43 protein-coding genes and 1 pseudogene (1 of these 44 running past the window's edge) are annotated in these 57,671 nt (G+C 41.6%); 26 read left to right on the top strand and 18 right to left on the bottom strand.

Features of this window, described 5'->3' with window-relative positions; genetic code table 11:
* Positions 1 to 820: the 5' portion of a methylmalonyl Co-A mutase-associated GTPase MeaB gene (gene meaB / locus LLW17_RS15855; RefSeq protein WP_228231267.1), read on the bottom strand. 230 nt of this gene lie to the left of the window's left edge; only the first 820 of its 1,050 coding nucleotides appear in the window; its start codon is at positions 818 to 820; the stop codon falls past the left edge of the window.
* A 734-nt stretch (positions 821 to 1,554) separates the two neighbouring features.
* Between meaB and LLW17_RS15850 the strand changes: the two genes are divergently transcribed.
* The 7 genes from LLW17_RS15850 (at position 1,555) to LLW17_RS15820 (ending at position 10,782) form a co-directional block, all read left to right on the top strand.
* Positions 1,555 to 1,983, top strand: coding sequence for an organic hydroperoxide resistance protein (locus LLW17_RS15850; protein ID WP_262909008.1), 429 nt, complete (start codon positions 1,555 to 1,557; stop codon positions 1,981 to 1,983).
* Between the two features lie 305 nt (positions 1,984 to 2,288).
* The gene (locus tag LLW17_RS15845) at positions 2,289 to 2,780 is read left to right on the top strand and encodes an RNA polymerase sigma factor (RefSeq protein ID WP_228231266.1); all 492 of its coding nucleotides are present in this window, start codon (positions 2,289 to 2,291) and stop codon (positions 2,778 to 2,780) included.
* A complete protein-coding gene (locus tag LLW17_RS15840; RefSeq protein WP_228231265.1) occupies positions 2,764 to 3,363 on the top strand; it encodes a hypothetical protein in 600 nt (199 codons plus the stop codon). Before LLW17_RS15845 ends, LLW17_RS15840 begins: the two co-directional genes overlap by 17 nt.
* 1 nt (position 3,364) lies before the next feature.
* A complete protein-coding gene (locus LLW17_RS15835; RefSeq protein WP_228231264.1) occupies positions 3,365 to 5,089 on the top strand; it encodes a DUF4097 family beta strand repeat-containing protein in 1,725 nt (574 codons plus the stop codon).
* Positions 5,090 to 5,206: 117 nt separating this feature from the next.
* The gene (locus LLW17_RS15830) at positions 5,207 to 5,896 is read left to right on the top strand and encodes a peptidoglycan DD-metalloendopeptidase family protein (protein WP_228231263.1); all 690 of its coding nucleotides are present in this window, start codon (positions 5,207 to 5,209) and stop codon (positions 5,894 to 5,896) included.
* A 280-nt stretch (positions 5,897 to 6,176) separates the two neighbouring features.
* Entirely contained in the window at positions 6,177 to 9,173 is a 2,997-nt protein-coding gene (locus tag LLW17_RS15825; protein ID WP_350355217.1) for a SusC/RagA family TonB-linked outer membrane protein, read from the top strand.
* A 61-nt stretch (positions 9,174 to 9,234) separates the two neighbouring features.
* Complete coding sequence (locus tag LLW17_RS15820) at positions 9,235 to 10,782, top strand: RagB/SusD family nutrient uptake outer membrane protein (RefSeq protein ID WP_228231261.1); 1,548 nt, start codon at positions 9,235 to 9,237, stop codon at positions 10,780 to 10,782.
* A 560-nt stretch (positions 10,783 to 11,342) separates the two neighbouring features.
* On the opposite strand, the gene LLW17_RS15815 is transcribed toward LLW17_RS15820, so the two are convergent.
* Both LLW17_RS15815 and LLW17_RS15810 read right to left on the bottom strand, forming a co-directional pair.
* On the bottom strand, positions 11,343 to 14,393 hold the full coding sequence (locus LLW17_RS15815; RefSeq protein ID WP_228231260.1) for a beta-L-arabinofuranosidase domain-containing protein: 3,051 nt from the start codon (positions 14,391 to 14,393) through the stop codon (positions 11,343 to 11,345).
* Between the two features lie 152 nt (positions 14,394 to 14,545).
* The gene (locus LLW17_RS15810; protein ID WP_228231259.1) at positions 14,546 to 15,388 is read right to left on the bottom strand and encodes an AraC family transcriptional regulator; all 843 of its coding nucleotides are present in this window, start codon (positions 15,386 to 15,388) and stop codon (positions 14,546 to 14,548) included.
* A gap of 263 nt (positions 15,389 to 15,651) precedes the next feature.
* On the opposite strand from LLW17_RS15810, the gene LLW17_RS15805 reads away from it, so the two are divergent.
* From LLW17_RS15805 to LLW17_RS15795, 3 genes are all read left to right on the top strand, one after another.
* Positions 15,652 to 17,481, top strand: a complete 1,830-nt coding sequence (locus LLW17_RS15805; protein ID WP_228231258.1) for a DUF4859 domain-containing protein — start codon at positions 15,652 to 15,654, stop codon at positions 17,479 to 17,481.
* Positions 17,482 to 17,631: 150 nt separating this feature from the next.
* Positions 17,632 to 19,812: a family 43 glycosylhydrolase gene (locus tag LLW17_RS15800; RefSeq protein WP_228231257.1), complete on the top strand. Its 2,181-nt coding sequence runs from the start codon at positions 17,632 to 17,634 to the stop codon at positions 19,810 to 19,812.
* 170 nt (positions 19,813 to 19,982) lie between these two features.
* Positions 19,983 to 22,682: a DUF5695 domain-containing protein gene (locus LLW17_RS15795; protein WP_228231256.1), complete on the top strand. Its 2,700-nt coding sequence runs from the start codon at positions 19,983 to 19,985 to the stop codon at positions 22,680 to 22,682.
* Positions 22,683 to 22,783: 101 nt separating this feature from the next.
* Here LLW17_RS15795 and LLW17_RS15790 read toward each other — a convergent pair whose 3' ends face one another.
* From LLW17_RS15790 to LLW17_RS15760, 7 genes are all read right to left on the bottom strand, one after another.
* A complete protein-coding gene (locus tag LLW17_RS15790; RefSeq protein WP_228231255.1) occupies positions 22,784 to 23,389 on the bottom strand; it encodes a DUF1684 domain-containing protein in 606 nt (201 codons plus the stop codon).
* Between the two features lie 6 nt (positions 23,390 to 23,395).
* Positions 23,396 to 23,707 carry a type II toxin-antitoxin system RelE/ParE family toxin gene (locus tag LLW17_RS15785; protein ID WP_228231254.1) on the bottom strand — a complete coding sequence of 104 codons (312 nt, stop codon included), beginning with the start codon at positions 23,705 to 23,707 and terminating at the stop codon, positions 23,396 to 23,398.
* The gene (locus LLW17_RS15780; RefSeq protein ID WP_228231253.1) at positions 23,704 to 23,940 is read right to left on the bottom strand and encodes a hypothetical protein; all 237 of its coding nucleotides are present in this window, start codon (positions 23,938 to 23,940) and stop codon (positions 23,704 to 23,706) included. The genes LLW17_RS15785 and LLW17_RS15780 overlap by 4 nt, the downstream gene beginning before the upstream one ends.
* A 27-nt stretch (positions 23,941 to 23,967) precedes the next feature.
* On the bottom strand, positions 23,968 to 27,222 hold the full coding sequence (locus LLW17_RS15775; protein ID WP_228231252.1) for a S41 family peptidase: 3,255 nt from the start codon (positions 27,220 to 27,222) through the stop codon (positions 23,968 to 23,970).
* Positions 27,223 to 27,349: 127 nt separating this feature from the next.
* Positions 27,350 to 30,052, bottom strand: coding sequence for a prolyl oligopeptidase family serine peptidase (locus LLW17_RS15770; RefSeq protein ID WP_228231251.1), 2,703 nt, complete (start codon positions 30,050 to 30,052; stop codon positions 27,350 to 27,352).
* Between the two features lie 146 nt (positions 30,053 to 30,198).
* Entirely contained in the window at positions 30,199 to 30,681 is a 483-nt protein-coding gene (locus tag LLW17_RS15765; protein WP_228231250.1) for a hypothetical protein, read from the bottom strand.
* Positions 30,682 to 30,870: 189 nt separating this feature from the next.
* Positions 30,871 to 32,181: a DEAD/DEAH box helicase gene (locus LLW17_RS15760; RefSeq protein ID WP_228231249.1), complete on the bottom strand. Its 1,311-nt coding sequence runs from the start codon at positions 32,179 to 32,181 to the stop codon at positions 30,871 to 30,873.
* A gap of 376 nt (positions 32,182 to 32,557) precedes the next feature.
* Here LLW17_RS15760 and LLW17_RS15755 point away from each other — a divergent pair, with 376 nt between their 5' ends.
* The 12 genes and pseudogenes from LLW17_RS15755 to LLW17_RS15700 all read left to right on the top strand — a co-directional run bounded on the left by LLW17_RS15755 (position 32,558) and on the right by LLW17_RS15700 (position 43,917).
* Positions 32,558 to 33,304 (top strand): LytR/AlgR family response regulator transcription factor, encoded by a 747-nt coding sequence (locus LLW17_RS15755; protein ID WP_228231248.1) that lies wholly within the window; start codon positions 32,558 to 32,560, stop codon positions 33,302 to 33,304.
* A gap of 176 nt (positions 33,305 to 33,480) precedes the next feature.
* On the top strand, positions 33,481 to 33,639 hold the full coding sequence (locus tag LLW17_RS15750) for a hypothetical protein (protein ID WP_228231247.1): 159 nt from the start codon (positions 33,481 to 33,483) through the stop codon (positions 33,637 to 33,639).
* A gap of 125 nt (positions 33,640 to 33,764) precedes the next feature.
* Positions 33,765 to 35,723, top strand: a complete 1,959-nt coding sequence (locus tag LLW17_RS15745; protein ID WP_228231246.1) for an ATP-binding protein — start codon at positions 33,765 to 33,767, stop codon at positions 35,721 to 35,723.
* Positions 35,720 to 36,391: a response regulator gene (locus LLW17_RS15740; protein WP_228231245.1), complete on the top strand. Its 672-nt coding sequence runs from the start codon at positions 35,720 to 35,722 to the stop codon at positions 36,389 to 36,391. The genes LLW17_RS15745 and LLW17_RS15740 overlap by 4 nt, the downstream gene beginning before the upstream one ends.
* Before the next feature lie 223 nt (positions 36,392 to 36,614).
* A complete protein-coding gene (locus LLW17_RS15735) occupies positions 36,615 to 37,325 on the top strand; it encodes a GLPGLI family protein (protein WP_228231244.1) in 711 nt (236 codons plus the stop codon).
* 150 nt (positions 37,326 to 37,475) lie between these two features.
* Entirely contained in the window at positions 37,476 to 37,952 is a 477-nt protein-coding gene (locus tag LLW17_RS15730; RefSeq protein ID WP_228231243.1) for a hypothetical protein, read from the top strand.
* Positions 37,916 to 38,200 (top strand): GLPGLI family protein, encoded by a 285-nt coding sequence (locus LLW17_RS15725; RefSeq protein WP_228231279.1) that lies wholly within the window; start codon positions 37,916 to 37,918, stop codon positions 38,198 to 38,200. Before LLW17_RS15730 ends, LLW17_RS15725 begins: the two co-directional genes overlap by 37 nt.
* 82 nt (positions 38,201 to 38,282) lie before the next feature.
* Positions 38,283 to 38,537: pseudogene (locus LLW17_RS15720) on the top strand (carboxypeptidase-like regulatory domain-containing protein); the annotation flags it as partial.
* 115 nt (positions 38,538 to 38,652) lie between these two features.
* A complete protein-coding gene (locus tag LLW17_RS15715; RefSeq protein ID WP_228231242.1) occupies positions 38,653 to 38,895 on the top strand; it encodes a hypothetical protein in 243 nt (80 codons plus the stop codon).
* Between the two features lie 69 nt (positions 38,896 to 38,964).
* The gene (locus tag LLW17_RS15710; protein ID WP_228231241.1) at positions 38,965 to 39,678 is read left to right on the top strand and encodes a GLPGLI family protein; all 714 of its coding nucleotides are present in this window, start codon (positions 38,965 to 38,967) and stop codon (positions 39,676 to 39,678) included.
* A gap of 755 nt (positions 39,679 to 40,433) precedes the next feature.
* The gene (locus tag LLW17_RS15705) at positions 40,434 to 41,162 is read left to right on the top strand and encodes a GLPGLI family protein (RefSeq protein ID WP_228231240.1); all 729 of its coding nucleotides are present in this window, start codon (positions 40,434 to 40,436) and stop codon (positions 41,160 to 41,162) included.
* A gap of 52 nt (positions 41,163 to 41,214) precedes the next feature.
* Complete coding sequence (locus LLW17_RS15700) at positions 41,215 to 43,917, top strand: TonB-dependent receptor (RefSeq protein WP_228231239.1); 2,703 nt, start codon at positions 41,215 to 41,217, stop codon at positions 43,915 to 43,917.
* A gap of 144 nt (positions 43,918 to 44,061) precedes the next feature.
* On the opposite strand, the gene LLW17_RS15695 is transcribed toward LLW17_RS15700, so the two are convergent.
* The 3 genes from LLW17_RS15695 to LLW17_RS15685 form a co-directional block, all read right to left on the bottom strand.
* Complete coding sequence (locus LLW17_RS15695) at positions 44,062 to 44,328, bottom strand: hypothetical protein (RefSeq protein WP_228231238.1); 267 nt, start codon at positions 44,326 to 44,328, stop codon at positions 44,062 to 44,064.
* Positions 44,329 to 44,492: 164 nt separating this feature from the next.
* Complete coding sequence (locus LLW17_RS15690) at positions 44,493 to 44,792, bottom strand: hypothetical protein (protein ID WP_228231237.1); 300 nt, start codon at positions 44,790 to 44,792, stop codon at positions 44,493 to 44,495.
* A 165-nt stretch (positions 44,793 to 44,957) separates the two neighbouring features.
* Positions 44,958 to 45,935: an acyl-ACP desaturase gene (locus tag LLW17_RS15685; RefSeq protein WP_228231236.1), complete on the bottom strand. Its 978-nt coding sequence runs from the start codon at positions 45,933 to 45,935 to the stop codon at positions 44,958 to 44,960.
* A gap of 355 nt (positions 45,936 to 46,290) precedes the next feature.
* Here LLW17_RS15685 and LLW17_RS15680 point away from each other — a divergent pair, with 355 nt between their 5' ends.
* A complete protein-coding gene (locus LLW17_RS15680; RefSeq protein ID WP_228231235.1) occupies positions 46,291 to 47,739 on the top strand; it encodes a glycoside hydrolase family 30 protein in 1,449 nt (482 codons plus the stop codon).
* A 20-nt stretch (positions 47,740 to 47,759) separates the two neighbouring features.
* Here LLW17_RS15680 and LLW17_RS15675 read toward each other — a convergent pair whose 3' ends face one another.
* Entirely contained in the window at positions 47,760 to 48,473 is a 714-nt protein-coding gene (locus tag LLW17_RS15675; protein ID WP_228231234.1) for a carboxypeptidase-like regulatory domain-containing protein, read from the bottom strand.
* Positions 48,474 to 48,640: 167 nt separating this feature from the next.
* Complete coding sequence (locus tag LLW17_RS15670) at positions 48,641 to 51,091, bottom strand: S9 family peptidase (RefSeq protein WP_228231233.1); 2,451 nt, start codon at positions 51,089 to 51,091, stop codon at positions 48,641 to 48,643.
* Between the two features lie 336 nt (positions 51,092 to 51,427).
* Here LLW17_RS15670 and LLW17_RS15665 point away from each other — a divergent pair, with 336 nt between their 5' ends.
* Positions 51,428 to 52,435: a 3-oxoacyl-ACP synthase III family protein gene (locus LLW17_RS15665; protein ID WP_228231232.1), complete on the top strand. Its 1,008-nt coding sequence runs from the start codon at positions 51,428 to 51,430 to the stop codon at positions 52,433 to 52,435.
* A gap of 86 nt (positions 52,436 to 52,521) precedes the next feature.
* Here LLW17_RS15665 and LLW17_RS15660 read toward each other — a convergent pair whose 3' ends face one another.
* From LLW17_RS15660 to fahA, 3 genes are all read right to left on the bottom strand, one after another.
* A complete protein-coding gene (locus LLW17_RS15660) occupies positions 52,522 to 53,526 on the bottom strand; it encodes an acyl-CoA dehydrogenase family protein (protein WP_228231231.1) in 1,005 nt (334 codons plus the stop codon).
* Positions 53,504 to 54,106: a nicotinamide riboside transporter PnuC gene (gene pnuC / locus LLW17_RS15655; protein WP_228231230.1), complete on the bottom strand. Its 603-nt coding sequence runs from the start codon at positions 54,104 to 54,106 to the stop codon at positions 53,504 to 53,506. Before pnuC ends, LLW17_RS15660 begins: the two co-directional genes overlap by 23 nt.
* A gap of 282 nt (positions 54,107 to 54,388) precedes the next feature.
* Positions 54,389 to 55,681, bottom strand: a complete 1,293-nt coding sequence (gene fahA / locus LLW17_RS15650) for a fumarylacetoacetase (RefSeq protein ID WP_228231229.1) — start codon at positions 55,679 to 55,681, stop codon at positions 54,389 to 54,391.
* A 109-nt stretch (positions 55,682 to 55,790) separates the two neighbouring features.
* On the opposite strand from fahA, the gene glyA reads away from it, so the two are divergent.
* Complete coding sequence (gene glyA, locus LLW17_RS15645) at positions 55,791 to 57,065, top strand: serine hydroxymethyltransferase (RefSeq protein ID WP_228231228.1); 1,275 nt, start codon at positions 55,791 to 55,793, stop codon at positions 57,063 to 57,065.
* Between the two features lie 142 nt (positions 57,066 to 57,207).
* Complete coding sequence (locus tag LLW17_RS15640; RefSeq protein WP_228231227.1) at positions 57,208 to 57,549, top strand: hypothetical protein; 342 nt, start codon at positions 57,208 to 57,210, stop codon at positions 57,547 to 57,549.
* Positions 57,550 to 57,671 lie beyond the last annotated feature (122 nt).

Here is a 57,671-nt window from a genome sequence, read left to right as displayed (position 1 = left end):
CTATGAGTTTCCAGATTTCTTCAATACCTTCCCGGTTAAGCGCGCTGCAGAGTTTGGTTTTAGGTTGCCAGCCGCTCACTTTGGGAGGGTAGAGGTGCAGGGCTTTGGCAAAAGCGTTTTTCGCGTGTTTGGCGGCATTGATGTTTTCGCCATCGGCCTTATTGATTACAATACAGTCGGCCATTTCCATAATACCGCGCTTTATGCCCTGTAGTTCGTCACCGGCACCGGCCAGTTTTAGCAATAAAAAGAAATCGGTCATCGCGTGCACGGCAGTTTCGCTCTGACCCACACCTACCGTTTCAATAAAAATAACGTCATAGCCGGCCGCTTCGCAGAGCATAATGGCTTCGCGGGTTTTTCGGGCAACACCACCCAGAGAGTCGCCGGCCGCCGAAGGTCTTATAAAAGCCATTGGGTTTACGGAGAGTTGCTCCATTCGGGTTTTGTCGCCCAGAATACTGCCGTGAGAGACCGAGCTGCTGGGATCTATTGCAAGTACGGCGAGTTTTTTTCCGGCTTTTATGACGTGATTGCCCAAAGCTTCAATAAAGGTGCTTTTGCCTACGCCGGGCACTCCGGTGATCCCGATGCGTACCGACTTGTCAGCGTGCGGAAGGCAGCCTTCCAAAATTTGCTGCGCCAGTTGCTGATGTGCAGAGGCTGTGCTTTCGACCAGTGTAATGGCGCGGCTGAGGGCTGTGGTGTTTCCATTACAAATTTTTGAAATCAGTTCGTCTGCATCCAGCTGTTTTTTTCGCCGGGCGATGAGTTTATCGGCTGCGGTGCTGTCAATATGATTGGGCTTTCCTGACTTCAAGGTGTTTGTATTAATTGGTGTCTAAAGTTACGTGAAATGAAAAATACAATTTAGAAATACGAAATACGAAATACGAAATACGAAATACGAAATACAATAATTAAAGTACCGAGATTAGAAAGTGAGAGGTGAGAAGCAAGAGGTGAGAGGTGAGAGGTGAGAGGTGAAAAGTAGAAAACGATTCAACGTTTCCACGTTTTAATGCTTCCACAAAACATGAAATCTCCGGTTTTGATTCTTAGTTGGTAAGAGGAGAAAAGTAGAAAACAATTCAACGTTTCCACGTTTTAATGCTTCCACAAAATATGCAATCTTCGGTTTTGATTCTTAGTTGGTAAGAGTAGAAAAGTAGAAAACGATTCAACGCTTCCACGGTTTAATGCTTCCGCAAAATATGAAATCTCCGGTTTTGATTTTTAGTTGGTAAGAGGTGAAAAGCAAATAACGATTCAACGTTTTCACGGTTTAACGCTTAAACAAAATATGAAATCTCCGGTTTTGATTCTTATTTGGTGAGAGGTGAAAAGTAGAAAACGATTCAACGTTTCCACGCTTCCACGATTAAACTTTTTAGCAGCTTTAGAAACCCAAAAAACCCGAAACAATACCTGAATTGAACTAATCATAACAATAAAAATAGCCTTCTACTTTTGTGAAATCTTTAAGAATCTAAGATTGATTGCTCGCGGCAGTATTGGTATCTTGACTATCTAATCATACAAAAAATTAGGAATATGAAAGCTTTATATAAAGCCAAGGCAACCGCGACCGGAGGTCGTAATGGTAGCGTTTCAACAGAAGATGGTACACTCGATTTTGATCTGAGCATCCCTAAAGAACTGGGAGGTTCTGGTGGTGACGGGGCTAACCCCGAGCAGTTTTTTGCAGCAGGATATTCGGCCTGTTTTGGCAGTGCTTTGGCACACGTAGCCCGTAGTAAAAAGGTAGATTTAGGCGATTACACCGTAACCGCGACCGTAAAAATTGGTAAAAACAAAGAAGATTTGTTTCAGCTTGCTGTAGTACTGGACTGTTATTTACCGACTGTAGATATCAAGCAGGGTGAAAAACTCGTAAATGAGGCTCACGAGGTATGCCCGTACTCCCGAGCTACCAAAGATAATATTGATGTTACTTTAAACCTGCTCATCGACGAAGACTAGTTTTAAGTATAACAGATCTCCAAAACCGCCTGAAAATTCAGGCGGTTTTTTTTATGTCAAAAGCGATTTGAAAACCAGGGAATTATGCTTTAACTATTTGATAATCTGATGTTGGTTAGTGTTTAAAGTAGGAATGCCAAAAAGCTTTTTAAATTCTATCGAGGTTATTCGAAAAAAAATGTTGCACTTTGCAACGCAGACGAAATCATTTCGTCTTTAAAAAAGGAATTAGCAACTAACCATTTACCATTTTGCAAATTACCGAAATACTTGAGCGATGTAAGCAAAACGACCGGCGCGCACAGATGCAGTTATATAAAAAATATAGCGAAGGTATGTACTATGTGGCGTTTCGGTTTTTAAAAAACTCATTTGAAGCTGAAGAAGCCATGCAGGAGGGTTTTGTAAAGGCGTTTACCAAAATGCACCAGTATAATGGAGAAGTCACTTTTGGTGCCTGGCTCAAACGTATTGTGATCAATAAAAGCATCGATATGCTGAAGGCTAAAAAGCTGGAACTGGTCGCTATGAACGAGCACGTGCTGGGCACGGTAGATGAGCAAAATGACTGGTCTGTAGATGATGGGATCACGATAGATCAAATCAAACAGGCTATTGAAGAGTTGCCCGAACGGTACCGCTATGCCGTGATGCTCTTTTTAATAGAAGGCTACGACCATCAGGAAATATCAGAAATTTTAGAAATCACCGAGGTTGCCTCGCGTACGCTGGTACACCGCGGAAAGAAAAAATTGCAGGAAAAACTTAAAACACAGTACAATGGCACAGGATATTAGAGAATTGCTCAAAAACGACATGAGCATTCCGGCCGAAGGGCTTAAAAAAGGTCACGAAGCCCGCTTCAATGCGCGGCTTGATGCTCATTTTGGCGCGCAAAATAAAGCTAAGGCAGAAGGTTACCTCTGGATGAAAATTGCAGCGGTGCTGGTGGTGCTTATCGCCGTCGCGGGTCTGTTGCTCAATAATCCGCTGAGCAGTGGTGCAGAGGTACAACAAACTACCGAAGCCAATCAGGTAGCAGCAGTTGACGCACAGAAAGTTCAGTTTAGCGACTTTTCGCCCGAATACAAGGAAATAGAAGACCGCTATCTGGCAAGTATTCATATAGAACTTGCGCAGCTTAATGTTACCGAAGATAACAAAGCCGTAGTTGACGCCTTTATGGGGCAGCTTGAGGAGCTCAATAAAGAGTATGATCGCCTTAATGCCGATTTGATAGAAACCGGAGTTAACGATCAAAATATTCAGTCATTGATTAACAACCTGCAACTGCGTCTTGATTTACTGTTTAAACTAAAAGAAAAATTGAATGAATTACAGCAATCTCAAAACAATGAGATTCAAATTAATACCCTATAACATGAAGCTTTATTTAAATGGTTTTGCGCTTGCTTTTGCGGTTTTAGCCGGTTTGCCCAAGCTTTTGGCACAGACTAAAGACCTTAAGCTTGATGAGCGCTTTACAACAGACGCCAATGTCACCATACTCGCAGACACGCAGTATGCCGATGTGGTTTTTGAAGACTGGAATAAAAATGAAGTGGCTGTTGAAGCCTTTGTAGAGTCTGAAAACCTTTCGGAACAGGAAATAAACCAATTGCTTAAAAACTGGCAGGTAAGTGTGCAGGGCAACAGCAAGGTGATACGTATACTAAGCAGCGGTGCTCCGGCAGCAGTTAATGTGGCAATGGGAGATATGCAGGTACGCGGGATTAACGATCTTATTTCGTCTTCCATGCAAATGATGCAGCCGGTTATGCAAAACGTATTTAGCCCCATGCTGGAGCAGTTTGCAGCAGTACAATTGCCGGCAGACCAGTATAAGGCGATGAAAAACATTTCTTTTGACTACGAGGCATACAAGCGCGATGGAGCTAAATACCTGGAGCAGTATAAAAAGAAAATCGAGCAAAATCTGGGAGACGATTTTGATGCGGTGATGAAAAAATGGGAGCGCGACAACAAAAAGAAAATGGAAGCCGGGCAGGGACTAGCAGGAAGCAGTTTGCTTGATATGCCAAAATCTCCTTTCGGTAAGAACATGAGTTTTGACGGAAGCGCCTATGCCAAAGATAAAAAGGCTTATGTGGATGCGATGAATAAAAAATTCGGTACCACTGTAAGTGTGACTGATGTTGACAAATGGCGTAAAGATATAGATTCATGGGGAGCAGACTTTAGCAGAGATATGCAGGCCTGGGGTGAACGTTACGGGAAGCAGTTTGGCGGCTCGGTAGAAAGTTTGGGCGCCCGTTTTGGTAAAGCTTTAGAGAGCGATGTGATGGCGCTGGGTGGAAATATCGATAAAGCCATGCAGGGTTGGAGCGACGATTTTGCTAAAAAGCTTGAGCAAATGGCCGAGCAGCAAGGGGGTAACCTTCAAAAAACCGTAACCCGCGATGCTAACGGTAATATAAGTACCCAAATGACCTACAGCTTCAGCAGTAATGCAGGGCCTGTTGCCGCTAACACAAAACCACGCGGCACCTATAAGCGTAAAATTGTGATATATATGCCCAAAGATGCCAAGCTAGACCTTAATGTGCGTCATGGTAATATCAAGATCGCCGAAGCCACAAATGCGAAGGTAAATCTGTCGCACGGTGATTTTATGGCTGAGACCATTTCGGGAGATAAAACCTTGATCAATGTGGCTTACAGTCCGGTGGATGTGGCTAGTTGGGATTATGGAACCTTGCAGGCGACATACATTAAAAATTGTGTGATAGATAAGGCCAGGAATATTACGGTAAACTCACGTGCCAGCAGTATTGTAATCAACGAACTGGAAGATACCGCAGTGATTTCAGGCAGTTTTAGTGAGCTTTCAATACCTAAACTGGGTAAGAATTTCAAGACCTTAAACATCAATGTAGAAAACAGCGATGTGGTGCTCAACCTGCCCGATTCGCCGTTTCATTTCAACTTTAACGGGGTGCGTAGCAGGCTTAATTATCCTACCCGCATCGATGCTAAAGTGATGGAAGGCTACAACAGCAATATGGTAAACGGTTTTTACAAGTCACGCAATACCGATAGTATGATCGCGATATCCTCTAAGTTTAGCGATATCGTACTTAAATAAAAGAAAGTTTGAAGTTTAGTTTTTAATAGATTAGTTGGTTTTAATCGAATTAACCCGTTCCTGCCAGAACGGGTTTTTTTGTGCGCAGAACAGGACGAGAATTGTATTTTTGCGCTGATGACAAACCTTGATTTTAACAGGAAACTAAGCGCACTCACCACAGGGTTTACGCCCGTGATTGATGCAGCCTATAAGGCAGAAGATTATCGGTTTCTGGATCTTTCGGTTGACAATAGCATTTTAAAAGAGGTAGATACCGCTTCCGCGGAAGCGATACAGCTCTATATAGATGCTTTCCTGTCTAAAACGAATGGTCGCGTGGCTTACGGTGGGTATCTGGAGAAGCGCAGCATCTACGACCGAAGCATTTACTTCAACAATGAAGACCCGCAATTGCGCCGCAACATTCATCTGGGCCTGGATATCTGGTGTCCTGCAGGTACGGCTATTCTGGCTCCGGTGGCCGGAAAGGTACACAGTTTTAAAAACAACAAAAATTACGGAGACTATGGGCCCTGCATCATACTGGAGCACCAGTTTGAAGATTTACAGTTCTACACGCTTTACGGGCATTTGTCCCTCGAATCTTTAGCAAATCTCAAAACCGGTCAGTTTTTTGAAGCCGGTGAGCGCATTGCCTTTTTAGGCGAAACACACGAAAACGGAGATTACGCCCCGCATTTGCATTTCCAAATCGTAAAAGATATGCAGCAAAACGTGGGCGATTATCCGGGAGTTTCCACTCAAAATAATCTTCCGTTTTATTTGGAAAACTGTCCCGATCCGGAGTTGTTGTTGAAAATTTAGTTTTGATGGTCTTTAGGGGCTATCCAAAATAACTTTAATAATATCTACTTTCGGGACGACATTCCCAAGCACTGAATTATATTCAACACTTTGCTCTTTGTGTTGAATATAATGAACTCAAATTCACGTTTCCTGTCTGTTTTTTGAATTTTATTGTTAACATAGTATGAAGTTGTGTTAAGATTTAGTTAAGTCTCTCCTTCCTATCTCTATAATTTTACTCAGTGTTTACAAGCGATAAGCTGTTAAACAATTCAGTAATTCTAAAAATGTCCAACACATGAGTAAAATGCTATTTTATCTATTTCCAACTAACTATTTGCGCTTTGAGAAGCACAAGCTGGTTTTATTAAGCTTTTTTTTGATGGCCACACTATGTTCTTTTTCACAGAAGAATATAAAGGGGACTGTAACAGATGATAAAGGGATGCCTCTACCAGGAGTTACAGTTAAGGAGCAAAACACTTCTAATGGCGCAGTTACTGACTTTGACGGTAATTTTGATTTAACTATCACCCAGACCGATGCGGTATTAATTTTTTCTTTTGTGGGATTTGAAACCCAGGAGGTATCTGTAGGTAATCAAACCAACATTACAGTTTCTTTAAAGGAAAATTTAGAAGCACTATCTGAAGTAGTGGTTATAGGGTATGGAACCCAGAAACGTGCGGATGTTACAAGTGCTGTTGCAAGTGTTAAATCTGATGAATTTATTGAAGGTAATGTGCGCGACGCAGCTCAATTGGTGCAGGGTAAGGTTGCAGGTCTCTCCATTTCTGCACCTTCAGGAGATCCTACTGTTGGCACACAGATTAGATTAAGAGGTATTGCCACTTTAAATGGTAGTTCTGCCCCTTTGATTTTAGTTGATGGTGTTCCGGGAAGTTTGCAAACTGTTGCTCCAGAAGACATTGCATCTATTGATGTATTAAAAGATGGTTCGGCGACGGCTATTTATGGTACAAGAGGTACAAATGGTGTAATTATCATTACCACTAAGAGTGCCGGTAACAATATGCAGCCTACAATTGAATATACCGGTAACGTATCCTTTCAATCCATAAGCAACAAACTTGATTTTCTAAATGCTTCAGAATTGAGGGATAAATATGATGAGGGCTACACGTTTACTGGTGCCAATCTTCAGGATTATGGTTCAGACACAGACTGGCTCGATGAGATAACTCAAAATTCAGTAAGTACTATACATAACGTTTTATTCAGGGGAGGTAATAAAAATTCTAATCTAAGTGCTTCTATTAACTACCGTAATCTGGAAGGTATCTTTATAAATACAAACAATAAAAGATATACCGGTAGAATTGACGTGAATCACGCCATGTTTGATGGTAAGCTTAAAAGTAATTTTAATGTTATAGTAAGTGAGCAGGAATTTTATACCGGTGGCGATGGATATAGTTTTAATCCTTATGTTTTTAGACAGGCCCTAATCCGTAACCCAACAGAGCCTGTAAAGAATGAAGATGGGAGCTGGTTTGAAAGAGATGTATATTTTTATGATAATCCTGTAGCTTATCTTAAAGAAGCAGACGGTCAAAACCGTTATCGCAATATGCGTTTTACCGGAAGCCTCGCTTATTCATTTACTGATGATCTTACGCTTCAAGGATTGTATACCCGAAAAGGGAATTCTAACATACGCGGTTATTACGAGACCAAGAATCACGTTTCTACTACAAAAAATGGAGTGGAAGGTTATGCTTCAAGAGGTACAGATGACTATGTAGGAAATTATGGCCAAATTACTTTGGATTATAAGAAAAACTTTGACCTTCATAAAATTACTGCTCTTGCAGGTTATAACTACGAAGATAATGTCTACGAAGGCTTTTATGCTACTAATCGAAACTTTCCTTCTGATGCCTATACCTATAATAACATTGGCATAGGTCAGGGCTTACCTCTTGGTCAGGCAGGTATGGGAAGTTCTAAAAGCTCTGATAAGCTCATAGCTTTCTTTGGTAGGGTAACCTACAATTATGATGATAAGTATTTGCTTATGGCAAGTTTAAGACATGAAGGATCTTCACGATTTGGAGCAGACAACAAATGGGGGAATTTTCCGGGGATATCTGCCGGATGGCGTATTAATGAGGAAAGCTTCATGGAAAATGTTGATTGGGTTAATAATTTAAAACTGCGAGGCGGATTTGGTGTAACCGGTATAAACGCAGGTAGCTCTTACCAATCTTTAAGTAGTTTAAATTACAGCAATTATTTCTTCTATAATGGTAGATGGATTCGTGAGTTAATACCGGCTAGAAATGCCAACCCGGATTTAAGATGGGAAAAAAAGGAAGAATTTAATATAGGTCTTGATTTTGATCTTTTCGGTGGTATACTTAGCGGAGCTTTAGATTATTACGATCGTCATACAAAAGATGCCTTATATAACTACGATGTGCCCACACCGCCATATCTGTATGGTAGTATAACTGCTAATGTCGCTGAGGTGAGTAACAGTGGTTTTGAAGCATTACTTACAATAAATCCATTTCAAAAGGGAGATTTTAACTGGAATAGTGTCTTTACCTATTCAACAAATACCAACAAATTAGTTTCTCTTTCTAATGACCAATTTCAAACCACTAATGACTTCTTCTATGCAGGTTATACCGGCGAGCCTATTCAAATTGCTACGCATATCGTGGAAGTAGGGGATACTATTGGAAATTTCTACGGTTTAAAGAGTGTTGACATAACCGATGATGGAATTTGGTTAGTTGAGAACGCAGATGGAGAAATAATTCCGGCAACAGAGTCTTCAACAGCAGACAGACAAATACTGGGTAATGGTTTACCAAAGCATTACCTGAGCTGGAATAATACTTTTAATTATAAGAATTGGGATTTAAACATCAACATGCGAGGCGCTTTCGGTTTCCAGATCTTAAACTTTTCAAGAATGTTTTATGAGAATCCAACTATTGGCTATAACGTACTTGACTCTGCTTTTGATGAGGTTTATGGAAAGGCAGTCCTATCTGATGTACAGCGATTTGTGAGCTACTACATCGAAAATGGTGACTATTGGAAAATTGATAACGTAACCCTTGGTTATACTTTTAATACCGAAAAAAGTGATGTTATTAATCGCTTAAGAGTGTTTGCATCAGGACTTAATTTGCTCACAATAACCGGTTATAAAGGTGTAGATCCTGAAGTAAACAGAGATGGTTTGGCACCTGGTAATGATGATCGGGATAAATACCCTACAACGCGAACATTAAGCCTTGGTGTTAATTTAACTTTTTAAAAAAATCATTATGAAATTAAGAAATATAAATACTTCAAGTGCCCTAAGAAAATTGGCACCAATGGCAATACTTCTCACCTTTCTGGGAACTTCGTGCACAAATCTTGATGAGGAAGTTTTTTCTGAAATAACAGAAGATAGCTTTATACCTGCAGATGAGGATATTGTTGCATTGACAGCATCGGCTTACACGCCTCTTAGATATATCATGAGCTGGCAGGGCTTATTTGATTTACAGGAAGAATCTGCAGATACCTTTGTAACTCCTACAAGACCTAACGGATGGGATGATGGAGGAACTTATAAGCGAATGCATTTTCATACCTGGGATGAAACACAATATCAGCCCAGAAATACCTGGTTATCCTGTTTTAGAGGAGTCAACAACATCAACCGTGTAATTTCACAAATAGAGTCAGGTTCTCTCCCAATTACCGAAGATCAGGCCATGGCTGTGACGGCCGAACTTAGAGCCTTAAGAGGTTTATATTATTCGATCCTTCTGGATACTCATGGCAATGTTCCAATACTTAAGGATTTTAGTGATGAAGTTCCTCAGCAAAGTTCGCGTCAGCAAGTTTATGATTTTGTTGTTTCAGAACTTACAGAGGTGATTCCTAACCTTTCAGAAACTGTAGATGTAAGTACATATGGTAGATTAACTAAATATGGGGCTATGCAAGTTCTTGCCAGAGTATATTTAAATGCAGAAGTTTATACAGGAACTGCACAATGGCAGGAATGTCTTAAACTTTGCAACGAAATAATTCAATCTGGTAAGTATTCTTTAGATAGTGACTATGGAGCCATATTTACTACAGAAAACCAATCATCTCCTGAAATTGTATTTTCCGTTCCTTATGATCGTATTTATGCCGCAGGTTGGAATCAGCATATGAAAATGTTGCTTCCCAGTCATCGGGATGTTTTAAATATGGAAGCACAGCCGTGGGGAGGAAGCAGCGCAAACCCTCAAATTATTGATAGTTACGAACCCGGGGATAAACGTTTAGAAGAAACCTGGTTTGAAGGAGAACAGCGAAATGCAGATACCGGTGAAGTTCTTTTTACTTTGGTTAACTTTATGCCTAGCATTTATTTCTGTGAATTTGAAGAAGGTCTAAGATGTCATAAATACGACATAGCTCCGGGATCAAATGGAAGCCTGAGTAACGACTTTCCCATGTTACGTTATACTGATGTTCTTATGATGAAAGCTGAAGTACTACTTCGTACAAACAAAGCTGATGAAGCAGCTGTTATAGTTAGTGATGTTAGAAACAGGGCTTTTGATAATGCAGCTGATGCTATAATCACAGGGGCGGAGCTCATGGCCGACACAACTGTTGAATACGGCGTTTTGGGAGAGGATGGCGAAATTGCTGATGCAGGTAATACCGCTACAGTCCCTTATGGCAGATTTTTAGATGAATTAGCCTGGGAGTTTGCTGCTGAAGCTAGAAGACGTACAGATCTGATAAGATTTGGAGTTTACCAGACTAAGAGTTGGTATAATCACACACCACAGGGAGATTATACAACGCTTTTCCCAATAGGCTTGGAAGAGCTAAATACCAACCCTAATTTAACTCAGAATCCGGGTTATTAATTAGTTTAGATTTTTTTTAAATGGCCACTTTAGACGTAAAACTAAAGTGGCTTTTTTTGTTTTAATTTGTTTAAGAAATAGCATTTATTTTAGATTGCTCTTGGCATATAATCTAAGGTGTACAAAGTATACGTTGTGATTTAAAGCAACGAAAGCAATGCTAAGTTGTGCCAAATGTTGTTCTTAGGTAAACATTTAATAAAATCGAAGTTTATGTTTTTTAGGAGAGCTTTTGAAATCACTTACACTGAGAATACTACAAATCAAACTAATTACTGTTGTTGTTTGAATAAGTTAATTGCAATCCGATCCGGTTTGAGGTTTTATGTTCACCTTGAAAAACTTATTTGCCCAAAAAGTTTAAGCAAAGTCTTTTACTTTAAAATTCAAAACAGGAAGAATGCATTAGGAAGAAAATACCCTTGTCTATTGACTGTAGCGAAATGCAATTACGTTTCACTTTATAGACATTCTAATGCTTAAAAATAACCAAAAGAAAACCCGGAAAAACTTTTCCGGGTTTTCTTTTGGTATTAATGATCCGAGAGCCTTGCAATATATTAATTTAACGAAACATCCAGGTAAACGGAGTGCCGCCCATACGTGTCGTAAAAAGGTCTAAATAGAGTTCCGTCAATTTCAAACTCGAGGGCTTTAGGGTTACCGGTAATGGTTTTCCCCAAATCACGGGCATCCAGCTTAATTTTTCGGAACTCGGTTAAAGGTTCTGTTTCCTGGGCTGCTAAAAGTACCGGACCGTAAAATAGACTGGCGATATTGGGTTGGTCCATAATAGGCTTCAGGTGAAAACCAAACGGCATTTTTACCGTGATGCGATCGCCATTTTTCCAGTTGCGCGAAATGTTCAAATAGCTTCCGGGAGTTGCCTGTAATTTTTCAGCCTTTCCGTTAATTGTTACTGAAAATCCCTGAGTTGCCCATTCGGGAACCCTCAACCTAAGGTCAAATTTGGCTTTGCCCTTTACAATTAAAGTAGTCTCATCTTCGCGAGGAAAACTGGTTTCCTGCTCTATGCTTATACCTTTTGATTCCCAATTCAGGGTAGAAGGAACATAGAGGTTTACATAAAGTGCCTGGTCATCTTTAGTTTTAAAATAGATTGAATTTTGCAGCTTGGTACTGCTTTCTAACGCAGTACCGTTGCAACATGTGAAGCCGGTCATATCAGCATTTGAAAATTGTTTTGAAGATCCCGGTCTTAACGAAATATGATAGGTGTTTGCAGGGCTATCTTCGGCAACTGAAGCCAGAATTTGATTGTATAGTCCTTGTTCATAATAGTCCATAAACTCGGTACGGGGATCTATCATAAAGAGTCCGCGGGAGAGTTTAAGCATATTATAAGTCCCACAGGTTTCATTTTGCCCACCGGCAGAAAGACCATTTTCATATATAGTAGCCGGCTGACTTATAAAGCATTCGGCGTTGGCAGGGTTACGGGCCCCTGCAACACCACCTATGCTGTACATATAATCGTTTTTGACCTTATACCAGAAGTTGTCTGCTACTTTAAGATACTGGGGAGACTGGCTGTCGCGGTAAATCTCAAGCGCACCCACTATTTGGGGAATGTGTTGGTTGGCATGAAGGCCTCTAAAAGTATCCACATTTTTAGCCAGACCGTGACTGTGCTGTGCGTCCCCATAAAATACTTTGATATTGTCAAAGAGTTTTGCGGTTTCAAGATACCGCTCCTCACCGGTTAAACTGTACAAATGCGCCATAGACTCATTCATACCTCCAAATTCACCTGCGATATAGGTATTCCACATACTTATTAATGTATCTGTAGGTAGTTTGCTTAATCGTGCGTGTACCCAGTCACCCATACCTGTAGCAATTTGCAGCGCTTTTTTGTTTCCGCTTACTTCATAAATATCCATCAGACCCGCCAGAATTTTATGAAGAGTGTAATAAGGACCCCAAATCTGATCTACCTGTCCTCCGTATTTAGCTCCCTTTTCAAGCATAATAAATTGATCTGGAGGGTATGCACTTATAAAGCCCTTGCCCCAGTTCCAGTAGTCAGTACGTATGCCTTCTTCGCTTAAATCTGAGTTGTAACTGCTTTTGTTTAGACCCACGGGAACAGCCGTAGGGTCAGATTCAGCAGGACCTCCTGTAGTTTGTGGATTACCTGAAAGCTGAGATAAGTTATACAGCACATCTACCATATAGTTTATCTTTTGGTCAAAGGTTTGCTGTAGTGATTTGTCATAGGCTGTACTGGCATATGCCTGTGCAAGCGCGCTTAAATAGTGACCTGTGGCATGCCCTCTTAACTTGGTTTCTCTCGAATCCCATACACCTAAAGCAAAAGCTCCTTCGGGTTGAGGTTGTCCAAAAGCATCCCTAAACATATACAGGAAAGAATCTGGATTTGTGCCGGCTAGCGTGGATAGGAATTTATCCCGGTTTTCCATAAACTTAGTAGCTTCACCGGAAGAATCAGGATTTAAAAAAACCTGATTCAGTTGAAAGCCTTCCAGCTTTTGTAGGGGTGCTGGCTGCACACTGTTTTCCGAAACAACTACGGTTGCTTTGGGTTTAAAATCAGTGCCGGGCACAGTCCCGGTAATGTTGTAAGAGCCTGCGCGGGCCACAGCAGCATTGTCTGTTGGTGCGGGCCAGATGACGCGTACCTGAGGGCCGTTTTCTATCCCGTTTCGGTAATTTCCTTTTAAATATCGGGGTAGTCTGGGTAATTCACCCACCGCAGTGTTTACGGTGATATCTGCAACATCGGTAAGAAAGCTGTTGTAAAGCTGAGGTACATCTTTGTCAAATTGGGGTAAACCTACATTTTCTTCATCACGCTCGTTAACCACGTGCGTGGCATGCAGTGCACCATTGTAAATACGTTTGATTTGATTTTCAGTTAAGGGCGTTCTGTAAATTCTGAAGTCGTGGAGTTTACCTGTAAAAGCCGGAGCTTTTGCATCAAGAGATTGACCAATAACCAATTGATTTCCTGTGCCCGTAAATGCCTCTGAAAGATCAAAACGTATCATTTTTTCGGCAGCTTCTTCACCATTAATATAGGTGCGTAAGGCCTGAGCGGGGAAGTCGAGTACTACTACGAGATGCACCCATTTTCCTTTTTCGATAGTCTGAGCTCCGCTGGCAGGTTGCAGATTTGAATCGGTTTCAAGCCCTGCAACAAAGCCGGCAATGTTTTTAAAATTATCAGGAACGGCAAAAAAATGATTTCCTTCTTTTTTGCCAAAATCAAAAAGGAAAGCCTCCTGATTTTCTCCTTTCAAATAAAGCCAGCTACTTACGCTAAGCGATTCAACCCCATTTAGAATCTGATTTGGAAGGTAAATGTATTCATTTGTTTTTCCAGATAAAGAAAGCGTTTTTTCAAATTGCAAATCTTCAACAAACTGAGGTTCTTCCGTTATCGTGGCGTGTAAATTATTTCTGGACCAGTCTTTTAGATCCTCTTCTAAGGTATAACGGGCTATTAGATCGGTCTCTCCTATACCATCAAGAATTTGGTCGCCTTCCTGGGCGTTTGAGAATGCATTAAATAATAGGACAACTACCAGAATGAAATAATGTGGGATTTTTAATGTAGATAAACTCATGATTTAAAGAAAAATGATTCGTGTCGTTTTTATTTGACTTTTTAAAAAGTAAAGGGAAACTTGTAAGAATATTAAAATTACAATTTAACAGCTGCCAGTCTTATTTAATGTTAGCGATCATTAATACTATGTTGATTGAAAGCCCATACACATCAAATATTCGCGCGATACTCGGAAGGGGTCATATGCTTCAATTCTTTAAATTTCCGGTTAAAATTGGCCACATTTGGAAAACCTGATAACTCAGAAATAGCACCGATTGAGAGATCTTTTTTATTATAAAGTAATTTACACGCCTGTTCGATTCGAAGGTCGATCAAAAACTGAAAATAGGTTTTGTTGGTTCTTTTTTTAAAGTATCGACAAAATGCATTTTTACTCATATTGGCTTTTTCGGCAACTTCTTCAAGTGCGATGTTTTCCTGAAAATTGTCTAAGGTAAACTGCAATACATCATTCATACGCTTACCCTCATCATCTGAATAAGGCTTTTGGTAGATAAATGAAGATAAGGGGGTTGACTCTGCGTGAATAAGTATATCTAAAATCTGTAGAAAGGTAGCCAGGCGCTGCATACGGTTTTGTCCCTTAAGCATTTCAAACTTCTTATAGAGCAAATCCTGTTGCGATGCGATTTTCATTCCATGATCAGACTTTTTGAAGAAATTTTCAACACCGGTGAGATCGCTCAGGTTAAAAAAATCTTTTCCGAATGAGCTTTTAGTGAAGAACAGACTATACATCACCGATTCTTCCTGTAAATCTGAGTCAGATCTGAAAACATGGGGAATTTTTTCACCGATGATCAAAATGTCACCGGGTTTATATTCATTAACCGTATCTCCCAGAATGAGTGATCCGCGACCTTTTAAAATGTAGCTTATCTGAATTTCTTCGTGCTCATGTAATTTGTCGTAAAATCGCATCTCGCGATCTTCCTGATAAACCAACGATTCCTTACCGGGTTTAGGGACTTTGAAGGGTAAAATTTTCATCAGTCAAGATTTGTTGGTAGAAAATTACTATTATTTACCATTAATCGAGGTATTAGGGGTAATATAGTATTAAAACTGGCTAATGTAATATATGTGCTTACACTATTTAACAATACTAGCCCTGTTTCTGGCCAAGACTGCATTTAATCATTTAAGTCTCATATCAGGAAGGTTAACATAAGTTTAAGACTGGTTTACATTTTATAATTTTTAAGCATTAATGCTGGTTAGTTTTGAAGGTATTTAATTAAAAACTAAAGAATATGCTTAATATTGAAAGAATTATCACGATTCTATTATTAGCTTTTACACTTATAAGTTGCACTTCTGATAATGTAGAAACTATAGCGGAAGAAGAAAATCCTGAAGAATTAGGTCTCGAGATATATAAGCCTATAGAGTTTGGGAATATGGATTATGAAGATAACTCGAGTAAATGGAGTTTTGAACGCAGCCGCCAGTCTGAGCATTTTATCCTATTCTGGGATGCCAAGTATCAAAACAATGATCCCGGATCTGCAGCTGTACCTGAAAAATATCGCGTTGACATTGAGGAGCTTATGAATAAGGCAGAGGAGTTTTATACTTTAAATGTACAACAGCTCAAATTTGCCGATTTGAATGTAGAAAACACGAAGCTCAATACCTATAAGATGATGATTTTCTTGTATTATCAAGACGAGTGGCTGGCGACCGGTGCCGGCTATGATGATACAATAGGCGCGTTATGGATTAGTCCCGGGACTACACAGCCCGCAGGTCATACTTTGGCGCACGAAATAGGGCATAGTTTTCAATACCAGGTTAATGCTGATCTAGGCAACGGTCACGGTTTTAGATATGGCTTTGGTGGAAATGGGGGCAATGCGTTCTGGGAACAAACTGCCCAGTGGCAGGCATTTAAAGCTTTTCCTTCTCAGATTTTTACGGCTTTTGATTTTGCTGTTTATATCGACAATTATAATAAGCACATCCATCACGAAAATTACCGCTACGCCAGTTATTTCATCCATTATTATTGGACGCAGTTGCACGGGCAGGATTTTATAGGTAAGCTTTGGCGGGAAGCACAGCAACCTGAAGATCCCGTGCAGGCTTATATGCGAATAACGGGTATCGATGCCAAAGCTTTTAATGATGAGATTTATGAAGCAGCATCTAAAATGGTGACCTGGGACCTTGACGAGTTGCGTGATCTGGGTGAAGAATACATTGGGGCTCAGAAATATGATTACACAACGCGCAGTGATGGCACGCACGTGGTTGCTAAAGACTTTGCTCCGCAGGGAACTGGGTATAATGTGATCCCGCTTAAAATACCTGAGGCAGATACTCAGGTAAGTGTTAATTTCAAAGGTCTTCCTAATGAGACTGGCTTCAATGCGGTTGATGCATCTATCGCAGGATGGCGCTATGGTTTTGTTGCGCTTAAAAACAACGGGGCAAGGGTTTATGGTACTATGCAAAGTTCGGCTGAAGGGGAGCATAGTTTTACAGTACCGGAAAATTGCTCCAAACTCTGGCTTGTGGTTACCGGCGCCCCCACGCAGTATAGCCCGCATGCCTGGGATGATGATAACAGCAATGATGCTGAGTGGCCTTATGCTGTTAAATTTACTAACACTAATATCTTGGGATACTTTGATTCTTCTGGAAAAGAAACGCCAGAATCTATAGATTTTGAATATGATGTCTCTTTTGCTGCAGATGCAGAAGCATATTCGGGCAAAATCATCAATATTGATATTGAAAAATTGACCAATGCCTTTCAACTTTCGACTAATGATATTAAAGCTAAAATGGGAGATGCCATTAAGTTTTATGCTATAAACAGTAATGGAGATTTAATCTCAGAAACAACGGCATCTGGTTACGGACACTGGTTTAATGCTGCCGGTGATGTGATTGGCTGGGGTGATAATGCTTATGTGTTTTCAGAATTTGATGAAGTCGGGCTGAAATTCAAAACTGGACAGTATCCCGGTCGTCTTAAAACCGGAGACGCCTATACCGTAAGGCAGGCTTTGGTTTATGAATATGAAAGTGGAAAATCTGCTCAGGCAACGTTCACTTTTAAAATTAAAATTGAATAGCAACTGGTTTGTAAAATTGTCGGGGAATTAGCCTTGTTATTCTGTAAAAGCGCACCTTTGATTCTTTGGCAACAACTGCCTTTTAAGACTCAGGGTGCGTTTCGGTATGTGAAGAGGTTAAGGCTTTTAGTACTAAAAAATATGTTTCAATTGAAGAGTTATTTTACCGCATTAATTTGTTTAATACTTTTTTCGGCCTGCGATAAAGGCAGAGAGAATTCAAACGGAAATCAGGCTATTTTGAATATTCAAACTTCTGAATTAAGCGAACAGGCAAAAAACCTTAATACCATTATCCCGGGATGGTTTGCAGATCCTACAATCAAGAAGTTTGATGGCATTTATTACATATACGCCACAACAGATAACGAGATGCTGGCATCAGGAGCTCCTACAGTCTGGTATAGTACCGACTTTGAGAACTGGTATAATTATACGATGGAAATTCCTTCCCTTGATGCGGTTAATTTGCGTAATTACTGGGCTCCCGATATCTTAAAAGGCGATGACGGTAAGTATTACCTGTATTTTGGAAACTGCCAGATGGGTTGCAATATCTACGGTTATGTATCTGACACACCGGTAGGCCCCTGGAAAAAATTACAGAAAGACGATACACCGGTCATATCTCATGGCTTTCCTCGTGAAGGTTTCCCATCATTGGACGCTCAGTTCTTTAAAGATGACGATGGTAAGATTTTTGCCTATTGGGGAACATGGGTGCATTACAATGGCGGTTATGCGGTAGGTGAGCTCAATAATAAAACAATGAATAGCATTACAAAAGCTGAAAATATTCCGCCGGCACAAACCCCGCAGCCTTTTGAAGCTCCCTATATGTTGAAGAAAGGGGAAAAATACGTGCTGATGTATAGCGGCGGCTCCTGCCACGATGAGACTTATAATGTGCGCTATTCTTATGCGAACAGCCCCTGGGGGCCATTTACTCCCGGAGCTAATAATCCGGTTTTGAGTACTACCGAAGATGAACGCGTTCACGGCCCCGGGCATCACTCGGTTTTGCAGGAAGGCAATGATTACTACATTGTATATCACAAGCACGATTACCCGATGACGCGTGGAGGTTTGGCTCGCCAGATATGTGTTGATGAACTTAATTTTAAGAATGACTCCACCTTGCTGGCAGTAAAACCCGGAAGCACTTCGTTATCTAAACTCAATACCTCTTCGCTTCCTGAAGATGTGGCCTATAATGCTCTCGCAAAGGCTACCTCGAGTTATCATCTGGATATTCCGGATTTAAATTATACCTATAGTCCAGATAAAGCCGTTGATCATAATAATGCTACAATGTGGAAAGCGGCTTCTAATGTTCTTCCGCAATCTTTAAATTTTGATTTGGGAGCGGTTTACCCCGTAAAGCGCATAGCAACCAGTTTTGAATTTGCCAGTTACTACTATCAGTATCAAATTGAATACTCTGTAGATGGTGAAAACTGGAACCTTTTTGCCGACCGATCTGATAATCGTACTCCCGGAAGCCCCATGCTCGATGATGGCGACGTGGAAGCACGCTATTTAAAGTTAACTATTTTGGCAACCGAAAAAACCGGCCTTTTTGCGGCTGTTTGGAATTTTAAGGTCTACAGCGCGCTTTTTGAAATCCCCTTACCCCAATTGATGAATAAAGCTTCGGTTAACCCGCCTGCTTCTCAAGCCTTGCGAGAGCAGCTCATCGATTTGGATGCTGAAGGATTAAATGCTGGAGACACCTTCGCTTCGGTAGAAAACAAAGGAACTTATGGAGGTAAGTTTAACAAGGAGGGGCAGGTGTCCATTACAGAAGAGGATGGTGCTAAGGTGTTTCAGTTTACCAATGGAGCTTTAATTTTAAACAAACCGGTACCTGAAAGCCTGGCGTGGAATGGCGCCTTTACGGTGTCTGCCTGGGTTAAAAATCCGGAAGTTGCTCAGGATGGTGAATGTTTAGCATCCTGGTGCGACCGGTATAAATTTGGTTTGGCCAATTCGTATAATGCCTTTTTTTACAATTCAGCTCATTATGGGGCTGCAGGGCATTTAGATAGTCATTTTGATATGCCGTACAAGCAGCTTCCTGAAGCGGATAAATGGCATCATTTGGTATTAACCTTTGATGGGGTGACCGAGCGTGTGTATGTTGATGGAAAGCTTGATAATGCTCAGATTATGACCCTGGCCAGTCAAATTGAAAATGCCAAATTAATCGTAGGATCTTCAGATGCAGGTGAAGGCTATAGTGGATATTTAGCTTCGCTGAAATTTTATGACCGCGGAATGGAACGTGAGGAAATACAAACCTTGCATAGAGAATCATCTCCATTTCGTTAATATGTGAGAATCCGTATAATCCTATGCTAATAAAAACGGGTGTTTAGCTAAAAAGTCTCCTCGAGAGTTAAGATTGTATCATTAATCGCTAATTTCTCCAAATCTCAGAATCAGGATTAGTTCTAAATTCCTTTTTTATTTAGACACCGTAAACACAATAATCTTCGAAAATGAATAAGTATAACAGACAACTTCTTCTGATATTTCTGCTTTTAGGATTTTCTCAATTTACAAAAGCACAGGGCTACTGGGAAAACCTGGCATCAAAACCGTCCACTTTGGGTCTCGAAGAGGGAATTGACACCTATAAAACCAAAAACTTTATCCTTAAACTGGTCAAAGCTTCCCAAACCGTGGCGGGCCTGTCTCCGGCAGCCGAACCGGGCTTTGACTTTACACCGGGTGACCGCCTCGAAATACGGGGAAAAGATGGTCTCTACTGGCTGGGCGACCTTAATTTCAGAATGAAAAATACTTCGGGCGAGTGGGTGTCGTACAGCACGGCATCAGCGCGTAAACCGGTGACTCCGCTTGAAGCTTCCGCACCCGTACTTGCTGCGGCAGACCTCAGTGCAACTTTGCCAGACGATTTGCCTGTGCACATAACCCGTTATTACGAAGATGTAGAGGGCGATCTGGTTTTACGCTTTCGTCTTAAAAATACTTCAGAGACTAGCGTTGAGCTGGGAGCTTTGGGAATCCCGATGGCATTCAACAATATCTTAGAAGGAAAGTCACTTGATGAAACTCACGCTCAAAATGTATTTTTTGATCCGTATATAGGAGAAGATGCCGGTTACCTTGAGGTTAAAAGACTTAGCGGTGTGGGCAGCGGTTTGCTTGTGCTTCCTGCCGAAAACATGCCGTTTGAAGCCTACAGACCCTTGATTGACGATCCTTCACCGCGAAGCGTGGTTTTTGAGGGCTTCCATGAGTGGATGGCTCATAGTGAGGCTTATGCCGAACAGGAGTGGAAAGGAATTGAGCAGTGGAATGAACCCACTTCGACCACTCTAAAACCGGGAGAGAGCAAGAATTTTGCTTTGAAAATCGTACCAACAACAGGGGTCAGGGGAACACAGCAAAAGTTAAGCGAAGAAAAGCGTCCGGTAGCCATCGGTATTCCGGGCTATGTTTTACCTCAGGATGTTAAGGCCCAGTTATTCTTGAAATATTCTAAAAAGGTGGCTTCTATGCGTGTAGAGCCGGAGGGTTCACTTTTAATTACAGAAGAAGAACCTGCTAAAAATGACTATGTTAAATACAATGTTCAGGGTAAAACCTGGGGTCGCGCACGCCTGACTATCGTGTACGCAGATGGGCTGAAGCAAACGGTTAACTATAAAGTTATCAAGCCCGAAACGGAAGTGGTAAAAGACTTTGGGCAATTTTTGACTACCGAACAGTGGTTTGACGAAGAGGGAGATCTTTTTAAACGTAATCCTTCGGTAATCTCGTATGATTATGAGACCAAAAGGCAAATTACTCAGGACAGTCGTGCCTGGGTTGCAGGTTTGAGTGATGAGGGAGGAGCCGGGAGTTATCTGGGAGCGATGATGAAGCAGTTTATTCTTCCCGACGCTGAAGAACTACAAAAAATGGAAGCTTTTATAGACGGAACGCTTTGGGGGGTGATTCAGGATGCAGAGGGCGACCGTAAATATGCAGTCAAGAAAAGTATCTTTTACTACGAACCCAATACCATGCCTGAAGGTACCTACAGCGATACCATAAACTGGAAAACCTGGGCCGCGTGGAACAAGGAGCACGCAGATGATCGCGGTCGTTCTTATAACTATCCGCACGTGGCGGCCACGCACTGGGTTATGTACAGGCTGGGTAGGTATCATAAAGGTTTGGTTACCAATCACAGTTGGGACTGGTGCCTGAAAAACGCCTATGGTACTGCGGTGGCTATGATTGAAGATGCTCCCTATTACGCCCAGTTTGGCCAGATGGAGGGAAGTGTGTTTCTGTTTATTTTGAAAGATTTACAGAAAGAAGGCTATGCCGAAATGGCTCAGGATCTCGAAACCCGAATGAAAGCCCGTGCAGATCATTGGAAATCGCTTAATTATCCTTTTGGTAGTGAGATGCCCTGGGATTCAACCGGGCAGGAAGAAGTGTTTATGTGGTCTGATTATTTTGGATATGATGCGAAAGCCCAAATAACACTTGATGCGATATTGGCTTATATGCCTACGATTCCGCATTGGGGATATAATGGGAATGCCCGTCGATATTGGGATTTCCTGTATGGAGGCAAGTTATCCCGCGTAGAGCGCCAGATTCATCATTATGGCTCGGGCTTAAATGCGATTCCGGTCTTAACCGCTTACCGCGAAAATCCTGATTTGTATTTGTTGCGCGTAGGATACGGTGGTACGCTGGGTGCAATTTCTAACATTACTCAGGATGGTTTTGGGCCGTCTGCTTTTCATTCCTATCCTTCAACGCTGCGAATAGACTATCATTCCGGCGATTACGGGCCTAATTTTTACGGTTATGCGATCAACACCGCGACCTACCTTACTGAAGATGCAGATTTGGGTTGGTTAGCCTTCGGCGGAAATTTAAACGAAACAAAGAAGGAAATTTCAGTAGAAGTTACTACCGCTGCTAAAAATCGAATCTTTATTCAGCCGGAAGAACTGTGGATTACTCTGGAAGCGGGTAAAGTAGCGGAAGCTTCTTACAATAAAAAGAATGGGGAAGTCTCCTTAACCCTGATGCCTAAAGATGCGTTTACTCCCTTTGCCTACATCAGTCTTACCGAAGGTTTCAAAATGGATTACCCGGTTGAGCGCGGGATGTATAAAGTTCCGCTAGGGGGCGAACCTGTTGAAGTAACAATTACCAAAGAGCCATAAAATTTACAGGTGGTATAAGATTTTATTGCTCACTTTAAAATAACAAAAACGCCCGGATTTTTCTCCGGGCGTTTTCGTTTGAATGTGTTTAGGACTCCATTTTAATGATCCTGAGGACCTCTGATTCCTGCCTTAATTTCTGTTTTTAAGTCATTGGCTTCCGGCGGAATGGGGCAGGAGTAGTTGGGACTATACGCGCAAAACGGATTGTAGGCTTTATTGAAGTCTATTACAATAGTATCACCTTCCGGAATGCTCAAATCGATATAGCGCCCCGCGCCATAAGTTTCCACACCACTGGTATAATCAGTAAACGGAAGGAATAAGTAATCCCTGTACTCTTCGGTTTTTCTTAATTCCGGACTTTGATAAATGGTAAGTTCATGTGTTTTACCATTGAGCTGAAAGCTAGCAACGGCATAGGTTTCTTCGAGTTTAATACGACCCGAAGAAGTTGCGAATTTTATGGTTTTCGGTTTTTTGAAGCGCTTAAAATCAGCCACCACCCGATACGTCGAATCAATAGGATAAAACTGATGCCCTTCAAAAGCAGCCTGCTCTTCTCGGGTAAGCGGTGATTCCTCCGGATTTTTATATTCCGCATTCAGGTCTTCCTGAAATTGTAAAATTTCTTGTTCGTAATTGGTTTGGGCAACTAACTGAAGACTAAAAAGAAGAAAAAGGAGTTTAAGGAAATGTGAGTTCATAGGCTATTATTTATTTCGACCTAACTTAGGGGGATTCTGTCTGGTGTCGAAAACGTCTGCAATTTTTATATAGTTGTTTTCCAGATCAACACTGTAAATGATTTTGTAATTTTTAAAAATGAGATAACGATAATTGATTTTTCGATCTTTGAGTATTGCTTCCTCCTGACCTATGAATGGAGCATCGATGAGCTTGTTTGGTTCCAAAATAAGCTCTCTTAAAAGCTTTTTAGCTACTGTAATGTTCGCTTTTTTTACGTAATACTGAAAAATATCATCGAGCTGCATCTCTGCAAATTCAGACCATATGATTTTCAAAGAGAATCGTATTTGGAAATTAATTCTGAACTGGTCTTAAATCGATTATTCGCAAAGTCCGATTCTGATCTGTCAATACGTTCATGTTGTCTTTCGATGGTCATAGATGCAATCTGGTCAAATCTACCTTCCTTCTCCGCTTCTAAAAGGGATTCAAACCTGGAGATCACCGCTTCACTTTCGATATCTAAAAAATCCTGAACGAACTTTATTTTTCTATTTTCAAGACTCATAATTTCTATTTTGATTAAAGATACGAATTATTCATTTCTGGTCTTATCCGGATATTCCGGCGTGGTCAGGGTTTTTGGCGGATTTTGCTTCAGCTCCTGCATAATGATCTGAATGGCTTTTTCAAGCTGCGGGTCTTTTCCGGCAATCACATCTTTAGGTGTTTGCTCAACTTCCACATCCGGCGGAGTTCCTACGTTTTCAATCCCAAAACCTTCCTCGTTATAAAAGGCCACATTGGGAGCGGTGACAATTCCACCATCAATAAATTCAGGATAACCCAAAACGCCAACGAGTCCACCCCAGGTGCGTTTACCCACGAGCGTTCCCAGATTATTTCTTCGGAATAAATAAGGCAAATAATCCCCCCCCGAACCTGCAGTCTCGTCAATAAGCATCACTTTCGGACCTTGTATAGATGCGCTGGGCGCTTTCATATCTTTACCATAACGGAAATTCCAATAACTCTGCATTGGCTTGTTAAGGAGGTCTATAACGTAGTCGGCCAACTGACCTCCACCGTTAAAACGTTCGTCAACAATGATCGCTTTTTTGTCTGCCTGCGGATAGAAATAGCGCTTAAAATACTCGTGACCACCCGTAGCGGTGTTGGGTACATATACATAAGCGACCTGCCCGTTTGTGGCCTCATCCACCTTTTTAATGTTACCCTCAACCCAGTCGCGGTTGCGTAAAGCCCATTCCGACTCGATCGCAGTGACCTGCTCTTCGTGCGCGTTGCTTCCGTTTGCGTTTGCAGAAAGTGTAAGGTTTATGATTTGCCCGGCTTTGTTTTCAAAAAAGGAATACAAATTGTCTGAAGCGGTTACTTCTTTTCCATCTACTTTGATGAGGTATTCACCCACTTTGGCCTGTACTCCGGGTTCGGTTAGCGGAGACTTCATATCGGGATTCCAATTTAAGCCACCGTAGATTTTGGTGATTTGATAGCGCCCATTATTGGTGGTATAATCAGCACCCAGCAGCCCGCCGTTGATCGTTTCTTTTTCCACACGGTTATCGCCGCGATAGTCAAAACGATGATGGCCTACCGACAGTTCGGCAAACATCCAACTCATCACGCGATACAGGTCTGCTTTGGTAGGAACATCTGGGAGGAAGACTTCGTATTTTTTCTTCATCGCATCCCAGTCAACGCCGTGCATTCCCGGATCGTAGAAATAATCGCGGTTTACGCGCCAGGCTTCATTAAAGATATTAACCCATTCCTTCGGTGGATCTATTTTCACCTGAATGGCATCCATATTTACAGGGCCGTTATCCGACTTTTTGCCGGTGTCTGATACAAACCAGTTGCCGCCGGTGTAGTAGTACATTTTCTTACCATTAGCGCTTATTTCGTAGTGATTGACATCCATAAGCTCCTCGTCTTTCTGCTCGGCCAGATCGTATTTGTGAAGGCTCACCGCACCGCTATGTGCAGGATACGACAGGTAATAGAGTACACCTTCTTCAGGTGCGGAAAGGGTACCGTAATTGCCAGTGCCCACAGGTATCGAAACCATTCGGTTCATAATGCCGTCCCAGTCAATTTTGAGAGCCGGTGTTTCCTCCTTTTTCTCGTCTTTTTGCTCCTCTTTTTCAGCTTCGGCTTTTGCCAAAACTTCGACATCATTTTCTTTAGCAAACGGAGATTTTACGTCTTTTTGCAGCGTAATCAGGTAAAGCGCATTGGTAGACTCCATATCCTGATTAGACTGGTCAAACCAGTTTACCACCGGCCCGGCATCAGTCGAAGCTGTTAAGTACAGATACTTACCGCTGGGATCAAAAGTGGGGCTGGTCACATTTGCGAGTCCGTCTGAAATGGGATAGGATTTACTTTCGCCAAGCGAAAAGACATAAGCCTGTTGAAAGTTGGTGTTGGTAATCAGGGTATACGCCAGCCAATTGGAATCTGCCGACCAGCTGCCGAATAAATCCCTGTAAACTCCGGGCTGATACAAGACATCCTGAGCTACTTTTTCAACCTTGCCCGAAGCAAGCGTCGCGATATACAGATTGCGCCCGTTATCTACAAAGGCGATTTTCTTACTGTCTGGCGACCAGTGGATGTAGGCGTAAAAGCCGGTCCCGTTGAGTTTGATCGCTTTTGCGGGGTCAGTACTGTTTTGGTCTTTGATGTGCAACGCATACTCACCGCCGGCATCCGAAAAATAAGCGATGCTTTTGCCGTCAGGAGACCACTCGGGATAGGTCTCGTGAACTCCGGGCGTCTGCGTGAGGTAGGTGATGTCGCCTTTTTCTGACGGAATGGTCACAATATCTCCTCTAAAATCGGAAACCAAACGCGCCCCGGAAGGAGAGATTCCGCCACTGCGGATGTGTTCTTTTCCGCTAACGAAGCGGGGACGCAGCTCCAAAAGGTCGGTAGCGATGCCTATTTTAAGTTTGTTAAGGCTGTTAGTTGCAGGATCGAAACTGTGCAGATAGCCGGCTTGCTCTAAAATGAGTTTTCCTTCGTTATTTACCGCCAGATTGATGAGGCCAAAATCTTTAAAATCGGTGTGTTTTGTGACTTGTTTTGAGGCCAGATCGTAGCTGTACAGATTGAATTCGCCATCGCGATCGCTTTTGAAATAGACTGTGTTTCCGTCAAAAACGGGGCGCGAATCGTTGCTTCCGGCTGCCGGTTTTGGGATTTCGACGGTTTCGTAGGTATGGGTATCAAATATGAAAATACGCGATTGGGTACCGCCACGGTAGTGTTTCCACTGGTTAAAACGATCGGGGATAGGCGTGTAAGCGATGTGCTTACCATCTGCCGAATAACTCGCCCAAAAGGCATTGGGAATCTTGAGTTGGGTAACGTTACCACCACTCAACGGGATGGTAAACAACTGCGCATAGCGATTGGTAAACATCGCGCGCTGGGAGGTAAAAAGCACATTTTTACCGTCTGGCGTAAAGCCCTGCACCCAGTCGGTATAGGGATGATAGGTTAATCGTGTAGGAATACCGCCGCTAACCGGAATGGTAAATACATCGGTATTGCCATCGTACTCTGCGCTAAAAGCAATGGTCTGGCCATCAGGCGAAAAGACGGGGTTTTGCTCGATGCCCTCGTCTATAGTAAGACGCCGTGGATTCTTACCGTCCCGGTCTGCCACCCAAAGGTCATCGGCATATATAAAAGCGATGTGATTGGTACTTAAAGCCGGCTCACGGAGCAGGCGTGTGTCTCTTGTGTTGATTGATTGGGCTAAGGCCGAAAAGCTTAAGGCACATAACCCGATTGAGAATAATTGATTGATGATTTTCATAATTTGACTTTTAAATGCTTAAAGGCATTGATTTTATTGGCAACGCCAAAGGTATACTAGGTCGAGGCCTGCCTCGAAACGAAAAATTCATTTTCAAAATTACCTCGTGGGCTTGCTGTGAGGTAATTTACTCTTTTACGACCCGTATTCCAATGTGTTTACTTTTTACCGGTTCCTGATTGAAAGGATCTGCATAATCGTAAGCGCTGTAATCATAGTTAGCGTTTTGACTGTATTCGGCAACGTTTCCGCCCAAATCATAAACCGTAGCGGTCTCCAGTTCTACTGCTTTACCGGAGCCTACAGGCCGAAGCAGGGAATGGGTCAAGGTATTCACTTTTTCTTCAAGTAGGGCAGCATCTTCGGGGGTGAGTTCGTAGCCCGCCCAGTGGTTGAGATTGTTTTGATCTTTGGCAGCCTTAGCTGCTTTTTGCTGAAGGTTTTCGGCTTCTTTAGCATTGGGTAAGCGATAGGTATCTCCGGTTTGTTCGGAAAGCCATTTTACATAGGCTTCTGCCGAAGCTTTATCTGTCACAACCGGATAATTTTCTTTCCCGGCTTCAAAACTGAAATCCGGTTTAAAAGCTTTAAACTGGGCATTGGTCACCTCAAAACGCCCCAGGCTGATGGAATCTTTTTTCAGCAGCACCACTTCCGGAAGCAGTTTGCCGTTTGTAAAATCACCAAAGAGACCCTTGTGCATAGACGCTTCATCGAGCTTGAGCAAGGTTGCAAGCGGACTATCCTCTTTTAAAGCTTCATTGTCTTCCGGTTTTTTGTTGAATAAATAGGTGTCAATCCAGGCGATCTCTTCCTTCATTTTGCGCATTTGATGCGTGATTTTACCCAACCCATGCGGCTGACCCGGAAACCATAAAAACTTCACCGGTGTTTTACCTACCTGCTGCAGGCCGCGGTAATATTCCCAGCCCTGATCGCGGGGCACTGCGCGGTCCTCACTTCCGTGGAAGATAATGGTAGGTGTTTTTATTTTTTCGATCTCAAAAAGCGGAGATTTAAAGAGGTAATTTTGATTGTAGGGCAAACTATCAGTGTCGTCCCAGGGTGCGCCCCCAAAATAACTCTGGTCAAAACTCACCCCAAACTGACAGGTGCCGTAATCTGAAGTCCAGTTGACATCGCCGGCACCGGGAGCCGCTACCTTAAACATATCGGGATATTTTACGGTGAGCATTGTGCTGATGATAGCTCCATTAGACCAGCCCATCGTACCCATCTGATCGCGGTCTATTTTACCTTCAGCGGCCAGTTTATCAATAGCTTTGGTGATGTCCTCCAGTTCGGGTTCGTAGTAATTGCCTTTAATGGCCTCGGCATATTCCAGACCGTGATTGGTAGAACCGTGGTAGTTGGGCATCAGGACAAACATATTTTTTTGGGTCAAAATCGAAGGATAATAGGCCCAGCTGTCCATCCATTCATCGATGTCCTGACTCATTGGACCGCCGTGTATGTTAAGCATAAACGGGTATTTCTTGCCCGGCTCGTAATCTTTGGGGTAATAGAGAATACCGGTCACTTCGTCGTCGTTGTAACCTTTCCAGGTGATGACTTCACTTTTAGGCAGGTATTTATCCTTCAGTTTTTTGTTAAGGCTGATGAAAACGGTCTCGTCAGAAACTTTATTCTTTTTAAGATCGGCGATAAAATATTCAGGCAGGTTTGAAGCGGTAGACCAGGTATACAGTATTTTAGTTCCTTCGTCTGAAACAGCATTGACACTCACGTGATCGTTCTTTTCGCCCAGATCGAAATCGCTTTTAGACCAACTTGTTCCTTTTTTAGTATAATAGGCGAGTTTCATAGTCGCTTTATTGGCCAAAGACGCAATGACATCATTGCCGCTTACGGTGTAGCCACCACCCAGTCCAAGCTCCCAGTCGAGGTTTACCTTTGTCGCTTTCGCGGAAGCGATATCATAAAAATAAAGTTCGGTGATACCGGCGCCATTCCATTTGGGGTCTGAAGCATAATCGCTGGTGAAATAAAAGCCGCTGTTGTCTGCCGTAAATTGCACCCGGTTTACAGGAAACTCAAAATCCTGCAAAATCTGTTTTTTGGTGTTGGTTTTAAGGTTTACCAGATAACTGTAGGGATCTTTCTGGGCATCGATACCATAACTCAGGCTTCGGGTCATCGTGAAATACAGCCAATCGCCATTATGCGAAACTTCAAAAGAACCAATGGGTTTTTCATTGCTTGTGATACGGCTAGTTTGTTTTTTATCCAGATCAAAAGCGTAAATATGGCTGGGTTGCCAGTGCAGGGAATCCTCAATAACTTCCACATCATCCTTGCGTTCTTCGGCTTGCTGCTCGTAAAGGGTTTTACCGTCTTTTGAAGTAAAAAGCAGCGTGGTTTTGTCTTTGAGCTGCAGGTCTGAAATACCGTTTTCAAACTCCTCGATTTCTTCGGCTTCTCCACCGTAAAGACTGAGTTTCCAAAGTTTTTTGCCTTTGTCTCGCGAACTTAAAAAGTAGATGGCTTTTCCATCTTCTGAAAAAACGGGATTGTAATCATTTTCTTCACCCTGAGTAAGTTGGGTAGTGAGGTACCTGCCGTTTTCTTTTACGTTAAGACGCGTTAGGTAGAGGTTTGCAATAAACCTGTCTTTTTTCTTGACCGGTACGCGCTTAGACCAGATTACCATTGTCCCATCGGGCGAAAAGACCGGGTTGGAAAGGTATTCGGTATTGATGATGTCTTCGGGTGTCCAGAGTTTGGGATCTTTAGGTGTTTCGGTTTGGGCGAAAAAGCTGCCGGTATAAAGCAGACTGATTATCAGTAGGGAAGATAAATTCTTGAACATAATGGCTAAAATGTGCTTGTTTGAAGCCAATGAAGTTACCAAAAATGCGGCGTATAATCACTTTAGCCAGGGGTATATAAATCAAAAAAAATCCCTGCCGAAGTATCCGGCAGGGATTTATGTGTTTAATTATCAATGAGATAGTCCTATTCAGACTTTAGCGGATTCATGGAATCCTGCTGATCTTCAATTTTTACCAGTTCGGCTTTAATCTCCGAAAGCCGTGAAGCGATGTCTTCATTATTGGCTTCCATCTCCTGCAAGCGGGCCTCCATAGCCTCAATGCTGATGCTGTCTGACATAAAATAAGCTTTCATCTCGCCGTGGCTGTTGATGATTTCTTTCAGTTTAGCAAGCATCTGATTTTGCTCTTTTAGCAAGGCCTGGTGTTTTGCCAGATCCAGTAAAGCCAAAGAATCTGTGTCTTCTAGATCCTGCAAACGTTGTTTTAACGTGCGGGTGTCTGATTTTAATGCCTCGTTGTGAACGGTCATCGCATCGTGTACAAGCTCCAGGCTGTCTGTGTGCATTACAAACTCCAGGTATTTTTCGTGCAGGGTTTTGCGGGTATCATCACAGCCCACAAATAGGATTGCAGAAAGGGCGGTGAGAATGAGTAGTTTTTTCATCTTAGTTACGTGTTGTTTTAACAGAATAAATATAGAAAAGAATCTCATGCGCACACAGCTTTGTACGTTTAAATGCTGTTAAAAATAAAGAGCTTTTGAAAGGGAATATTTAAGGCTTTAGAGACCGAATTAAATTAAAAATCCGCTACAGAAGTTCTGCAGCGGATTTGATTATTTTAAGCCGAAAGTTTATTCAGACTTGGGTTTGCTGTCGAAGCGTTTTTTAGGATTACCGGCAGTACGTTTTTTGGGTCCGTTGTTGCGGTTACGATTGGTATTACCCCGTGCGCGGTTATTGGTATTGCGGTTGTTTGCGCTGCGTTCGGGCCGCTCGTCCTGTTGTTCTGAAGGATCGTCGGGACCGTCAATTAAGAAAGGATGCTCGGTCACCACATGTATTTTCTGCTTGATTAACTTCTCAATATCCTTAAGATAAGGGCGTTCATCTTCGGCACAAAAACCAAGAGCGACACCACTGGCTTTTGCTCTACCGGTACGACCGATGCGGTGTACGTAAGTTTCCGGGACATTAGGCAGGTCATATTGAATCACCATCTCGAGTTCTGAAACGTCAATACCGCGTGCTGCGATATCGGTAGCTACCAAAACCTGAGTTTTACCATCTTTAAAAGCACCTAAAGCCTTCTGGCGTGCAGCCTGTGATTTATTTCCGTGAATGGCAGCGGAGTTGATTCCGGCTTTGTCCAGGATTTTTACAATCTTATTGGCACCGTGTTTGGTGCGCGAAAACACCAAAGCGGTTTCGGGCTTTTCGGTCTCAATAAGGTGCTTGAGTAATTTGGGCTTGCTTTTTTTGCTTACAAAATAAACCGTTTGGTCTACGCGCTCGGCAGTAGGCTTTTCCGGGGCGATGCTTACTTTTTCAAAGTCTCCCAGAATGAGTTTAGACAGGTCAACAATGGCTTTTGGCATCGTGGCAGAAAAGAACAGGGACTGCCGGTCATGCGGAACCAGTTTAAGCACTTTTTTAATATCGTGAATAAAGCCCATGTCGAGCATCTGGTCTGCCTCATCGAGCACCAGATATTCAATGTCTTTAAGGCTGATGAAACCCTGCTTAACCAAATCGAGCAGTCGCCCGGGGGTTGCAGTAAGGATATCAATGCCTTTACGCATTTCAGTAACCTGTGAGGCCTGTTTAACGCCTCCAAAAATCACGGTATTTTTTATACCGGTGTATTTGCCGTATTCAGTTATGTTATCGTCTATTTGTATGGCGAGTTCGCGGGTTGGGGTAATGATTAGTGCTTTGAGCTTACGGCCACCCTTGCCCGAACCTACCTTGTTGTAGATTTGTTGCAATATGGGAATCGTAAAGGCAGCGGTCTTACCGGTACCGGTTTGTGCCGAACCTAATAAATCTTTTCCTTTTAAAAGTACCGGGATGGCTTGTTGTTGAATGGGAGTAGGGTGGGTGTATCCTTTATCGGCGAGCGCCTTCAGGATCGGGTCGATTAGACCTAAATCTTTAAATGTCATAAATTCTAATAAGCGACAAAGATAAGCTTAATTAAGCTGGTATTTGCAAAAGCGACTGAAAAGGTTGGTTTTTAGGAGTTTGTGGGGTTGTTACTATTACTATTATTATTATTATTATTATTATTATTCGGGTTTTGGGTACACAAAGCTTATTTCTGCTCATAAAATCTTATTAGTATAACTAGCAAGGTCTTTATGTCCTGGCGGTAGTTGCCCTTTACTTATAACATTCTGTCAGAGCTACGTTGTTTAATCATTGAAATGGCACTTGCGTTGCTCGGTCAGGCATTTAGCTTACTAAGAGTAAGCATTATTCTTCACGAATGCGTTTTAGATTTTATAAGTTGGTAAATACGAACCAGGAAACTGACGCCCCATGCACTATAGATGTTCCGTTATAACCAGAAACTTAGAAGTAATCAAGTTTTTTCAGTCATTTGATATTTGTGATTATAAGTTTGACTTTTATTCGTTTCGCTTAGAATCAGCTTATAATGCTTTATTAAAGACGCCCCCCTCCATTCTCTTTGTAGATTTAGATCATCCTGATTACCGCCAATCAGACTGGAATTCCCTTGTAGAAGTGCTAAACTATCTGGAGTGCCAACCGGTTTTGGTAGCTATTTCTTCAACCAAATCTTTCGCGTATCAGGCACTAAAAACAGGATTTCAGGATTATTTATTGAATCCGCTGTACGAACTCGATGTTCGAAAAAGTTTAGTGAAGAGCAAAAAATGTTTGCAAATGCGCACCTCGAGAGAACGGGATAATGTGATTTGTCTTAAGTCGTATTCTGATTATCGTTTCTTAAATGTGGAGGAGATTTTATATTTGAAGGCAGATAATAATACGACCGATTTGTTTCTAAATGGTCAGAAGCAGGTTACTGCATTTAAGTCCTTAAAATATTTTGAAGATACACTTTCAGATGATTTTCTGCGTATACATAACAGTTACATCATAAACAAGCGTGCGGTTAAGCGCATAAACTACAGTAAGTCCCTTATTTTCTTTGATGCTGATTTAAATGGTCACTCCGTGCCTTTCTCCCGAAAATTCCGAGACCAGGTTGATGGCTTAAAGAAAACACTTTTAACTGATGAGCAGGTGCTTTTTGGTTAGTTACCCTTCAAAACGTTGCAGTTACCACTAGTCCAGGGTTATCTGCAATATAAGTTCTTTAAAATTTCGGGGATTGCGAGGATTCCCTTAAAATTGTACTGTTAACAAAAAGAAACCCCGATAATCGGGAGATTGGATCCAATTGAAGTTTCCCTAACTCATTAAAAACTTCAATTATGAAATTAAAGAATTACGCCCTGTTAGTACTGTTTGCTGTTGTTGCATTTGCAAATACAAGTTGTGAACCCGATCGCTTTTTAGAGGAAACCACTGTAGTAAGTGACTCCGGTTCAGAGAATAATAAGGAGCGGCCAAGAGATCCGGATGAGGATTAAGACTTTACTGCTTTATAAATTTAACCTCAAGAGAACATCTTGGGGTTTTTTAGTTTATATTTCTTTTAATTATACCTGCTGATACTATGCATTCCCGAATACCCAAAATCAATTGAATACGTTTTATGAGGGAATTTTTTTCATTTCGTTACATTAAGAGTTTACTATTCTTCTTAGGAATCCTCCTGGGCTTGCTGAGCTGTTCATCGCCCTCGGAAAATAAATCAGATGAGCAGAATAGTAATCTTATAGATTTTGACGTTTCGCTGCAGAAAATAGAAAACCTAGATCAGATCATTCCAAATGACAGTGTTAGGCTTTCTATTCTTTCAAAACTATCGCTTGAATACCTAAATAAAGACTCCACGCTATTTAGAAAAATCAATGCTAAAGCTTTAAATCTTGCCCATAAATTATCTGATAAAGATGTTGAAGCCAACGCCTACTGGGATTTGGCCTATTTTTATGGTAAAAATTCTAGTCTGGATAGTTCTTATGCTTCATATTACAAAGCTTATCAGAAGTTTAGCGAATTAAATCATGAGGCAAAAGCAGGCAAAATGATGTTAATGATGGCAATTTCTCAGGAAAAGGCCCGGGATTATATTGGCAGTGAAAATTCTTCTTTTAAAGCATTAGAACTTTTGCCCGAAAAAAAGAAAAAAGACATACATGCCGTACATAACAATCTTGCCATAATCTACAATGGTCTGGGGGATTTTAAAAAAGCGATAGAGCATCATAAGCTAGCCATTAAAACAGCGTTGGAAATTAATGATCAAGAGCTTTTAGCCAACAGTTTTAATAATATAGCGGTGGTGTTTTTGGAAAATGGTTTTTACAAGGATGCTTTAAGTTATGTTAAGCAGGCCTTGCTCGTAAATGACCTTAAGCAGATGGATACAGAACTTTACGCCATGACTTTAGATAACTATGCGTACATTCAATTAAAAGCAGGGGAATCTGAAGATTTTTTAAAAGCGTCCCGGGAGGCTTTGTATATACGCGATAGTGTAGATCATAAAGCCGGGATCATGGTGAGTAGGATCAGACTTGGGGAATATTATTTAGACACCGAAGATACTGCCCGTGCGCTATCTAATCTTCAAACAGCGCTTGCTTTAGCTCAGGATGAAAAAAATGCAAAATACGAGCTGGAGGCTTTATTAAAACTTCATAATATTACCGGAAATCAGGACTATCTGGACCGGTATCTGGTACTTAACGAACAGCTTTTAAACGATGAGCGCGGGATACGCAGCAAATTTGCGCGTATACGTTATGAAACCGATCAATACATAAACAAGAATAAAAGCTTAACCGAGCGTATTATCTGGATCAGCTTTACAGCTGTTGTGCTTCTAACCTTACTGGGCGTATTTCTGTTTTTGCAAAGGCAAAAGGCCAATCTTATTGAAGCCCGAATGCAAAACAGTCTTAAGGAATCAAATGCCGAGGTGTTTAAACTGCTGCTTGACCAACAGAAAAAAGTGGAAATCGCAGCGGTTAAAGAACGCGAGCGTATAGCCAGAGACCTCCATGACGGGGTAATCAGCAGGTTGTTTGGTACCCGAATGGCCCTGGGTTTTATAGAATCTGACAATCCGTCTACAGAAACACATCTTAAAGAACTTCAAAATATTGAAGCCGAAATACGAAACGTAAGCCATAATTTGGTTTCAAACAGTCTGACCTCAGAAGACGGCGTTGAAAAACTGATCAAGAAACTGATCGATACATTCAATGAACATACGGCCACTTCTTTTGAGCTGACTATCTCAGAGTCTATTGATTTTAGCAAGCTTGAGGATTCGGTTAAAATTTCGATTTACTACATCATACAGGAATGCCTGCAAAATGTGATGAAGCACGCCAATGCGACGGTTTGTAAGGTTGCACTGCGTCAGAAAGAGAAAACTTTAAGTGGAACTATAGCAGATAATGGCGCGGGATTTGAAGCCAAAACCGCAAAAGATGGGATCGGATTAACAAATCTGAGGTATCGCATTACCGATCTAGGCGGAACTCTTAACATACATTCAGACTCTTCAGGAACTCAAATAGCATTCAATATACCCTTATGAAACTCATTCACGTTTTAATCGTAGAAGATCATCCATTAATTGTAAATGCCTATAAACAGGCTTTTGAGCAAATCGCTCAGGATAAAACGGTTCTTTTCAATATTGAGGTTGCATTGAATCTGGATGAGGCGGGTGCTTTTTACAACAATCAGAGTTATATGAGCAAATGCGATTTGGTCTTTCTGGATGTGCAATTGCCGGTGGGGAGTGATAAAAACCTGTTGTCGGGTGAAGATCTGGGATTGAAAATCCGCGAAAAGTACCCGGAAACCAAAGTAGCTATTCTTACCTCCCTGAGTGATCATTACCGTTTGCGTAGTATTTTAAAAGGTATTGACCCGGATGCACTTTTGCTAAAAGGCGATCTGACCCCCGGCGAACTCATCAGAGGTATACAAAGTCTTATTTCAAAACCTCCGTACTATACCGTAACCGTTCTCGAGCATCTGCGCAAGAATCTGGTTGCAGAGATTGATATTGACAGCACAGATCGCAAGTTGTTATATGAACTCTCGCTTAGCACAAAAAATACCGAACTCTGCGACATTTTAAATCTGTCTAAAGCAGGAGTTGAGAAGCGTAAGCGTAATCTAAAAATTCTCTTTGAAGTAGAAGGCGAGTCTGACCGCGAACTTATTCTGGAGGCACGGAACAGGGGGTTTATTTGAGAACAGGACTTATTCAGGTTTCTTAGAAAGGAGATCAGAATGTCGAATTTTGATTTTAGAATTAATAGTGTTTCGAGGGTAATAGGATTTGATTATTAAGTCTAAGGAATCCTTTAGTAAATTTATAGATTCCCCTGCCAGAGCAACCTTTAAAAGCTGATTTAAACAGAAAATAGAGGCTGATTTTTAGCCTGTAATTTTTAACCTTGAAAAAAGCAACAGAATGAAGAATTTACTAATGCTATTTATGATCCTGTTTTTTCAATTGGGCTATTCCCAAATAAATAATGGAGAGATTCATTATCGAGTTTCAATTGATGTGGAAAAAAATATCAAAGAGATAGAGGCCATGTCAATTAGTCCGGGGGTTAAAGCAAGGTTGCTCGATTCATACAGTAACGCAAAACCTGTTCAGCTTATTCTTAAATTTCAAACAGATATAGCTTTTAATGAAGGAGAGATTGACTTAAACAATTTGAAGACCAGTAACACTATGCTTGTTCAATCAGGTGCAAAGAAGCAGACGTACACCACCCAAAATCCACAAAGAATTCTTACGACCGGAGGTTTGATGGGAGGTGTTTTAATAGAAGAGAATCTGCCGGTATGGGCGTTGGTAGATGAGACTAAAAAAATTGGTGATTATAAATGTTATAAAGCGAGAGGTTATATTTTAGGGGAAGGCAATAGCGGCCCGGTCAAAAAAGAATTTGAAGCCTGGTATACCCCAGAGATTCCTGTGCAATATGGGCCTTATTTATACAGCGGACTTCCGGGTCTGGTTTTACAGGTGAATTTTGATGATGATTTAAGGTTTGAAGCTACCGAGATATCATTGAATCTTCCTGATTTTAAAGAAATTCAATTGCCAAATCTTAAAGTCATTTCCAGAACAGAAGCCAATCAAAAACTCAAGGGTTATTTACGGGATTGAAACAGGAGCCTTCTCTAATTGCTGATAGTTCTTCAATCTGTACGGAGCTTAGTTGAGTCGGCTGTGCAAATTCATCAAAATTTTATTGGTTGAAAGAAGGATCAAATACTTTTTTTTAGCTAAATTTAACTAAATATTTAGTTCAATCTCATGTCCTATAGGTTTCACTTTTTAATTCTTTTTATACTTACTAGCTGTATCTGTTCAGCTCAAGGGTGGAGTGGAAGCATTATTTATAAAAAAGAAATTGCTCCACCCAAAAATCAGGGAAACTTGGTTTTTATTAGCAATAAGGATATCAGTAAGGCTTTTGATGATTTGCGCTATGAGCTCTCATTTAATTCAAAGGCGGCTCTTTTTGAAAGTATAGATATGATGGGGCGAGATGATACCAGAGCTAGTAGTTATGCCATTCGATCTGGCGGGGGTAAAGGCAGGTATTATACCCCATTAGATCAAAATTATTCATTACATCAGGTTGAATATGTCGGCGAATTGTTTTTGGTTAAACAGAATCATCCCAATTTTGAGATTACCAATGAAACAAAAATGATCGGTATTATCAATGTAGAAAGGCATTTTTTACCACCATTAGAAAAGCACCAAATAAAGATACCGAGGATATGAAATTTACAACTGTTGTGTGGTTTACCCCGGCAATACCGGTGTCGATAGGTCCTTTGTATTTTTCCGGGTTACCGGGTCTGATTTTACAGGTTGAGTTGGGAAAAATCACTTATACAGCTACCGAGTTGAACCTTAGCACAGAAATCAATATAGATATAGAAAAACCTAAAAAAGGTATAGCTATTGAGGAGAAAGATTTAGCCAGTACCCTAAAAAAAATGCTGAGAAATTTAGGAGCTTACAATTAAAACTTTTTGAAATTATTTCTACTAAACATACTTTTTTTTTTGCTCTTTACTTTGCCACGCCCAAAACACTCAACTAACCGGCACGGTAAAAGATACTGTAGCGAGGCCTTTACCCAATGCCAATATTTTGGCCTTTCCTCAAGAAACGGGTCAGCAAACGAGATTTGCAATTTCCAGTGCAGAGGGGCTTTACCGCCTGCGCCTGGAAAGTGGTATCGCATACCGGGTAGAAGTGAGTTATATGGGGTATACTAAAATTACAGATACCCTTCGTCTGACAAAGGATGGCCAGCATGATTTTATAAAGGTAATCACGAGAAAGTGCTATGAGATATAAAAAAATAACCTAATTAGAATTTTTAAAACGCTTATTTATTGTAAGGCTTTTTCTTCGGAAGTATAATAAGACTTTGTGATATTACAATATGTTTAATTCAAAATTATTTTTAGTAATGAGAAAAAAATTATTTTCATTTACAGCAACAGCTTTCATTATGATTAGCTCCTTTAACTTAGAAGCAAAAGAGAATCTTGAAATGTTAGTTCGAGTAGATTGCTGGGAGGCAGGTGAAGCAGCCGAAGATGCATTCATGGACTATATGGTTCAACATCGTATTATACCTTCGTATGAGCAAGGCTATCAAGTGTTTTCAGCCGCATATGATTCCTGCATGGAAGCTTCAGGACAGAATTAATTTGTACTTTGATTATGACTATCAAAAGCCAAACTTTGTCCTTGGCTCTTTTTATTTAAACAAAATTTTATGATTAAAAAAATTGTTTTAATCTTAGTTGTATTTTTTATTCCTTGTGATTTTCTGGCTCAAGCAGGTAACGCGTACTATGGCAAGCAATTACCTTCAGCCTCAAATGAAAATATTACTATTGAGGATAATGCTTTCAATCAGAATATTTCAAATAATGTTACTTCGCTTGAGTATAGGCTTAAGTTTAATTCTAATAAAGCTTTATATACTAAAAATAAATCCTTAAACAAGGATACAGATCCAGTCACGCAGGCAATTGTAGAAGGGGTAGCGAATTTCTCAGGTATTGTATATTATGATCGATTGTCCAATAGTATAATTCATCAAAAAGAATTTGCGGGAGATACTTATTTGGTAACTAGAAATAATATTGATTGGGTATTAACTAAAGAATCGCAAAAAATTGATGATTTTGTTTGTTATAAAGCGGTTTCTAATAGGATAATCAAAAATTCAGAAGGAACTTTTAAGTTACAAGTTATAGCTTGGTATTCACCAGAAATTCCTGTTCCATTTGGGCCTGATGGTTATGGCGGATTACCTGGACTAATTTTACAATTGCAAAATAATGGTATTACTACTTTCTTGAAAAGAATTATATTTTCAGACAATAAAGAGATAAATATCCTCAAGCCATCAAAAGGAATAAAGATGTCAGAAAATGAGTATGAAGAGATTGTTGCCGAGGTTTATAAAAATCGCAAAAACTAAAAGTGAATTTGTTAGGAATCAATTTCTTAAAGAATATATTTTAATTCCCTTTTTTTTTTAGTGTTGGGATATATTTTCCCTATTCCCAAAATCTTCATCTATCGGACACGGCAAGAGGCAATTTAGCTAAACCACCTCCAAATGCAAATATTTAGCTCCGTCATAGAAAACCGGTCACCAGACGCGCTTTGCGATTTCCAGTGCTGAGGGTCTTTACCGCCTGCGCCTAGAAACCGGTATCGCATACCGGGTTGAGGTGGGTTATATGAATTACAAAAAAAATACAGATCCCTTTGTTTGAAAAGGATGGCGAGCATGATTTTATAATGATATCATAAGAAATAGCTTTGACAGATAATTTGGAATAAAGTGAAAAACGCCTACTTATTGTAAGGTCTTTAATTCTATTAATAATATTTACTTAATTAAATTCACCATGTTTCGAAACAAAATTTATTGTTTAATTATTTAAAATTTTATTTATTATGAAGAAAACTATTTCAACACTGGCCCTCCTAATGTTTTTTGTTTTTAATGCAAGTGCACAAGAAATAGAGTTTGTAGATGCAGAATAGGGAAGTTGCTTTGATGAAGCTTGGGAGTATGGTAATACTCACGGTACAACAGATTATGGCCGTTGGTATTACATGGACTGGTATTACAGAAACAATTGCGAATAAGTCTGTATTAATTTAAAATTTAATTAAGCCTAATGATAATGTCTCATTAGGCTTTATCTTATAATTCAATGATAAATGAAAAATATTGTTTTAATAGTAGTATTTATCTTAACTGCTAAATTACTAGCTCAGTCAGGATCGGTAACTTATCAGAAAGAAATTGATACACCTTTTTATTTGACAAATAAGGGTATGAGCCTTAAGTCTAAAAATCCTGATGCTTATGCTAAATTTGAAAAGATTGAAAAACAAAAGGAGTTATCAATGGAACAGCTTCGTTATACATTGAGATTTAGTAAAGAAAAGTCTTTGTTTTTAAATGAAGATTTAATGAAAAAGGATGGTGATAATTATCTGGAACTCGCTTTAGGGCCATATAGCGGTAAGTATTACATGGAGCTTTTAGAAAAAAAGGGAGTATGGCAAATGACTGCCTTTAATGAAGAGTTTTTGATTGCGTTACGTGCTATTGAGTGGACTATTACTGATGAGCAGAAAGAAATCATGGGCTATACTTGTTATAGGGCCTATTCCAATCAATCAAATTTAGCAGAAGATGATTTTGACGATTTTTTTGTAGAGGCTTGGTTTACCCCAGAAATACCGATAAGCTCTGGGCCATTGGGATATGGTAATTTGCCGGGTCTAATTTTAGATTTGAAATTGAGGAATGAACACTATTTCGCCACTAAAATTAAATACAGTCCAGTAGAACTAACGGCAATTTCAAAGCCAACAACAGGTAAGAAGATTAAATTTAGTGAATTAAATACTTATGCAAACAAATTGGTTCCTGATAATTGAAATGATCTCTGTTTTTAAAATTTATTCTTAATTCGTAATTAATATTAACTTTTTGAGTTTTATCCGGTTGAAGAACCTCAAATTCACAATTTTTCGACTATTATTTTTAGCGGGATTTTTCTTTAGCCACGCCCAAAACACCCAACTAACCGGCACGGTAAAAGATACTGTAGCTAGGCCGTTACCCAATGCCAATATTTTGGCCTTTCCACAGGAAACGGGTTATCAAACGCGATTTGCAATTTCAAGTGCTGAGGGGCTATACCGCCTGCGCCTGGAAAGTGGTATTGCGTATCGGGTAGAAGTGAGTTATATGGGGTATACTAAAATTACAGATACCCTTCGTCTGACTGAGGATACGGAGCGCGACTTTATCATGAAACCCCTTAGCGATCAGTTGGGCGAAATCGTCATCAAACAACGCCTGGCGGTTAAGGTGCGTGAAGATACCATAACCTATCGCACCGATAATTTTGTGACCGGCGAAGAGCGCAAACTACGCGATATTCTTAAAAAACTGCCCGGGGTTGAGATAGACCGCGATGGGAATGCCACGGTAAACGGGAAAGAAGTGACCAAACTTATGGTGGAAGGCAAAGATTTCTTTACCGGCGATGAGAAACTGGGCGTTAACAATATTCCGGCTGATGCGGTTGATGAGGTTGAAGCAATTGATAATTACAACGAGGTTGCTTTTTTGAAAGGCCTGAGCGACAGCGATAAGATGGTGCTGAACATTAAACTCAAAGAAGGCAAAAAAAAATTTGCTTTTGGAGATGTTGAAGTAGGAGGCGGAGTGGAAGACCGGTATTTGATTCATCCCAATTTGTTTTACTACAGCTCTAAAACCGCTGTAAACCTGATTGGGGACTTTAATAATATAGGCGAAAAGTCTTTTTCGTTAAGTGATTACATCAATTTTGAAGGGGGCTTTAGTTTATTGAGCAAAGATCCTTCGGCGTATTTTAATCTGCGCAACGATGATTTTGTGCAGTTTTTAAACAATGAGGATTTCGTTTACAATAAAAATGAGTTTGGCGCCTTTAGCGTTTCACAGGAGTTAAATAAATCTACTAATTTAGACGCCTATTCCATTGTTTCTAACGGAAAGCTGGAAACGCGTAACGAAAGCGATTTTATCTATCTTACTGACGATGAACGCCAGGAAAACCGAACGGTAACCACAAATAGCAACCTGTTATTTACGCTGAATAAAATACGCCTACGGTACATACCTGATAGTGATGTGGATCTGTATGCGGCGACCTATCTTAAAACCAGCAAGGGAGATGGGATGAATCGTTTAGTTTCGCAAACGCCGGGTCAAAACACCTTTGCCGATACCCGTACGCAACCTCAATCCCTCGACTTTAAGACTGACGTGAGCTATAACCGCCAGTTCTCTTACAAGCATACCAGTACGGTTGAAGCGGCTTTTCAATACAGTATAAACGAAAACGACCGCGACTGGTTGTTTAACCGCCCGGTATTTTCCGGTATTATTCCGTTTAACAGGGAAGATGATACCTATAATTTGCTGCAAAACACCCGGGCTGCTCAGTATGATTTTAATATCAATGCCAAGCATTACTGGGTCTTACACCGTTTTCATCATATCTATCCCGAGGCCGGGGTTGAGGTAAGTCATCAAAGCTATTTTTCAAACGATGCTCAGGTGCTCAATGATCAAAGCGAGGCTGACTTCACTGCAGCCGGCTTTAATAATGAGGTGCTTTTTAAACTGAGCGATAGTTACTTCGGATTTCAGTATAAAGCAAAAGCCGATGATTTTATCTTTAAACCGGGATTGTTCTACCATTATTATTACTGGACGGTTGATCAGCTTGACGAGCGGCAGGTAGGCGCAACCAGGCCGGTTTTGTTGCCGGAACTGCTGGTAGAATGGGAAATAAACAGTGGCGAAAAACTGAAACTCAACTACAGCCGCAGGTCTCAGTTTGGCAATGCCTCGCAGTTGGCAAACCGTTTCCGATTAAGCAGCTTTAACAGCTTGTTTGCCGGTAATCAAAATCTAGAAAATCAGCTGTCGCACAGTGCTTCGCTTTTCTATTCCAAATTCAGTCTCTACCGCGGTATTGTGATGCACGCCGGCTTGAGTTATGTGCACAGAGAGCAGTCTATTCGCAGTACAACGACGCTCGAAGGAATCGATCAGGTCAATACCTTAATTTATACCGATTTGCCTGAGAATTCATACGGTGCAAATGCTTCATTTACCAAGAAGCTGGGAGATTACCGTTTTACCCTGGGCGGAAACCTGAATCTTTCAGACTATTCGCGCATCATAAATTCTGAACTTCTAGACTATAACTCGCTCAACTACGGTTATAATTTTAAGACTGAAACTTCTTTTGACAACTGGCCCAATCTGGAGACGGGTTTGCGTCACAGCTTCAGCGATTTCAGTTCGTCTGCTTTTGAAAGTAATTTTCAGCGCATCACGCCTTTTGCTTATCTGGATTATGACTTTTTAACCGACTTTATTCTTAAAGCGAAGTACGAGTTTACCTATTACGAGAATACCAATCAAAATCAAATCAATCGCTTTCAGGAGTCCGGTGCCAGTTTGTTTTACCAAAAGGAAGGAAGTGCCTGGGGTTTTGAACTCGAGGCTCAAAACATTTTTGACATTCAGTTTAAAGCCAGCAATTCATTCAGTCAGTTTCTAATTACAGACCAGCGCACCTTTATTCAGCCCAGAACCCTTTTGTTTAAAGTGACGTATAAGTTGTAAAGGTTGATTGAATAGTAATCAGCGGGTTTATTTAGTAATTCAACAGTGTGGTAAAGAATTGAGATGATATTGAAACCTGATACCTTTTCAAGGTAAAATGTTCCGTTTGAGGGGTTCCGTCGGCTAATTCATTCTTTGAGTTTATTATTTCATAGCTTCAAACTCTTCAGCGCCTATGTGATTTGGAGTAAGATTTAGCTCAGGTCTTCCCACTGCAATTCCAATGGTAATAGCACAGCGTACAAAATATTCCTCACCTTTTTGCACATTAATTTCTACGGAATCACGGGCTTCAGTAATTCCCCAAAAAGTATGATTCCCAAAATTTGAAGTTTTGAAAGCAAACTTTTCTCCGTTACGTACGCGACCTATGATACTGTCATTATCCATTCGAATCTTATAGCCAATCATCGCTCCGGCAAGTTGTTTAGGGCGATAAAAATGAATTAAAGCATAATCGGCATTAGCGGGTAGGCGGGATTTGTTTTTAGCTTTTTCCTTAGTATCATAGTCAGCAATTGCCTGAGCATCCCTATTACGGTAAAGCTTTGCTTTTATACGATAACAAGTGCTACCTAGATTTGGTTTTTTACTTCCAATAATTGTACAAAATTAGCACCAGCCTTTTGTGCTGTTGATTTTGCGTTGTTGATCACGACCTCATAGCCACAATCGGTTGTAAACCCGGAATCACCAATTTTTAAATCACCTACATAAGCAGAATTTTTGGGTAAGTCCGCACCGACCTCTATAATATATATAGGTTCATTTAAATCGAGCGGTGCATAGCTTGTGTCACTGAGAGCGCTTTTAATTTTTGGAGAACAGGATATACCCATAAATACCAGTAATAGGAGAGATACGATCTTTTTCATTTTTATTTTTTAAATCCTTTCGAAATGTACTGATTTATTCTAATTGATGAATTAATCAGTATTTTAATATTGGTAAAGAGTTTTTTAGTAGTTATTTATAAAATAAAGAAACCCTCCCAATACAGCTGAATTGGGAGGGTTTCTTTAATTTTAGGTAATCGCTTTCTATGTCGCAATCCACTTAAACTTATGATCCAGTTTTGGAACCACAATACGTTGCGAGATGCGTTCCAGACGATCGGGCAGATTAAGCACGTAATCGCGTGCGCGTTCACCTTTGTCGTTAAGCCCTTTGATGTTTTCAATCTTCCAGTCGGCAATCAATGATTTTAAAATGGTGATGTAATCCTGGGTGGTATATACCATAGAACGTTGTGCTGCATCAGAAAAGTGTTCCCACAATTCACCTATTTGCTGACCAGACTCTCTTAAAAACATAGCCGGCATTACAATCTTGTTACGCATCATCGCTTCAAAAGCCAGCATCATTTCGCTGGGATCCAGATCAAATATTCTGCGTACAAATTCCATATAAGCCGAAGCATGACGCGCCTCGTCTTTGGCAATCGTATTACAGATTTTAGCCAATTGTTTATTGCCCTGTTTTCTGGAAAAGGATGCTACACGTCTGTGCGAAACATTGGTCGCCAATTCCTGAAAGCTGGTGTACACAAAGTTTTTATAAGGGTCCATTCCGGTACCAATATCAAAACCATCGCTGATGAGGTATTGGGTACTCACTTCCATCTCGCGCATATTTACACGACCTGAGAGGTAGAGGTATTTATTAAGCAAATCGCCGTGGCGGTTTTCTTCAGCCGTCCAGGCGCGTACCCATTTTGACCAGCCGTTTCCGTTTACCTGATCTACCCCCTGCACACTCATTAACCATGATTCGTAGGTAGGTAAAGCTTCTTCGGTAATGGTATCGCCTACCAAAACGGTAAAAAGATCATAATCCATCTCGCGACAGAGCTCCTGAATTTCTTTGACTTCATCTATAAATTCGGGATTGGTAGCATCAGGCAGCATATCGGTAGGCTGCCAGTTTTCTTCAACCGACTTGAGATAGGTTTTTATAAGTTCATCCATAGACTGACCCACAGTCTGCATAACCTCAAGGCGTATGTTTGATAATTGCATAGCTTTTTTGTGTATTAGGGGTTGTAAAAATACGTGTTTACGCCATAGAAACAGGAGTTCCTAAAAAGACTTACTGTGCACGCATAGTAAGTTGTTTGCAAGGTGGTTTACAAAATGCGGTAAAAAGGGCTTTATCTCTTTTTACCGAGCAGGAAGTATCGTAAAACGTACAGATTACAACCGATTATTTTTTTACTTGTACAGATTACATTTAATATTGATTAAGTAACTTGCCCTACTCGTATTTGATACCGCAGTTATGATGCCATCTTTTTTTAAAATATCCTGTTTTGCTTTTCTTCTCCTAAGTTTATCCTGTCAATCTCAGCAGCATGCTGCTACAGCGCAGCAGCCTGTGATACTGCATATAGACGCAGATCAGGTTTTTCAAAGCATTGCTAATTTTGGCGCTTCTGATGCCTGGTCCGGCCAGTTTGTGGGTTTATGGCCCGATGCAAAACGCAATGCGATGGCCGATTTGCTTTTTAGTCAGGTACTGGATAAAGCAGGAAATCCAAAAGGAATTGGGTTGTCCCTCTGGCGCTTTAATTTGGGCACAGGGAGCACAGAGCAGGGGAGAAAAAGCGGTATTCGCGATCCCTGGCGACGGGCTCCTAATTTTTGGGATGGTTCCGGTTATGACTGGGATAAACTGGATAGTCAGGTCTGGATTGCTCAGGCCGCTCAAAAGCGGGGTGCAGATCAGTTATTGATGTTTTTAAACAGTCCGCCCGTGCATCTTACCCGTAATGGGAAGGCCTATACTTCAGATAAAACAGAAAGCAATATTGCGCCTGAAAACTATCCGGCTTTTGCAACCTATCTCGCAGATGTTATAGAGGGAATGCGGGCGAAAAATGTAGAGGTAGATTATGTGAGTCCGTTTAACGAACCCCAGTGGGACTGGGCCGATGGCGGGCAGGAAGGAAATCCGTATTGGAACAAGGATATTTTTGAGATTTCAAAAGCTATTGATTCAGTTTTTCAGGACCGAAAGATCGCGACCACAATTGATATCGCCGAAGCTGCGCAAATAGACTACCTCTTCAAAACCGGAAAGAAGCCGGGCAGAGGCGATCAGATTGAAGCTTTTTTCAGCAAGGAATCTCCTTACTATCTCGGAAACCTGAAAAGTATGGGGCACGCTATTTCGGGACATAGTTATTTTACAACTTCACCGGCTTCGGTACGGGTGAATAAGCGCGAACAACTGCGAAACAAGCTCAATGAAGTGCCCGATCTTGATTATTGGATGTCTGAATACTGCATTTTGGGAGCTAACGCCGGCGAAATTGAAGGTGATAAACGCGACCTGGGGATGACTTCGGCTTTATATCTTGCGGAAGTGATTCACAGCGATCTGGTAGATGCGCAGGCCAGTGCCTGGCATTGGTGGACCGCTATTTCGGCCTACGATTACAAAGACGGACTGATCTACATCGACAAAAACGAGCAGGACGGTAATTTCTACGAAAGCAAAATGCTTTGGGTACTAGGAAATTATAGTCGGTTTATACGTCCCGGTTTTAAACGGGTAGCAATTGCACAGCGAGGGGGCAACAAGGCGGAAGAACTAAAGTATTCGGCTTATATCAATCCCGACCAATCCCAACTCGTGCTTGTTTTGATAAATGATTCGGCTAAAGAAAAATCCCTTTCGCTTTCACTTCCTGAAAATTTTGAGAAGCAGAGCTCTAAAAGTTATACCACTTCAGCAACTGAAGATTTACAATTTAAAGCAGTTGAGTCACAGCAAATCGCAGTACCTGCGGAGTCTGTAATGACTGTAGTGATTGATAACTAAAAGCCAGAAAAAATAAATTTTTAATGAAAGCGCGACCAACGGGAGCGTGGCTTATTGGTACGTTGCTTTTGAACCTGAATTCCTCCTACCACAACCATACCTAAGCTCATCAATTCAGGATCTTCGGCCAATATAAAATTGTATGTATTCTGAGTGCGTTTTAGATCAACTTCCTGAGTTTTGAAACCAATGAATGAACAAACAAGCTTATGTTGGGTTTCTGTCTCGTTTAAAGGGATTTCAATTTTAAAATTCCCATCAAAATCTGTTACTGTTCCACGGTCACTTCCGGAGACCATAATATTAGCACCTGGTAATGGATAATCATTTTGGTCCAAAACTGTACCTTCAATAATTAGATCTTTTTTAGGAGTCAATTTTATGGCTTCTGTTTTATTTTCTTGGCTATTTCGAGTTTGCTCAGTTTTAACCTCGGTTTCCTGCCCCATTGCCGGTTCGCATAAAGCCAACAGCGATGTAAACGCAGCAGCAATCCCCAGATTTTTAAAAGCTTTCTTTTCCGGAATAAAATAGGTGGTTTCCAGTTGGTCTTTGCGATACCGCCCGCAAATGGATTTTCCGGATTGTACCTTTTCCGTGATTTGCTTTCGCGAAAGCGCCGTGAAGTCAATCACCTCTTTGGCGCAACTTGCACAAAATCTACCCTGCTCGCGCTCACTCATTTGCGACCAGTCTTCGTGGCAGGGTTCGGGTATGTGGAGTTTGAAGTGCATTTTTTGAGTTTACTGTTTATGGTTTTCCGTTTTTCTGTTTTTTGAGGAAAAGTTCAATCGTTCAATCGTTCAATCGTTTTTTACTTTTAACCTGCAACCTGCAACCTGCAACCTGCAACTGCCAACTGAGACTGCCAACTGAGACTGCCAACTGAGACTGCAACTGCTTACTTCTTAATTTCCTCTGTTTGTTTAATCTCATTTACCTCGCGGTTCTTTACGTACTGCTCCAGCCACTGGTCCTGTTCCCAAAGCATATGTAAAATAGATTCTTTAGCGGCATAGCCATGACTTTCTTTAGGAAGCATCACCAGACGCGCGGTAGCTCCCAGACCTTTCAAAGCATTGAAATAGCGTTCACTTTGCAACGGATAGGTTCCGCTGTTGTTATCGGCCACACCATGAATCAAAAGTAAAGGTGTCTTCATCGTATCGGCGTGCATAAACGGACTCATCTCATAATAAATCTCGGGTGCTTCCCAGTAATTGCGCTCTTCAGACTGAAAACCAAAAGGCGTCAGCGTACGGTTATACGCGCCGCTTCGGGCGATACCGGCAGCAAACAGATCGGAATGCGATAACAGGTTTGCCGTCATAAAAGCTCCGTAGGAGTGACCGCCAACGGCGACTTTATTTCGGTCTATATAGCCCAGTTCATCAACTGCGTCAATAGCAGCTTTTCCGTTAGCAACCAGTTGCTTGATAAACGAATCATTAGGTTCGGTATCACCCTCACCTACAATGGGGAACGAGGCATCGTCAAGCACCACATAGCCCCGCGTCACCCAGTACACCATAGACCCGTAATACGGATAGGTAAACTCATTAGGGTTTGAAGTGGTCTGCCCGGCGCTGTTTTTGTCTTTATATTCGGTAGGATAGGCCCACAGCAGCATCGGTTTTTTCTCTTTCTTTTCCATATCATAACCCACGGGCAGATACAAGGTTCCGGAAAGTTCGAGGCCATCATCACGCTTGTATTTGATCACTTCTTTATGCACATCCTGCAGACTGGTAAATGGATTTTCAAATCGCGTAATCTGCTTCAGGCTGTTGTCGTTTAAATCGCGGATGTAATAATTGGGATATTCAGTTGGTGCTTCGATACGCACCAGGATTTTACCGGCTTCCATATCCAGAGCTTCCTGTAGATTTTCAAGCTTATCGGTGTAAGCCGATTCGTAAATACGCTCTTTTTCCTGAGTTGCCAGATTCACTTTATCTATGAATGGAAACTGTCCGCGTTCGCTGAAACCAGCTCCCATAAGGTAAGCATTTCCATCAATAAGCGTTAGAACATTCCGCCCATACTCGTTTTCGTGCGTTACAAAATTACCCGGATCACTGTAGGTGTCCTGGTAGTTTCGATCTGAAATCAGCACCGGTTCTGCCGAAGCATCAGCAGGATTGAAGGTGTAGGTTTTGGTATTTCGGGTATTCCACCAGTAATCGTACGCGACCGCTGTTGAGTCATTTCCCCAGGTGATACCGCTGAAACGATTTATAGTTTTAAGCACCGGTTTTACAGGACCCGTAAAAGGTGCCTCCTGCATAAACACCTGATCGCGATACGGAACATCAACCTCAGGATCTCCGTTGTCTAAAGCTTCTACCCATATCAAAGTTGCGGGAGCATCAGCGCGCCAGTTGAGGCTGCGCTTGCCGGTTTGAGTCGCCATAAAACCTTGTGGTAGTTCTTCAATAAGCGGTACTTCGTTAACCACTTTTACTTCGGTACCATCCTTTTTGTAAACCGTTACGGTTTCCGGAAAACGATAATACGGCACGAAATACGAAAAGGGTTTGTGAATGCTGGTAACCATTACATATTCGCCATCGGGCGAAAAAGATACGTTTGTAAACATATCTGCGGTATGCCAGATGGTCGAGGTACCGTCAAGATCTTTTTTTACCAAAACCGAAGTAGCCAGTTGCTCAAAATTAGCCACATCATTAGGATTCTGAAGCAAATCCTGATAGGTGCGGTTTTGCGCTTTAGAACCATCGCTTGTGGAAATGGTAGGACCGGTAGGTACAGCTTCGGCGGTATTGATCAATTCTTTTCGGGTAGCCGGAAGCATATTCAACAGCAGACTTTTTCCGTCTTTAAACCAGCTGATGGGATTTCCCATATTGGCATTTAAGGTTGGCTCGGTGAGTTTGCTTACAGAGGCCTTCTCCAGATCCAGAATCCAGACTTCAACCCCGGTATCGGTGGTGTTGGTCAGAGCCATTTTGCTTTCGTCAGGCGACCAGCTGAAGTTACTCAGCTTTGGATTTTCAGGTAGTCCGCTGATGTTGCGCGCATCCATCTCGTCAACGCCTTTGATTTTTACATCATTGTAATAGGTGGTACGGCTGCCGATGTTTGTTTTAGGGTTAATACGCAGTCCGCCCAGGCGTAGTTCTTCTTCAGAAAGTTCGGCGATGGTTTTATAACTGTCCCGGTAGAGGAGGAGCATGGTATCGCCTTCGGTATTCATCACCACAGACGGTGCCCGGGGTACATCTACCAGCTCAAGAATTTCTTCAGGTGGTTTTTGATAATCGAGATTTACCTGTGCTGCCAGAGTGGCGGTAAGCAGAAAGAATGCGCCGAGGAGATGGAGTTTTTTCATAGTACTAATGTGCTTTTTTTGGATTTAATCGATAATCGGGAAAACGATTTGTCTTATGACCTGTAATTTAATCAAAAATGTTTGTAAAGTTTAGCGTTTGCCGTTTTCTGTTTAGTTGAAAAATTTGAATCGTTGAACTGTGGAATCGTTTTTAACCTGCAACTGTCAACTGCGACTGTAAGCTGAAACTGCAACCTCTTAACTTTAAAAAACTATGCACGCATAGCTAAAGAGGAATACTTTAAAACATTTAAAATTGAAGAAACAGTATCTTTCGGGACATTTAAGACCTGATCTATGTCAGGTTCGTAATTTCAACTAGATTTTTTACAGACTATGTATAATTCTCGAATTGCCGGAATGGGCGCATACGTGCCCGAAAATATTGTAACCAACGATGATTTGGCGAAAATCATGGATACCAATGACGCCTGGATTCAGGAGCGTACCGGTATCAAAGAGCGCCGCCATATTAAAGATGGGGACGGTAATTCTACAGCGGTAATGGGAGTTAAAGCAGCCAAAATTGCTTTAGAACGCGCAAAAATGAGCGCTCAGGATATTGATATGATAGTTTTTGCGACCTTGAGTCCGGACTATTATTTCCCGGGTTGTGGGGTGCAGGTGCAGGAAATGCTCGAGATGCGTACCGTACCGGCACTCGATGTACGCAACCAGTGTAGTGGTTTTGTCTATGCACTCTCGGTGGCAGACCAGTTTATCAAAACCGGTATGTACCAAAACGTGTTGGTGATTGGTTCTGAAAATCACAGTGGCGGTCTTGATATGACCACCCGTGGACGCAGCGTTTCGGTGATTTTTGGGGACGGGGCAGGAGCCGCGGTATTAACCCGGGAAGAAGATAATGCTAAAGGGATTTTGTCAACCCATTTGCACAGCGAAGGGAAGCACGCGCTTGAACTATCGCTCAAAGGTCCCAGTACGATGGAATGGGTGCCCGAGCTGATTGAGAAAAATCCGCAGGAAGACCCTCCTTACTACCCCTATATGAACGGACAGTTTGTATTTAAAAATGCGGTGGTGCGCTTTGCGGAAGTGATCAACGAGGGTTTGGAGCAAAACGGACTTACCGCAAAAGATATTAATATGCTGATCCCGCATCAGGCCAATTTGCGCATCTCCCAATTTGTGCAGAAGCAATTCCGGCTGAATGATGATCAGGTGTATAACAACATCCAGAAATACGGAAACACCACAGCAGCCTCTATACCCATCGCCCTTACTGAAGCCTGGGAGGAAGGCAAAATTAAGGAAGGCGACACGGTGGTACTGGCAGCCTTTGGTAGCGGATTTACCTGGGCGAGTGCGATAATTAAGTGGTAGAGCCCCCTTGCCCCCAAAGGGGTATTAGATAAATCAAAAAAAACGGAGCAACTCAGTTGCTCCGTTTTTTGTTTTTAGATCTGGCTTTAGCGGGTGAAATTGCGATGCTGGGTGGCAGTAAAGTAATCCCGAAAAATGTGGTTGAGGGTATTGTTTTCGCGTGCGGCGTTGATGCCCAGATGTGGATATACCGCAATTAGTGATTTTGACAATGCCCTCACCGGAGCTGCAGCGGTTTGGTGAATTTCTGCGATAAATTCCGGGTCGAGTGGTTGTTCGTTAGCGATGCGCTCTTCGACTTGAAAGGCAAAAGCAAAGCAGTCTTTTTCAGCTTTGGCAACTTGAGCGCTTAATGCCTTGAAATCAAGTTCAGCTTTTAAACTGTTTAATTCTTCTTCAAAATGTTGCGCTATCCCAATATAATTAATCCATAAAGTGAGGTCGGCAAATACCCGGAAATTGATTTTATAAATCGCTTGCGGCAGGTAAAAATGATCGTATTGAAAGCTTTGGCTTTCCTGTGCGATGTACTGGTCAATATTAAACGAACAGGTACGGGTAGCCTGCATTCCCATGGTGTTCCAATCGTCGATGAGGTTAACCGCATCTTTTGGGATGACAAAGGATTTAAAAACCGGGCTTCCGTCCTCCTGAAGCAGTTCTTTTCCGCCCTGAGTGATTTTGGCGTTTAGGGTCACGTGGGTAAGGTACGGTCCACCGGTAGCGTACTTCCACGTTCCAGAAAGTCTGTAGCTATCGCCTGTTTTTTCGGCGTAGCCAAATAAACCGCCACTACCGCCAAAAATGGGTTTGTGTGCACCTTCTGTAAAAATACGCTGAGCTGTTTCCGGTTGTAAATTCCCCACAAAATAATTAGCGCCGCTGCACAGCGTGACCGTCCAGCCCAGGCTTCCGTCGTGTCTGGCGAGTTGCTGCAGGAGTTGTAAACCTTCAGTAAACGAGCATTCGCGGCCACCGTATAGTTTCGGCACCCAAATATTCCAAAGATTCTGACTTGTAATCCAGTTTAGGGTTTCCGCAGAAAATCGTTCGGTACCTTTTACAAAATCAGGTATGCACAAGTTGTTCATGTTGTTCTTTTTGGATGAGTTTTCGCCACTTTATATAACCGGAAATAGCCACGCAAAACAGAAAACCGGTAAGGCCGGCGTAGATGTATAATTCTTTGTAAATGAGCAGGGGTATGGCTACGATGTTGCTGATGTTGAGGTAAATCCAGTTTTCGATTTTGCGACGGGCCATCAGCCACATACCCGCCCAGGCAAATGCACTCACGACCGAATCCCAATAGGGCACGTCTGAATTGGTGTAGCGGGTGAGCCAAAACACCATGATCACAAAACAACCAGCCACAATCCCCAGAGCCTGTAAATGCTCCTTTTGGCTTGAATAGGAGATGGGCGCTTCCTCTTGTTTTTTACCAAATTTCCAGTACAGCCAGCCGTAAACGCTCATCACAAAATAATACAGATGTAGTATAATATCGGCATACAGCTTTGAATGGTAGAGTACCCAAATACTGATAAGAATACCAATGATGCCAAAAATGTAGTTGTTGACGTTGTTTTGACGCGCGAGTAAAACCTGTGTGATCCCAAAGGCGGTGCCTATCCACTGCAGCCACACAAAATTCATTAAAAAGTCCTCCATTACCGGATTTTAGATTACCAAATGCAATGAGGAGATGAGCCCAGGGGGCGGCAGACAGGTGTTGCCTGTTTGCTTAAGATCCCTACGCCGGCATTATCCGGATCAGGTACTGGGCAAAGTGCCCACGGGTATCATCTCAGCCTGCCGCAAGAAAGCATTAAAGTTTAATGATTTCATTTTTCGGGCAAGCACCCCATTGAAGGACAAAGGTAACCGTCTGCAAATTAAAAACGCCTAAAATCGGGAAGATTTTAGGCGTTTTATGGAATTGGTTTTTAAAGCTTATTTTTTCTTGGGTTTAAATACGGGTTTGATTTTGGTAGATATTTCACCAAAACCAATACGTACTGCACCGGCTTTTTCACAATGGCCGCGCATAATAACGGTGTCGTGGTCTTCTATAAACTTGCGATCGCTGCCGTCGTTAAGTTTAACGGGTTTTGAACCCTTCCAGCTGAGTTCGAGCATAGAGCCGTAAGAGTCGGGCGTAGGACCACTTATGGTACCGCTGCCCATCATATCACCACTGTTTACCGGGCAACCATTAATGGTGTGATGCGCCAGTTGCTGGCTCATATTCCAATACAGATGTTTGAAATTTGATTTACAAACCACGGTTTCTTCTTTTCCTTCAGGCTGAATGCTCACTTCAAGATTGATGTCGAAGGTTTTCTTACCACTGTATTTTAAATAGGGCAGTACTTCCTGATCGGGCTTGGGACTGTTGGTTCTATAAGGTTCTAATGCATCAAGAGTTACAATCCAGCAGGAGACCGAAGAGGCGAAGTTTTTACCTAAAAAAGGTCCTAAGGGCATATATTCCCAGCGCTGAATGTCGCGGGCAGTCCAGTCGTTAAATAAAACAAGACCAAAGATGTATTCTTCTGCCTGATCTACCGGAATGGGCTGGCCAAGTTCATTTGCCGCTGTGGTAATAAAGGCCATTTCCAATTCAAAATCCAATTGTCTTGAAGGACCAAAAATGGGTTTGTCGGCACCATTAGGCAGCTTTTGTCCCTGTGGGCGGTGCACCGATATTCCTGAAGGAATAATCGAACTGCTGCGCCCATGGTAGGCAACAGGTAAATGAAGCCAGTTGGGCAGCAACGCGTTATCCGGATCACGAAACATAGAGCCCACATTGGTTGCGTGCTCTTTACTGCTGTAAAAATCAGTATAATCACCTATTTGTACCGGCAGTTGCATTTCGATCTCATCCATTGCAAAAATCACCGTATCGCGATGATCTGCGTTATCGCGCAACTCCGGATTGTTTGCTTCAAAAATTTCTGAAATACGATTGCGTACGGCCCTCCAGGTTTTACGCCCGTCGGCAATGAAATCGTTTAAGCTGTCTTGCAAAAAGATATCATCAGTAAGCGGGATTTCACTAAAATATCCCAATTGATGCAGCGCTCCCAGGTCGATGGCATAATCTCCGATTCGCGTTCCTATGGTGATGATGTCATCTCGGGTTAAGAACACGCCAAAGGGAATATTCTGAATAGGAAAGTCTGTGTCTGCAGCAGTCTCTAGCCAGGTTTTTCTTTTGGGATCGTTAGCTTTAGTAGGCATAAATTTTTAATAAAGTGTTAGTAAAAGGGCTGCTCAAATATAGAATTAAAATAGTACCAACCAATTGTAATCACTACTTTTGAACCTAATTTAACAAACTTTATAAAGCATGCAACGGGATACCGAAATTTTTGATCTTATTCAGGAAGAAAAGCAACGCCAACTCAATGGTTTAGAGTTAATTGCTTCAGAAAACTTTGTAAGCGAGCAGGTCATGGAAGCTGCCGGTTCTGTACTTACTAATAAATATGCCGAGGGGTATCCCGGTAAGCGTTACTACGGCGGATGCGAGGTCGTAGATGAGGTTGAGAATATCGCCATAGAGCGCGCTAAAGAACTTTTTGGTGCTGAATATGTAAACGTACAGCCTCACTCAGGTTCACAGGCCAATACCGCTGTTTTTCATGCAGTGATGAAACCGGGAGAGACTTTCTTAGGATTTGACCTGGCTCACGGCGGGCACTTAACGCACGGGTCACCCGTAAACTTTTCGGGACGTTTATACAATCCTGTATTTTACGGAGTAGATCAGGAAACCGGTCTTTTGGATTATGATAAGATCGAAGAACTTGCGGTTAAAGAAAAGCCGAAAATGATTATTGCGGGAGCTTCGGCCTACAGTCGCGAGATTGACTATAAGCGTTTTCGCGAAATCGCAGATAAAGTAGGAGCTATCCTGCTTTGTGATATGGCACATCCTGCCGGTCTTATCGCTAAAGGAATCATTGGTGATCCGGTACCTCATTGTCATATTTGTACTACCACAACCCACAAAACCCTTCGCGGACCTCGTGGAGGTATGATTCTTATGGGTAAAGATTTTGAGAATCCATTTGGCATCAAGCTTAAAAACGGAAGCCTGCGTATGATGTCTTCATTGTTAGACAGCGGGATTTTTCCGGGAAATCAGGGTGGTCCTTTAGAGCATATCATTGCCGCTAAGGCGATTGCTTTCGGCGAAGCCCTTACCGACGACTTTTTGCACTATATGGTTCAGGTTAAGAAAAACGCTTCGGTGATGGCTGCTGCTTTCGTAGCCAAAGGTTATGATATTATTTCAGGAGGAACAGATAATCATATGATGCTTATCGATCTTAGAAATAAGGACATTTCCGGTAAAGATGCCGAAGAAGCATTAGGCAAGGCAGATATCACGGTGAATAAGAATATGGTGCCTTTTGATACCCGTTCGCCTTTTGTGACTTCAGGTATGCGTATTGGGGTTGCTGCGGTAACTACCCGTGGATTGGTGGAAGAAGATATGAAGCAGGTGGTTGAGCTTATTGATGCGGCCCTGGTGAACTATCAGGATGATGATAAACTGGAAGAGATTGCAGGTCAGGTAAATGCGATGATGGGTCACCGACCATTGTTTAAACATTAATCGATTTAGTTATACTTGTATATTGTATCGAAACCGGCGTTTTACGTCGGTTTTTTAGTTAAAAAAAACTTAATAAATATTTTATAGACGTTTATTTGCAACTTGTTTTGAACGAGTTATCAAATTCAGTTAAGGTTTTTCTATGTCAGCAAAGGTGATGTATTTAATTGATGAAGATCGTGTTAACCGCGATCTGATTGAACGTTTAATCAAGAACGAATTTGGAAGTTTGATCGTAAAACATTTCGATTCGTGTGAGGTAGGCTATGCGTACCTGTTGAAAGAGCAGGGTTTTACTCATAGAGAATACCCCGATACGATTCTGCTTTCTCAGAATCTTTCAGCCTACTGTATTTCAAGATTTTTAGAAGAGCTCGAAAAGTTTCAATCGGAATGGGGTAAATCGATACAGGTATTTATGATAGAAGATGTCCTTTCATCACCAAGTTCAGATTTTACATACAGCACTTTGGTGAAGGTGTAAGCTTCCCTAGATTAGAACTGCTTAATTTTCCAAAACTTGTTTAAAATTATTGTTTTTCATTCTATTGGGGCTAGCCCCAATAGAATGAAGCTTTGCGTATTGCACCGGTGATATTTTACCCA

The organism is Leeuwenhoekiella parthenopeia (assembly GCF_020782115.1).
Lineage (GTDB): Bacteria > Bacteroidota > Bacteroidia > Flavobacteriales > Flavobacteriaceae > Leeuwenhoekiella > Leeuwenhoekiella parthenopeia.
Note: the sequence above shows the minus strand (reverse complement) of the source record. Positions and strands in the feature narration are given on the sequence as shown.

What these genes read in the sequence shown, in the direction of transcription:
- LLW17_RS15815 (WP_228231260.1), bottom strand. Translation starts at nt 14,393, where the DNA reads ATGAGTTTATCTACATTAAAAATCCCACATTATTTCATTCTGGTAGTT.
- LLW17_RS15780 (WP_228231253.1), bottom strand. Translation starts at nt 23,940, where the DNA reads ATGAGTCTTGAAAATAGAAAAATAAAGTTCGTTCAGGATTTTTTAGAT.
- LLW17_RS15715 (WP_228231242.1), top strand. Translation starts at nt 38,653, where the DNA reads ATGAGAAAAAAATTATTTTCATTTACAGCAACAGCTTTCATTATGATT.
- LLW17_RS15820 (WP_228231261.1), top strand. Translation starts at nt 9,235, where the DNA reads ATGGCAATACTTCTCACCTTTCTGGGAACTTCGTGCACAAATCTTGAT.
- LLW17_RS15795 (WP_228231256.1), top strand. Translation starts at nt 19,983, where the DNA reads ATGAATAAGTATAACAGACAACTTCTTCTGATATTTCTGCTTTTAGGA.
- pnuC (WP_228231230.1), bottom strand. Translation starts at nt 54,106, where the DNA reads ATGGAGGACTTTTTAATGAATTTTGTGTGGCTGCAGTGGATAGGCACC.
- LLW17_RS15710 (WP_228231241.1), top strand. Translation starts at nt 38,965, where the DNA reads ATGATTAAAAAAATTGTTTTAATCTTAGTTGTATTTTTTATTCCTTGT.
- LLW17_RS15810 (WP_228231259.1), bottom strand. Translation starts at nt 15,388, where the DNA reads ATGAAAATTTTACCCTTCAAAGTCCCTAAACCCGGTAAGGAATCGTTG.
- LLW17_RS15745 (WP_228231246.1), top strand. Translation starts at nt 33,765, where the DNA reads ATGAGGGAATTTTTTTCATTTCGTTACATTAAGAGTTTACTATTCTTC.
- glyA (WP_228231228.1), top strand. Translation starts at nt 55,791, where the DNA reads ATGCAACGGGATACCGAAATTTTTGATCTTATTCAGGAAGAAAAGCAA.
- LLW17_RS15750 (WP_228231247.1), top strand. Translation starts at nt 33,481, where the DNA reads ATGAAATTAAAGAATTACGCCCTGTTAGTACTGTTTGCTGTTGTTGCA.
- LLW17_RS15675 (WP_228231234.1), bottom strand. Translation starts at nt 48,473, where the DNA reads ATGCACTTCAAACTCCACATACCCGAACCCTGCCACGAAGACTGGTCG.
- LLW17_RS15775 (WP_228231252.1), bottom strand. Translation starts at nt 27,222, where the DNA reads ATGAAAATCATCAATCAATTATTCTCAATCGGGTTATGTGCCTTAAGC.
- LLW17_RS15695 (WP_228231238.1), bottom strand. Translation starts at nt 44,328, where the DNA reads ATGATTGGCTATAAGATTCGAATGGATAATGACAGTATCATAGGTCGC.
- LLW17_RS15640 (WP_228231227.1), top strand. Translation starts at nt 57,208, where the DNA reads ATGTCAGCAAAGGTGATGTATTTAATTGATGAAGATCGTGTTAACCGC.
- LLW17_RS15825 (WP_350355217.1), top strand. Translation starts at nt 6,177, where the DNA reads ATGAGTAAAATGCTATTTTATCTATTTCCAACTAACTATTTGCGCTTT.
- LLW17_RS15685 (WP_228231236.1), bottom strand. Translation starts at nt 45,935, where the DNA reads ATGCAATTATCAAACATACGCCTTGAGGTTATGCAGACTGTGGGTCAG.
- fahA (WP_228231229.1), bottom strand. Translation starts at nt 55,681, where the DNA reads ATGCCTACTAAAGCTAACGATCCCAAAAGAAAAACCTGGCTAGAGACT.
- LLW17_RS15770 (WP_228231251.1), bottom strand. Translation starts at nt 30,052, where the DNA reads ATGTTCAAGAATTTATCTTCCCTACTGATAATCAGTCTGCTTTATACC.
- LLW17_RS15850 (WP_262909008.1), top strand. Translation starts at nt 1,555, where the DNA reads ATGAAAGCTTTATATAAAGCCAAGGCAACCGCGACCGGAGGTCGTAAT.
- LLW17_RS15755 (WP_228231248.1), top strand. Translation starts at nt 32,558, where the DNA reads ATGCACTATAGATGTTCCGTTATAACCAGAAACTTAGAAGTAATCAAG.
- LLW17_RS15665 (WP_228231232.1), top strand. Translation starts at nt 51,428, where the DNA reads ATGTATAATTCTCGAATTGCCGGAATGGGCGCATACGTGCCCGAAAAT.
- LLW17_RS15660 (WP_228231231.1), bottom strand. Translation starts at nt 53,526, where the DNA reads ATGAACAACTTGTGCATACCTGATTTTGTAAAAGGTACCGAACGATTT.
- LLW17_RS15835 (WP_228231264.1), top strand. Translation starts at nt 3,365, where the DNA reads ATGAAGCTTTATTTAAATGGTTTTGCGCTTGCTTTTGCGGTTTTAGCC.
- LLW17_RS15740 (WP_228231245.1), top strand. Translation starts at nt 35,720, where the DNA reads ATGAAACTCATTCACGTTTTAATCGTAGAAGATCATCCATTAATTGTA.
- LLW17_RS15845 (WP_228231266.1), top strand. Translation starts at nt 2,289, where the DNA reads ATGCAGTTATATAAAAAATATAGCGAAGGTATGTACTATGTGGCGTTT.
- LLW17_RS15790 (WP_228231255.1), bottom strand. Translation starts at nt 23,389, where the DNA reads ATGAACTCACATTTCCTTAAACTCCTTTTTCTTCTTTTTAGTCTTCAG.
- LLW17_RS15805 (WP_228231258.1), top strand. Translation starts at nt 15,652, where the DNA reads ATGCTTAATATTGAAAGAATTATCACGATTCTATTATTAGCTTTTACA.
- LLW17_RS15690 (WP_228231237.1), bottom strand. Translation starts at nt 44,792, where the DNA reads ATGAAAAAGATCGTATCTCTCCTATTACTGGTATTTATGGGTATATCC.
- LLW17_RS15830 (WP_228231263.1), top strand. Translation starts at nt 5,207, where the DNA reads ATGACAAACCTTGATTTTAACAGGAAACTAAGCGCACTCACCACAGGG.
- LLW17_RS15840 (WP_228231265.1), top strand. Translation starts at nt 2,764, where the DNA reads ATGGCACAGGATATTAGAGAATTGCTCAAAAACGACATGAGCATTCCG.
- LLW17_RS15760 (WP_228231249.1), bottom strand. Translation starts at nt 32,181, where the DNA reads ATGACATTTAAAGATTTAGGTCTAATCGACCCGATCCTGAAGGCGCTC.
- LLW17_RS15705 (WP_228231240.1), top strand. Translation starts at nt 40,434, where the DNA reads ATGAAAAATATTGTTTTAATAGTAGTATTTATCTTAACTGCTAAATTA.
- LLW17_RS15670 (WP_228231233.1), bottom strand. Translation starts at nt 51,091, where the DNA reads ATGAAAAAACTCCATCTCCTCGGCGCATTCTTTCTGCTTACCGCCACT.
- LLW17_RS15765 (WP_228231250.1), bottom strand. Translation starts at nt 30,681, where the DNA reads ATGAAAAAACTACTCATTCTCACCGCCCTTTCTGCAATCCTATTTGTG.
- LLW17_RS15735 (WP_228231244.1), top strand. Translation starts at nt 36,615, where the DNA reads ATGAAGAATTTACTAATGCTATTTATGATCCTGTTTTTTCAATTGGGC.
- LLW17_RS15730 (WP_228231243.1), top strand. Translation starts at nt 37,476, where the DNA reads ATGTCCTATAGGTTTCACTTTTTAATTCTTTTTATACTTACTAGCTGT.